This window comes from Shimia sp. FJ5, assembly GCF_032918335.1.
Taxonomy (GTDB): domain Bacteria; phylum Pseudomonadota; class Alphaproteobacteria; order Rhodobacterales; family Rhodobacteraceae; genus Shimia; species Shimia aestuarii_A.
Window position 1 is genome coordinate 56,273 of sequence record NZ_JAWJUV010000002.1, and the last position, 56,557, is coordinate 112,829.

The window sequence follows — 56,557 nt, forward strand, 5'->3', positions numbered from 1 at the left end:
CGATATCCGGCGGACTTCCCTGAGCATGACCCGAATATGCGGCTTCCGGATAAGGAGCAATGGATATCTGGCCTGCGGTCTCAGGGTGCGACCTGGTCACAAATATTGAGTGGCTATGAAATGGCGATTAACGACCATCTGGCAGCGTTCTCGATGTCCGGTCCCGATGTAGCGGCCTATTCGGAAGGTTTGAGAAGGTTTTTCAGGGAGCGCGCCGGCGAGGATCTGTTTTCGGTGGTCAAGCCGCCAATGCGCAAGCTCAAGGCAATAGCAAAACGCGGGCGGATCAAGGATGAGGTGGACTACTATCTCGTAAAGGAATGCGCTCAGTCGCTTTCGGGTGATCCCAGATTTGCCGATCTTGCCGAAACGCTTATGACCTGTCTTGCGGAGTTTGAACTCGCGGTTTCGGAAACTGGTGACGGAGGCTGACTCTCTCAGGTTGAAGGCAGTTTTCAGGCTCGCCGAATCGGTAAAAAATCTTGTCTCATTTGCGTGACATTCCCCGCCAAAACCCATATTTTGACCGGACTGAGTAGGGGAAAAACCACATGTCCGAAGAGACACAGAACAATCCGGAGTATGGCGCGGAATCTATTAAGGTTCTCAAAGGCTTGGAAGCCGTGCGCAAACGTCCGGGGATGTATATCGGCGATACCGACGACGGCTCCGGCCTGCACCACATGGTCTATGAGGTCGTGGATAACGGCATTGACGAGGCATTGGCCGGTCACGCCGACGCCGTCACCGTCAAGATCCACGCCGATTCCTCTGTGTCTGTCTCCGACAACGGGCGCGGGATTCCCGTCGATATCCACAAGGAAGAAGGCGTCTCCGCGGCCGAAGTCATCATGACCCAGCTGCACGCTGGCGGTAAGTTTGACTCCAACTCCTACAAGGTCTCCGGCGGCCTGCACGGCGTGGGTGTCTCGGTTGTGAACGCCCTCTCCGATTGGCTCGAGCTGCGCATCTGGCGCAACGGCAAGGAACATGTCGCCCGTTTTGAGCGTGGTGAGACCGCCGAACACCTCAAGGTCGTCGGTGATTGCGGCGACCGCACCGGGACCGAGGTCCGCTTCCTCGCCTCGACCGACACGTTTTCGAACCTCGAGTATTCCTTCGAGACGCTCGAGAAACGCCTACGCGAACTGGCCTTCCTCAATTCCGGTGTCCGCATCATCCTCGAGGATGAACGCCCTGCCGAGCCGCTTCACTCCGAGCTTTTCTACGATGGTGGGGTGAAAGAATTCGTCAAATACGTCGACCGTCACAAGACCGCGCTTATGGACGCGCCGATCTACGTCAACGGCGAGCGTGACGATATCGGCGTCGAGGTCGCGATGTGGTGGAACGACAGCTACCACGAAACCGTCCTGCCCTTTACCAACAACATTCCCCAGCGCGATGGCGGCACCCATATGGCGGGCTTCCGAGGCGCGCTGACCCGCACCCTGCAGAAGTATGCGCAGGAAAGCGGCATCGCCAAGAAAGAGAAAATCACCTTTACAGGCGACGACGCGCGCGAGGGCCTGACCTGTGTCCTGTCCGTCAAGGTGCCGGACCCGAAATTCTCGTCCCAGACCAAGGACAAGCTCGTCTCCTCCGAGGTGCGCCCCGCGGTCGAGGGTCTGATGAACGAAAAGCTCTCCGAGTGGTTCGAGGAAAACCCCAACATCGCCAAGATGATCGTGACCAAGATCCTCGAGGCCGCCCATGCCCGCGAAGCCGCCCGTAAGGCGCGTGAACTGACCCGGCGCAAATCGGCGATGGACGTGAACTTCCTCGCAGGCAAGCTCAAGGATTGCTCGGAAAAGGATCCGTCCCAAACCGAAGTTTTCCTCGTCGAGGGGGACTCCGCTGGTGGCTCGGCCCAAACGGGCCGCGATCGGCGCACGCAAGCGATCCTGCCTCTGCGCGGTAAGATCCTCAACGTAGAACGCGCGCGGTTTGACCGGATGCTCTCGTCGCAGGAAATCGGCAACCTCGTCATGGCGCTCGGGACCGGCATTGGCCGCGACGAATTCAACCTCGAGAAACTGCGCTACCACAAGATCGTCATCATGACCGACGCCGACGTGGACGGCGCGCACATCCGCACGCTGCTCCTGACCTTCTTCTACCGCCAGATGCCGGAACTGATCGAGAAGGGCCATCTCTTCATCGCCCAGCCGCCGCTCTACAAGGTCGCGCGCGGCAAATCCGAGGTCTACCTCAAGGACCAGGCGGCGCTTGACGATTACCTGATCGATATGGGCGTTGATGGCGCGACGCTGCGCCTTGGCTCTGGCGAAGATATCGTCGGACAAGACCTCACCCGCGTGGTCGGCGAAGCGCGGCAGCTCAAGCGCGTGCTTGATGCCTTCCCGACGCATTACCCGCGCCATATCCTCGAACAGGCCGCCATCGCCGGGGCCTTCGTGCCCGGCGCGGTCGATGCCGACCTGCAAGGCGTGGCCGACAAGGTCGCCGCCCGCCTCGACCTGATCGCGCTTGAATATGAGCGCGGCTGGACCGGGCGCATCACGCAGGATCACGGCATCCGCCTCGCCCGCATCCTGCGCGGCGTCGAAGAAGTGCGCACCCTCGATGGCCCGATGCTGCGTTCTGGCGAAGCCCGCAAGACCGGCAGCTTCACCCAGAGCCTTCAGGACATCTACAACACCCCCGCGACCCTGCATCGCAAGGATCGCTCGCAGCTTATCTACGGCCCGCTCGACCTCCTCGACGCGATCCTGAGCGAGGGTGAAAAGGGTCTGACCCTGCAACGCTACAAGGGCCTTGGCGAGATGAACCCGGATCAGCTTTGGGAAACCACGCTCGACCCGGATGCGCGCACCCTTCTACAGGTCAAAATCGAGGACATGGCCGAGGCCGACGACCTCTTTACCAAGCTGATGGGCGACGTGGTCGAGCCGCGCCGCGAATTCATCCAGAAGAACGCGCTCAGCGTGGAAAACCTCGACTTCTGAGCCCGCGACTCAGCCTTGTTTTCCAAGCGCGGCGTCGGTCCCCCGGCGCCGCGTTTTTCATGAAAAGGAACGCCCGATGAGCTACCGCCTCCATATCGGCCCGAACATCCGCAAATCCCCCTATTTCGACGCGACCGTGCGCGACGGGGTGGCGACCTTCTCGGTCTACAATCACATGTTCATCCCCGGCAATTTCGGCGACCCGGAGGCCGAATATGACCGCCTCCTGAACGGTGTCGCCATGTGGGACGTCGCCGCCCAGAGACAGGTCGAGCTTCACGGCCCCGACGCAGGTGCCCTCGCGCAATATCTCACACCCCGCAATCTCGACGCGACTAAGGTCGGCCAAGGCCGCTATGTCCCGATCTGCGACCATGACGGCCACCTGATCAACGACCCAGTCCTGCAAAAGCTTTCCGAGGATCGCTATTGGCTCTCCATCGCCGACAGTGACCTCCTCCTTTGGACCAAGGCCATCGCTCATGAACGCGGCCTGAACGTCGCTGTGCAAGAGCCGGACGTTTCCCCCCTCGCGATCCAAGGTCCAAAGGCCGAGGACGTGACCGCCGCGCTTCTTGGCGACTGGGTGCGCGACCTCAAGTATTTTTGGTTCCGCGAAGTGATGCTCGACGACATGCCGCTCCTCGTCGCCCGCTCTGGCTGGTCAAAACAGGGCGGGTTCGAGCTTTACCTGCGCGACGCCCGCTTTGGCACCGCTCTTTGGGACCGCGTGAAGGAGGCTGGCGCGCCCTTTGGCATCGGCCCCGGCGCCCCAAACGACATCGAACGCCTCGAAAGCGGGCTGATCTCCTACGGCGCCGACATGCGCCATCAGACCCACCCCGTCACACCTTTCGAGATGGGCTTTGGCAAGATGCTCGACCTCGATGGCCCGCATGAGTTCGTCGGCAAACCGGCCTTACGCGCCTTGCGCGAAAGCGGCCAGACCCGCCGCCGCACCGGTCTTGTCCTCGACGGCGCGCCGGTCGCAGGCAATGAACACCCCCTGCCGCTCTTTCACGAGGGCAAGGAGGTCGGCTTTGCCGCCGAAATCGCCTTCTCCAAACGCCTCGGCAAGAATATCGGCGTTGGCCTCGTCGCTGTTGATCTGCCCACGGGCACAACCGGCCTCTCCGTCGCGCTTGCAGAAGGCCCTCGAACGGTGACACTGGCCGACCTGCCCTTCGCCTGAAGCCCTTTTTGCTTTCAAACAAGGCCCCAAAAGCGTAGACGAGACCCGAAATATCGCCCCCTTACGGGCCGTGAATGAGGACGCAGACGATGAAAAAAGCCCTGATAACCGGCGTCACAGGTCAGGATGGCTCTTACCTTGCCGAATTCCTGCTCGAGAAAGGCTACGAGGTCCACGGGATCAAGCGCCGCGCCTCCTCGTTCAACACCCAGCGGATCGACCACATCTTCCAAGACCCGCACACGACCAATGCCCGGCTCAAGCTGCATTACGGCGACCTCACCGATAGCTCGAACCTGACCCGCATCCTGCAAGAGGTGCAGCCAGACGAGGTCTATAACCTCGCCGCCCAGAGCCACGTCGCCGTGAGCTTTGAGAGCCCCGAATATACCGCCGACGTGGACGCCACCGGCACGCTGCGCCTACTCGAAGCGATCCGCTTTCTCGGTCTCGAGAAAAAGACCCGCTTCTATCAGGCCTCGACCTCCGAACTCTACGGTCTCGTGCAGGAAATCCCACAGACCGAAACCACCCCCTTCCACCCACGTAGCCCCTACGCAGTGGCCAAGATGTATGCCTATTGGATCACGGTGAACTACCGCGAGGCCTATGGCATGTATGCCTGCAACGGCATCCTCTTCAATCACGAGTCCCCCCGCCGCGGCGAGACTTTCGTGACCCGCAAGATCACCCGCGGCCTCGCCAACATCGCCCAAGGGTTGGAGCCTTGCCTCTACATGGGCAATATCGACGCCCTGCGCGATTGGGGCCACGCCAAGGATTACGTCCGCATGCAGTGGATGATGCTGCAACAGGAGACACCGGACGACTTCGTGATCGCCACGGGCGTGCAATATTCCGTCCGCCAGTTCATCGAATGGACGGCGGCCGAGCTTGGCATCAAAGTCCGCTTCGAAGGCGAAGGGCTTGAGGAAATCGGCATCGTCGAAGCGATCGAGGGCGACGACGCCCCCGCGCTCTCCGTCGGCGACGTGATCCTGCGCATCGACCCGCGCTATTTCCGTCCCGCAGAGGTCGAGACCCTTCTCGGAGACCCCTCCAAGGCCAAGGCCAAACTTGGCTGGACCCCGGAAATCACCGTGCAGGAAATGTGCGCCGAGATGGTCGCCCATGATCTCAAGAACGCCCGCCGCACCCGCCTTCTGCGCGAGCACGGCCTCGAACTCCCGGTCTCAACGGAAAGCTGATCACCATGGCCAAGCAAACCCTGCTCCTTACGGGCGGTTCCGGCATGGTCGGGCGCAACATTCTCGAACATCCCTCGGCATCAGAGTGGACGATCCTCGCCCCTGCCTCGCGCGAGCTGGACCTGACGGATGCCGGGGCCGTTTCCGCCTATGTAGAGACACATAAACCCGACCTCGTGATCCACGCCGCTGGTCAGGTCGGTGGGATTCAGGCCAACATGGCCCACCCCGTCGCCTTTCTCGAACGCAACACGGCGATGGGCCGCAATATCATCATGGCCGCCTACCAATCCGGTGTGCGCAACCTTCTGAACCTCGCCTCGACCTGTATGTATCCCCGCGCCGCCGCAAACCCGCTGCGCGAAGAGATGATCCTCACGGGCGAGCTGGAGCCGACCAACGAGGGCTATGCGCTGGCCAAGATCATGGCGACACGCCTCTGCCAATATATCCGCCGCGAGGATGAAACCGCGCAATACAAGACGCTCATCCCCTGCAACCTCTATGGTCGCCACGACAAGTTCGACCCGAAACACTCGCACCTCCTGCCCGCCATCATCCACAAGGTCCACCTCGCCAAGCAGAACGGCGAAAAGACCGTCGAAATCTGGGGCGATGGCACGGCGCGGCGCGAATTCATGTATGCGGGCGATCTGGCCGACGCGGTGATGAAGGCCGCCGCCGATATCGACGCCCTGCCCGAGCTGATGAATTGCGGCCTTGGCCACGACCACACGATCAACGCCTATTACGAGACCGTCGCCGATGTGATCGGCTGGGACGGCGCGTTCACCCATGATCTCTCCAAACCCGTCGGCATGAAGCAGAAACTCTGCGCCACCGACCGACAGGACGGATGGGGCTGGAGCGCGCCGACCTCGCTCCGCGACGGCATCAAGACCACCTATGATTTCTATCTGAACGAGGCCACGAAATGAGCTTTCGCTTCCCGCTTGCCACCTCTTCCTGGGACCAGAAAGAGCTCGACGCGCTGCAACGTGTGATCGCCTCCGATCGCTATTCCATGGGTGATGAGGTGGCCGAGTTCGAACGCCGATTTGCCACGTATTTCGGCTCTAAATATGCGGTTATGGTCAATTCCGGCTCCTCCGCGAACCTGCTGATGACGGCTGCGCTGGCCTATACCAAGAACCCCGCGCTCAAGCTCGCGCCCGGCGACGAAATCATCGTCCCCGCCGTAAGCTGGCCGACGACCTACTACCCGCTCAACCAATACGGGCTGCACCTCAAATTCGTCGATATCGACCTCGAGACGCTGAACTACGATCTTGCCGCGCTCGAAGAGGCGGTCACCGACAAGACCCGCGCCATCATGGTCGTGAACCTGCTTGGCAACCCGAATGATTTCGACGCCATCTCCCGGATCATCGACGGGCGCGACATCGTCGTGATCGAGGACAACTGTGAATCCATGGGCGCGACGCTCGGTGGCAAACAGGCCGGAACCTTCGGCGTCATGGGCACCTATTCCTGCTTCTTCTCGCACCATATCTCGACCATGGAAGGCGGCATGGTCGTGACGGATGACGAGGAGCTTTACCACGTCATGCTCGTCCTGCGCGCCCACGGCTGGACCCGCAACCTCCCCAAGTTCAACCACGTCACCGGCGAGAAATCCGACGATCCCTTCGAGGAGAGCTTCCGCTTCGTCCTGCCCGGCTACAACCTGCGCCCGCTCGAGATGTCAGGCGCGCTCGGCATTGCCCAGCTTGAAAAGCTCCCCGCCCTGATCGAAGGCCGCCGCGCCAATGGCGCCCTCGTGCAACAGCGCCTTTCCGGCCATCCGAAATTCATGATCCAGAAGGAAATCGGCAACTCAAGCTGGTTCGGCTTCTCCCTCGTGATCCGTCCCGAGGCAGGCCTGAAACGCGCCGATCTGGTCAAGGAATTGATCGAGACAGGCTTTGAATGTCGCCCCATCGTCGGCGGCAACTTTGCCAAGAACGACGTGATGCAATACTTCGACTATTCCATCCACGCAGAGTTAAAGAACGCCGACTACATCGACGCCAATGGCCTCTTCGTCGGCAACCACCACTACCCGATTGCCGACGCCGTGGACGCCCTCGCCGCGCTTTAACCGAGATACGCCCGGAGTGCGGGCGGCGGATTGTCGAGCAAGTCCTGCGTCGTGACCGGCGGTTCCGCCCGCCCATCGGCGACAAGGATCGTCTGCGGCGCGATCCGGCGCGCATCTTCCGGCTCGTGGCTCACGATCAAGAGCCCCGCGCCCGTCTCCTCAAGCACCTCTTCCACAAGGTCGAGCATCTCTGCCTTGAGCGCCGGACCAAGCGCCGCGAACGGCTCATCCAAAAGGACAAAGGCCCGGTCCTGCACCAACACCCGCGCCAGCGCCGCGCGGCTCTGTTGTCCGCCAGAGAGCGCCGCCGGCTTGCGCGTGCCATATCCCTCAAGACCGACGCGCCCAAGCGCTGTCTCAACCCGGTCCCGCTCGGCCTCCGTCAGGCGTAGGTCGGGCCGCAAGCCAAGCCCCACGTTCTCCGCCACCGTGAGATGTGGGAAAAGGTTGTTGTCCTGAAAAAGCATCGCCACAGGCCGCTTGCCCGGTGCCGCGCCTGTCATATCTTGCCCGTCCCATAGGATGCGCCCGCGATCCGGCGCAATGAACCCCGCGACAAGCGACAAAAGCGTGGATTTCCCCGCCCCCGATGGCCCGATGACGGCCACCCGCGCGCCCGTCTCGACCGCGAGATCGGCCCGCAGCGCGAAATCCCCCTGCCGGAGCCTCACGTCCTCAAGCATCAACATGGCTGCGCCCTCCCCTGTCAAAAGCCCAGAACAGGCCGAAACTCGTCACCAAAAGCACCACAGCCGCCCCCGCCGCCGCCTCCATCTGGTAACTGCCCATGAGGCGATACATCTGGAGCGGCAAGGTCGCCGTCTCCGAATCCGCGAATAGCGCGATCACGCCAAGGTCTCCCATCGAGAGCGCCGCCGCGAGGCCCGACGCAAAGCCAAGCGGCCCCTTGAGACGCGGCAACAGGATCAGGCGCATCCAAGCCCATCCCCCGATTCCAAGCGTCGCGGAAAGCCTCCCATAGCTCTCAACCACGTCGCGCACCGGCCCCACGAGAATACGCAAAGCAAACGGAAGCGCCATCACCGCATTGACCAGCGCAGTGACCGGCAGGGCAAGCGCGAACGGATCGGCAATCGGAAAAATCACCACGAAAAGCCCCACCCCGATGACCAGTGGCGAGGCGGCAATCCCGAAAAGCCCGACCGCCTCGAACCCGCGCCAGGACGCCGCCGCAATCGCGATTGGCAGCGCCAGCGCGAGCATGATCCCCGTCGAGGCCAGCGCCACGCAGAAGGACACAACGGCCGCCGTCCAGACCTGTGCAGGCATCTTCCAAAGCCCCGCCGCACCCTCAACCGCGACCATGACTATCGGCACCAGAAGGAACAGGGACGCCGCCGTGATAGAGACGAAATCGAGACTAACCTTGCCCAATCCGCCCGAATCCCAACGCGTCACAACCCGGTCCAACCCCGCGCCGAACCCTTCCGCGACCGAAGCCCTGAGCGCCAAAAGCGCCGCCACCCCGACAAGCACGATCTGTACCGTCGCCAAGAGCGCCGCGCGCCCAAGGTCAAACTCGAAATGAAACGCCTCGTAGATGGCCAACTCCACGGTCGTCGCCCTCGGCCCGCCGCCAAGCGTCAGCGCGACGGTAAAGCTCGAGATGCAGAGCGCGAAGATCACCACCGCCGCGAGCGGCACCGCCCGGCGCAGCATCGGCCGCTCGATCAGCCGCGCCATCTCCCGCGGACCAAAGCCAAGCTGCGCGGCGAGGCGGAACCGCTCTGCCGGGATCTCCTGCCAGCCCTGAAGGATCAACCGCGTCGCCAGCGGCACATTGAAGAACACATGCGCAAGGACGACGCCATGCAGCCCGTAGATTTGTACCTCCGGAAGCCCGACCCAGCGCAGCGCGACATTGAGAATCCCGCCCCGACCAAAGACCGACAATAGGCCAAGCACCGCCACAATCACCGGAAGGATGAATGGCGCGCCAAGAAACCCAATGATCGCCCGTCGCCCCGGAAAGGCCCGCCGCGCCAAGGCCCGCGCCACCGGAATGGCGAGCAACACGCTCAGCACCGCCGACAGCAGCGCTTGCCAGACGGTAAAACGGATCGCCGCCCAATCGGACGGCCCAAGCCCCCGCCCTGCCTCGGCGCGCAGGACGACAGCCAGAAGCGTACCAAGGATCAGCGTGGCGACACATACCGCCGCCACGCCGCCTGGCCACCGCCTTACTTGGAGAGCGCCGCGCGCCATTCCGCCATCGCTTTTTCGCGGATCGCCGCGACATCTCCCGCCGGGATAAGCCGTGCCTGCTCCGGCCCGATGGGCTTGGCAAAGGCATCCGGCAGCGGCTCATCCGGCGTAAAGGCCGGGTACATCCAGTTGGTCGTCGGAATGACCGATTGGAACGCGTCCGTGGTCATGAAGGCAAGGAACTTGTCGGCCAGCTCGGGCTGATCCGAATTGGCGAGCTTCCCGGCCACCTCGATCTGCATGTAATGCGAGGGGAACGGCGCGGCGGCCTTGCTCTCGTCCTCTTCGGCCACGATGTGATAGGCGGGCGAGGTCGTGTAAGAGAGCACCATGTCCGCTTCGCCCTCAAGGAAGAGGCCATACGCCTCGGACCAGCCCTTGGTGACCGTCACGACATTGTCGGCAAGCCCTTCCCAGATCGCACCCGCCTCGTCGCCATACTGCTCCTTAACCCAGAGCAGAAGGCCAAGCCCCGGCGTCGAAGACCGCGGATCCTGGATCACGATGGAGACATCCGACGCCGCCAGCTCTTCAAAGCTCCCCGGCACATCGGCGAGCTTTTCCGTATCATAGATAAACGCGAAATAGCCCCAGTCATACGGCAGGAAAAGCGGGTCTTCCCATGCACCGGCCTCACCGGACGGATTCGGCACATCCGGCGCAACGCTTTGACCATGCGGCGCAAAAAGGCCCGATTCGGCCGCAGCGCCGGTTAGGTTCGTGTCGAGGCCAAGCACGATATCGGCGTCGCTGCGCGCGCCTTCGAGACGCAACCGCGCCAGAAGCGCCGCGCCATCGCCCGCGGCCACGAATTTCAGATCACAGTCACAGGTCTCTTCAAACGCCGCCTCGATCTGTGGGCCGGGGCCCCAATCGGCGACGAAACTGTCATAGGTGTATACGGTGAGAACAGGTGTCTCGGCCCATGCGGCCGTGGACATCAAGGTTCCCGCTGCAAGCGCAAGATACTTCATGGCATCCTCCAAAATGCGACGGGCGGGGCAAGTTCTGGAGCGAGCCATACCTTCCCTCCGCCGGTCTTAACCGGTTCAGGTTCAACGGGTTCGCATGCATCGCATCTCAGCCTGTTCCCTCACGAAACAGGCACCCCGAGGTGAGCGCGACCCTAACAGCGTGTATTCTGATGACAAGCGAATTCCCGGAGAGGGGGTGCTCCCGCCCCTTCGACGCGCGGCAAGCCGCGCCTCGCAAGCGTTGGGCGTGGCTGGGGGCAAGCCCCCAGACCCCATTTCCAATTGGGGGGCCAGCCCCCCAAGCCCCCCGGAGGCATTTCTCCAGAGAAGAAGACAAAACCGTCCATGCTTTCTTCTCTGTGGCAAATACTCCCGCCGGAGGCATGAAATCTTCAAACCCTTCTCCAGCCGCGATAAACCTTGAGAAACCGCCCCCCGGCGGCTATTGCGACCGGGAACAAAGGAGCGTTTCTCATGTCGATGAACAGTTTCGGACATCTCTTCCGCGTCACCACCTGGGGCGAGAGCCACGGGCCCGCTCTTGGCGCGACGGTCGATGGCTGCCCTCCCGGTGTGCCAATCGAGGCGGAGATGCTGCAACACTGGCTCGACAAGCGCCGCCCCGGCCAGAACAAGAACACGACGCAACGCAATGAGCCCGACGCGGTGAAGATCCTCTCGGGCGTGTTCGAGGGCCAATCGACCGGCACCCCGATCCAGCTTATGATCGAAAACACCGATCAGCGTAGCCGCGACTACGGCGACATCTCCGAGACCTTCCGCCCGGGCCACGCCGATATCACCTATTGGCAGAAATATGGCATCCGCGATTATCGCGGCGGTGGCCGCTCCTCGGCCCGTGAAACCGCTGCGCGTGTCGCCGCTGGTGGCGTGGCGCGCGAGGCGCTCAATGCGCTCCTGCCGGGGATCGAGATCAAGGGTTACATGACCGCCATGGGCGAGCTCGATATCGACCGCGCCAAATTCGATTGGGATCAGATCGACCAGAATCCGTTCTGGATTCCGCAAGGGCCGGAGGTCGCGCAAGACTGGGAGGATTACCTCCAGAAACTGCGCAAAGCTCACAACTCTGTCGGCGCGATCATCGAAGTGGTCGCCCGCAACGTGCCTGCGGGCCTTGGCGCGCCGGTCTATGGCAAGCTCGACACCGACCTTGCCGCCGCGATGATGTCGATCAACGCCGTGAAAGGCGTCGAGATCGGCGAAGGCATGGCCGCCGCCCGGCTCACGGGTACGGACAATGCGGACGAGATCTTCATGGGCGAGGACGGTCCCGAATACGGCTCGAACCATGCGGGCGGCATCCTCGGCGGCATTTCCACCGGTCAGGACATCACCGTGCGTTTCGCCGTCAAGCCGACCTCCTCGATCCTCTCGCCCCGCCGCTCGATCCGCAAGGATGGCACGCCGATCGAAGTCATCACCAAAGGCCGCCACGACCCCTGCGTCGGCATCCGTGCCGTGCCCGTGGGCGAGGCGATGATGGCCTGCGTGATCCTCGATCACCTTCTGCTGCATCGCGGTCAGGTCGGCGAGAATCGCGGCAAGATCGGCTAAGCCTTGGGCGCGATCCTTTCCATCACCTTCCCGATCTACGCCGCCATCGCCATCGGCTACGTCACCGTGCGGCGCGGCTGGTTCAAACCGGCGGATCTACAGGTTCTGGGCCGCTACGTGATGGACATCGCGCTCCCGGCGCTTCTGTTTCATGCAGTGGCAAGCCGCGATTTCGCAGAGGTGCTGAACCCCGGCTATATGGCCGCCTTCGCGCTTGGCGGGTTGGCCACGATTACAATCGCCTTCCTCTGGTTTTCGGCCACCGCGCCGGACAAAGGCCGCCGCGCCATCGCCGTCATGGGATCGACCTGTCCCAACTCCGGCTTTATCGGCTTTCCGCTGATGCTCCTTGTCTTTCCAGACCATGCCGCCGTGATCCTCGCGCTCAACATGCTTGTGGAGAATGTGCTCTTGATCCCGATCTGCCTGATCCTGCTCGACATGGCGCGCGGTGGCTCGGACATGGCCCTCGCCCGCCGCATCGGCGCGATCCTCCTTGGCGTCCTCAAGCGTCCGATGGTCATCGGACTCCTACTCGGCCTCGCCGCCTCTGTCCTGTCGCTGCCGATCCCGGAGCCACTCACCCGCCTGTTCCAGATGCTCGCCGCCTCCGCCTCTGCGCTCTCGCTCGTGGTGATCGGGGGAACACTGGTCGGTCTGCCGCTCAAGGGAAACTGGCGCCTCGCCGCACAGATTTCGGGCGCCAAGCTGATCCTGCATCCGGCCATGGTCGCGCTTGCCGCTACGGGGCTGGCAGGCCTCGGCCTCTTTGCCCTGCCCCCCGACCTCTTCGCCGCCGTGATCCTCTCCGCCGCCATCCCGATGTTTGGCCTCTACACGGTGTTCGCACAAGAACACGGGCTTCAGGGCGTCGCCTCCATCGCCATGCTTATGGCAACCTCAGCCGCCTTTGTGACCCTCTCGGCGCTGCTCTTCTACCTGACCTGATCCCACGCCACTGGCATGGTCAGCGGCCCGCGAAACGCCCAACCGCCAAACCGCGTCTCGCCTACAAGGCGTAGGCCCTCGAGACGTTCGAAAATCATCGGCAAGGCCACCTCCGCGATAAGACATTTCGACGCCCACGCCCCGGCACAGAAATGCGGCCCCGCTCCGAAACTGATCGACGGCGCAAGGTCGCGCGTGATGTCGAAAATCTCAGGGCGCTCGAACACATCCTCATCGCGGTTGCCCGACCCGAACATAAGGAACACCCGGTCCTCCGGCTCAAATACCACCCCCTCGACCTCAGCCCGCTGCGCAACGCGGCGCGGCGACATGCCGATGGGCGAGACCCAGCGCGCGTATTCCTCAAACGCCTGTAGCCAACTCGCCTCGCCGCCCCGCACCTTGGCGAGCTGTGCGGGGTGTTGAAGCAGGGCCCAAACCGCCCCAGCAATCGCATCCCGCGGCTCGTTCTGCCCGCCCGAAATGGCAAGCTTCACATTGGCGCGCATCTGTTCATCCGAAAGCCCCGCCTGCATCTGCACCGAAAGAAGCGAATGATCGGGCTGTTCCCGTAGCGCCGGGATGCGCGCGTCGATATGGCGGTCGATGGAGGCGGTGCAATCATGGCAATGCGCCTCGACCTCCGGATCGCCCGCATAATTCGCACAACCGTCGATCATCCCCTGACTCACGCGGTCCATCTCCTGCCACGTCATATTGGTAAGCCCGGTAATCGCCTTGAGCGCCTCGCCCGAAATCGGACGCGCGATCTCGGCAACCATGTCGACGCCCCCCTCCGGCCCGACCCGGTCAAGAACCTCCGCCGTGGCCGCCTCGAATTGCGCCTTCCAGACATCGCGCACCGTCTTGGGCGATACGGTCGGGAAGACCGCCTTGCGTTCGGCAAGATGCGCGGCCCCGTCCTTGCGCATCATGTTCTGCCCCATGAGCACCGTCATAAGGCCCTCCGGCTGATCGGACGAAAAAATCTCGATCTTCTTCTCGTTCTCAAAGATCGAATCCCGCTTGGTCAGAAGCGTCGCGCCTAATTGCGGCACATAGGCAATCGGCGCCTCGGCCCGCATCTTGGCGAGAGTCGGATAGGGATCATCCCAGAACGCTTTCGGGTCGATCTCGAAGACGGGTGCAGTAGACATGGTTTTCCTCCCTTGAAACCCATGCCCTACTCTGCGACCGGCCCCGCCTTCGCGCAACCGGGCTCTTCTTCTCTGTCAAAATACTCGCGCCGCAGGCCCTGACCGCAAGGTCAGGAAAATAGCCCCGCATAGTCCTCGCGCAGCGCCTTTTTCTGCACCTTGCCCATCGTGTTGCGCGGCAACTCAGGCAGGAGGATGACCTTCTTGGGCTGCTTGAACTTGGCCACCGTCTCGGACAAGGCGCCCATGATCGCCGCCTCGCTCGTCCCCTCGCCCTCGGGCACGACCACGGCCACGACCGCCTCGCCGAAATCGGGATGCGGCACGCCGATGACCGCGCTTTCAAGCACACCGTCAAGATCGTCGATGATCGATTCGATCTCTTTCGGATAGACGTTGAACCCGCCGGTAATGACCAGATCCTTGGACCGGCCCACGATGGTCACATAGCCGTCCTCATCAAACTTCGCGAGGTCGCCCGTGATGAACCACCCATCCGGCAAAAGTTCTTCCGCCGTCTTCTCCGGCATCTGCCAATAGCCCTGAAACACGTTGTCGCCGCGCACTTCAAGCACCCCGATCTCGCCCGTCGGTACCTCTTCGCCATCCTTGCGAATCCGCGCCTCGACACCGGGCAAGGGAAAGCCCACCGTCCCGGCGCGCCGCTCGCCTTCATACGGGTTCGACGTGCTCATATTCGTCTCTGTCATGCCGTAACGCTCGAGAATCCGGTGCCTCGTGCGCGCCTCCCATTTCTCATGCGTATCAACGAGAAGCGGCGCAGAGCCGGAGATGAAAAGCCGCATATTCGCCGCCCGCTCCTTGGTCAGGCGCGGGTCATCAAGGAGGCGGGTATAGAAGGTCGGCACCCCCATCATCGCCGTCGCCCGCGGCATCGCCTCAAGGATCTGGTCGGCATCGAACTTCGCCAGGAACTCGACCGACGCCCCCGCCAAAAGCGCCACGTTGGTCGCCACGAAAAGCCCATGCGTGTGAAAGATCGGCAGCGCGTGGATGAGAGTGTCGGACTTGGTGAACTGCCAATAGTCGCGCAGCATTTCGGAATTGCTGGCAAGGTTCTTATGGCTGAGCATCGCCCCCTTGGAGCGCCCCGTAGTGCCCGAGGTGTAAAGGATCGCCGCAAGATCCTCCGCGCCCCGCGCAACCGGCTCGAACGCGCCGCGCCCCACCACGGCCTCTTCCATCGTGCCGCGCCCCTTGGCGTCGAGCGTCTTAACCTTGGCATCCCCGGCGATCTCTTCGATCGCCTCGGCCCGCGCCGGATCACAGACGACGACGCGCGGCGCGGCATCACCAAGGAAATACGCCACTTCCGAGACCGTGTAGGCCGTGTTGAGCGGCAGGAACACGCCCCCCGCCATCACCGTGCCGAGGTAGAGCTGAATCGCCTCGATGGTCTTGTCGACCTGCACCGCGACCCGGTCGCCGGGCTCTACCCCAAGCGCGACCAACGCCCCCGCCATCCGCTCGGCCCCCGCGAACAACTCGCCAAAGGTCATGCTGGCCCGCTGCGGGATACGAGCGAAATTCCGCGTCTCCTGCCCGACCGAGGACGCATGCAGGCGCGAAATAAGGTAGTTGTCGTCATACATGGCAGGGCCTCCAAAAAGGATTTGTCCCGTTCTCCCCTGCCCCCCGACCAAGATCAAGCCCCGCCTTGCCAATCCGACAATCTAGTTGCACGATACACCTTCACGCACGCACAGGCCCATCCCATGACACCGTTCCGAGGCATCGCCCTCAAACTCGTATCGATTTTCCTGTTTTCCATCATGGCCGCCTGCATCAAGGCCGCTGCTGAGCATGTCCCGCCCGGACAGGCCGTGTTCTTCCGCTCGCTTTTTGCCATGCCGATCATCTTCATGTGGCTCGCGCATCGCGGCGAATTGCGCACCGGTCTCAAGGTCAAGAACCCGATGGGCCATTTCTGGCGCGGCCTCATCGGGACATCGGCCATGGCGATGGGCTTTGCCGCGCTCGGCCTGTTGCCCCTGCCCGAGGTGACAGCCATCGGCTATGCCGCACCGCTCCTGACCGTGATCTTCGCGGCGATGTTCCTTGGCGAACGGGTGCGGCTTTTCCGGCTAACGGCGGTGGGGATCGGGCTTGTCGGGGTCATCATTGTGCTCTACCCGCGCCTGACGATCCTTGGCGGCGCGGACCCTTATTCCGTCGCCACACTCGGCGCGTTCCTCGCGCTTGGCTCGGCGGCGTTCCGGGCTTTGGCACAGATCCATATCCGCAAGCTGGTGCAGACGGATCAGACCTCGGCCATCGTGTTCTATTTCTCCCTGACCGCCACCGGACTGTCGCTCCTGACGCTGCCCTTCGGCTGGGTCATCCCGACAAGCACCGAGGCGGTGCTCCTCGTGTCCGCCGGCCTCATTGGCGGTATCGCGCAGATCTTTCTGACCTCGGCCTACCGCTTTGCCGACGCTTCGACGGTTGCGCCGTTCGACTATGCCTCGATGCTCTTTGCCATCGCCATTGGCTATTTCATCTTCGAAGAGGTGCCGACGGGGATCATGCTCGCCGGGGTGAGCCTCATCATCACCGCCGGGATCTTCATCATCTGGCGCGAAAGACAGCTCGGCCTCAAACGTGGCTCACGTCAGACCCTGACACCGCAAGGTTGACGGGGGCACTCCCGCCCCTTTGAGACGCGGGCCAAGGCCCGCACCGTCAAAGCGTTTGGCATGGCTGGGGGGCCAGCCCCCCAGACCCCAGTTTCAACTGGGGGGCCAGCCCCCCAGCCCCCCTGGGATATTTCCGGCAAGAGGAAGAGATCAGGGAATGCGCACCTGATCGAGCACATGTCCCGTAGGCGACAGGCTCTCGGCAATGACCCGGCCTTGGCCCCGGCCCGAGGTGTCACACGGTCCCGCAATCCGGCGCAGATCTTCGAAACTCTTGAGCGGCAGGCCCGCCTTTTGCGCCGCTTTGATGAGATCAGGACGCGACGGATGTATGGCGATTCCCGCCTCTGTCACCAGCGCGCCAATCGTCTTGCCCGGCGTCGTCAGGCAGGTCAGCGCCTCAACCAGCTTGGGCCGCCCCGCCGCCTGCAAGGGCGTCGTCACGATGGGCAGGCTCGCCCCCGCCGCCGTATCCGCATGCCCGCCCGAGCCGCCAATGATCCGCCCATCGCTTGCGCAGGTCACATTGACGTTGAAGTCCGCGTCGATCTCCGCCGCGCCGAGGATCATCACATCAAGCTGTTTCGCGATGCAATCCGGGCGCTCCGGGCTGGCATACTCCTCCGCCGACATGGCGAGATGGGCCGCATCCTCCGCGTAGGAGCGCACAGCGGCAAGGTCGAAGGCCTGCACATCACGCAAGCCCCGGAAGAGCCCGGCGCGGAACATATCAACCAGCGCGCCAGTGATGCCGCCCGCCGCGAAATCCCCAACGATGCCCCGCGCCGCCATCTCGGGTGCGAGTGCATGGGCCACGGCAAGCGAGGTCGCGCCCGCCCCGGTCTGGAACCGGAAACCGTCTCTAAGCAGGCCCGAAACCGCGATAAGCCGTGCGGTCAACTCGGCAATCACGCGGCCCTTGTCCGAGGGCGCGCGGCCTGTTGTGCCCGAGGCGATCTGTCCCGCGTCGCCGATCTGCGCGACCTCGACCACCTGGTCGACCTGTGCCGCCGGGATACAAACCCGCGGCACCGCCTCGCAACGATGATCCGTCACCGCCACCACGTGCCGGGCATGTTCTGCGTCGACCATCGCATAGCCCAAGGGACCACAGGCCGATGGCCCGACCGCTCCGGACAGGTTGCCCGCCGCATCGACCGCAGGCGCCGCGATGAACGCGGCATCAATCGGCAACCGCCCCGAGGCAATCGCCGCCGCGCGCCCGCCATGGCTCTGCAACTGCACCGGATGGGGCAACACGCCCGCGCGCACGGCCTCCGCAAGCGGGCCGGTCATGTAGGAGGTGGTGATCCGCGTCACCACGCCATCGCGCAGGAAAGGGATCAGTGCTTCGTGACACGGGAAAAGCGACGAGGGCGCGATATGCAGATCGCGCAGCCCCAGCACGGCACAGTCCGCCAGCACCTGTCGCATGACATCGTCGCCATTGCGCAGGTGGTGATGGAAGGACAGCGTCGCACCGTCCTTCACATCTGCCGTTTCAATCGCCGCACGGATCGCGCGGCGCGTGGTCTCAGGCACGCACAAGCGCCTCGTAGTCTTCGGCGATCTGCCGGGTCAGCGCGCCGACTTCGAACATGTAGTCGCCGATCTGGCCAACCGGGGTCACCTCGGCCGCCGTACCGGTGAGGAAACACTGTTCGAAATCCGCGAGCTCTTCCGGCATGATCCGGCGCTCATGCACCGTAACGCCCTTGTCCTTGAGCATGCCAATCACCGTCTGGCGCGTGATGCCGTTGAGGATCGCGTCGGGGATCGGCGTATGCACTTCGCCGTCCTTGACGAAGAACACGTTGGCGCCGGTCGCCTCGGCCACGTAGCCGCGATAGTCCATGAAGAGCGCGTCAGAACATCCCTTGGCCTCCGCCGCATGCTTGGAGATGGTGCAGATCATGTAGAGACCTGCCGCCTTGGCCGCGGTCGGGATCGTCTCGGGCGAGGGGCGCTTCCACTGAGCGATGTCGAGCTTGGCGCCCTTCATCTTGGCATCGCCATAATAGGCGCCCCATTCCCAACAGGCGACCGCCATGCGCACCGGGTTCTTCGACGACGCGACACCCATGTCTTCGCCCGACCCGCGCCATGCCACCGCACGCACATAGGCATCCTTGAGGCCGTTGGCCTTGAGCACCTCTTCCTTCGCCGCCTCGATCTCATCGACGGTGTAGGGGATCGGCATGTCGATCAACGCACCCGAGTTCAAAAGACGTTCCGAATGTTCGCGGCTCTTGAAGATCTTGCCATTATAGCAACGCTCCCCTTCGAATACCGAGCTCGCATAGTGCAACGCGTGGGTCAGGATGTGGACGTTGGCATCGCGCCATTCGACGAGTTTCCCATCCATCCAGATCTTGCCGTCACGATCATCATAAGACCCAGCCATGGCCTTTCCTCCAGCTACTTAGTTTTGCATTTATTGCGCGCCTTATGACCGATCCGGTCACAAAATTGCGCAAAATCTGCGATTCGCTATCATTCCGCTCTTGGAGTGTCAACAAAGCTGACGTATTGTGACGTTTAAGACGGCAAATTGTGAACGACGGGGAGAGCAATGCCAGACTCTCATAGCAGCGGCGAAAGCCTTCTCTTTCTGACAGACGAACAACTCAGACAGGGAATCGAGGCTGTTTTCTTTGCCTATCGTGGTTTTACCGCCGATCCCGACCGCATTCTCGCCACCATGGCCTATGGCCGCGCGCATCACCGTGCGATCCACTTTATCAACCGCGCGCCGGGCACGACAGTAACAAACCTGCTCGCAATCCTCGGGGTGACAAAGCAATCGCTCAACCGGGTGCTGCGCACGTTGATCGAGGATGGCCTCGTCGAAAGCCGCGTCGGCTCTTCCGACCGGCGCGAGAGGAACCTTTACCTGACCGACGCCGGGATCGCCCTTGAGAACCGACTGTCCGATGCCCAGCGCACGCGCATGCGCGCCGCCTACCGTGAGGCCGGTCCCGAGGCCGTGGCCGGCTTTCGCCGCGTGCTCGAGGCGATGATGGACCCGGAAATGCGCCGTCGCTATGCCCGCCTGCGGGAGAGCGGCCAATGAGCGACGTTGCCCCCCATCTCCTGATCGTGGATGACGACGAACGCATCCGCGACCTGCTGAAGAAATTCCTCAAACGCAACGGCTTCCTCGTGACCTCTGCCCGCGACGCGGCTCAGGCCCGGCGTATCCTCTCTGGCCTCGATTTCGACCTGATCGTGCTTGATGTGATGATGCCCGGCGAGGACGGCATGAGCCTCACCCGCGCCATCCGCGAGGACAAGGCGACGCCGGTGCTTCTCTTGACCGCCAAGGGCGAGACCGAGGACCGCATCATGGGGCTCGAGGCCGGGGCGGACGATTACCTCCCCAAACCCTTCGAACCCAAAGAGCTTCTGCTGCGGATCAACGCGATCCTGCGCCGGATGCCCGAAACGCAAGAGGCCGACACCGCACCCAAGATGCTTAACCTCGGCCCGGTGCGCTATGATATCGAGCGCGGCGAGATGTGGCAGGGCGATGCCATCCTGCGGCTGACTGCGACCGAAAGCCAATTGATGAAAATCTTCTCGGCCACACCGGGCGAGCCAATCTCCCGCGCCAAGCTGGTCGAGGATCTGGGTCGCGACCGGGGACAGGCACAGGAGCGCGCCGTTGACGTGCAGATCACCCGCCTGCGCCGCAAAATCGAGGCCGACCCCAAGCAACCCCGCTACCTCCAGACGGTGCGCGGCGCGGGCTATATGCTCGTCCCCGATTGACCCGATCGCGGGGGCTGGTCTCTCCCGATCCGCGCCGCTACGGTCCCCCCGAACAACCAACGGAGACCGCGATGAGCACGGCGCTTTTTACCCACGATGATTGCCTTCACCACCGCACCCCGCCGGGCCACCCCGAACAGGTCGCGCGCATGGACTCGATCAAGACCGCCCTTGCTGCGCCAGGTTTTGAGGCGCTCGACCGTCGCGAGGCGCCGCTTTGTGCGGACGAGGACATTCTCCTGTGCCATCCGCAATCCCATCTCGACGCCATCATCGCCTCGGAACCCAAGGACGGTATCCGCGCTCTCGATGAAGACACCCACATGTCCCCCGGTTCGGTGCAGGCCGCACGCCGTGGCGTTGGCGGCAGCATGGCGGCGGTCGATGCGGTGCTTTCTGGCGATGTGACAAACGCTTTTGTCGCCTGTCGCCCGCCGGGGCACCACGCCGAGACGGAAACTCCGATGGGCTTTTGTCTCTTTGGCAACGCCGCCATCGCCGCCCGGCACGCGATGGAGCGTCATGGCCTCTCGCGCGTCGTCATCGTGGATTTCGACGTGCATCACGGCAACGGCACACAGGCGCTTCTGTGGAACGAATCCCGCGTGACCTTCTTCTCCTCACATCAACACCCGCTCTGGCCCGGGACCGGCTTTCCCGAAGAGACGGGCGCTGCGAACAACATCCACAACATCCAATTCGCCCCCGAGACCAACGGCGCGACCATGCGTGCCGCCTACGAGGCCGAGGTCTTTCCGGTGATCGAGCGTGTGAAACCCGAACTCATCATCCTCTCCGCCGGTTTCGACGCCCATGCCGATGACCCCCTGGCTCAACTCAACTGGGCCATCGAGGATTTCGTCTGGCTGACCGAGAAGTTCTGCGCCTTGGCCGAGAAACACTGCAACCGCCGTCTCGTCTCGACGCTGGAAGGCGGCTATGACCTGACCGCCCTTGCTAAATCCGTCGCCGCCCATGTCGGCGTGCTTCTGGAGAAAGGCGCCTAAGGCGCGAAATCGCCCGCGTTGTCTCGACATGCGCGGGCAGATATGCTTTTGCCCAAACACATGCCGATTGAGGGAGAATGCCGGATGACTGAGACGCCCGTAGACAGCCTGAGCTTTGAACAGGCCATGGCCGAACTGGAACAGGTGGTCGGCAAGCTCGAGCGCGGCGACGTGGCGCTCGAGGAATCCATCGCGCTTTACGAACGCGGCGCGGCGCTCAAGAAACGCTGCGAGACCAAGCTCAAGGAAGCCGAGGAAAAGGTCGCCGCGATCACCACTGATAGCGACGGCACCCCCAACGGCCTGACACCCGTCGAAGGGCAGTAACCCGTGTTTCCATCTCGCCTAAAAGAGAGTGCCGCCATGGTGCAGGCGCATCTCGACGCGACGCTCTCGCCGCTCGGAAACTTGCCCGTGCACGAGGCGATGCGCTACGCGAGCGCCGGGGGCAAACGCCTGCGCGCCTTCCTCGTTCTGGAAAGCGCCCGCCTGCATGGCGTCGCGCCGGACAACGCGATCTGGCCCGCCACGGCGATCGAGGCGATCCACGCCTATTCCCTCGTTCATGACGATCTGCCCTGTATGGATGACGACGATCTGCGCCGTGGCCTGCCGACGGTGCATGTCAAATGGGACGAGACAACCGCCGTCCTCGCCGGGGACGCGCTTCAGACCTTTGGGTTTGAATGTGTGAGCCGCCCCGACTGTCACCCGGACCCGCTGGTGCGCGCCGATCTGGTGCTAAGCCTCGCCCGCGCCGCCGGGGCCAAGGGCATGGTGCTTGGTCAGGCACTCGATATTGCCGCCGAAACCGCCGCAACGCCGCTCTCCCTCGACGAGATCACCCATCTTCAGGCTGGCAAGACCGGCGCGCTTATCACATGGGCCGCAACCGCCGGTGCTTGCATGGCGCGCGCCGATATGGCGCCGCTTGCGCGCTATGCCGCCGATCTCGGCCTCGCGTTTCAGATCGCAGATGATATCCTCGACATCGAAGGCGACGCCGCCACCGTCGGCAAGGCCGTCGGCAAAGATGCCGACGCGGGCAAGGCGACCTTCGTCTCGCTCCTTGGCCTCGACGGGGCAAAACGCCGCGCAGCCGACCTCGTGACGGACGCTTGTGACGCCCTATCTTCTTATGGAGACGAGGCCGAAACCTTGCGGGAAGCCGCCCGTTTCGTTATTGCGCGCGATAGCTAACACAGAAAGGCATGGCGCATGTCTGCCAGACCCGAAACCCCGCTTCTTGACCGTGTGCAAAGCCCCGCGGACCTCAAGAAACTGTCCGATGCCGAGCTGACCCAGCTCGCCGGTGAGCTGCGCAACGAGACGATCTCGGCCGTGTCGGAAACGGGTGGCCATCTCGGGGCGGGGCTTGGTGTCGTGGAACTGACCGTCGCGCTGCATGCCATCTTTGACACACCCAAGGACAAGCTGATCTGGGATGTGGGCCACCAATGCTACCCGCATAAGATTCTCACCGGTCGTCGCGACCGTATCCGCACCCTGCGCCAACGGGACGGCCTCTCGGGTTTCACCAAGCGGAGCGAGAATATCCACGATCCCTTTGGTGCGGGCCATAGCTCGACCTCGATTTCCGCCGCCCTCGGCTTTGCCGTGGCGCGCGATCTTGGCGGCTCCTGCGAAGGCGGGCTTGGCGATGCCGTGGCGGTGATCGGTGATGGCGCGATCTCGGCGGGCATGGCCTATGAGGCGATGAACAACGCGGGCCACCTCGGCAAACGCCTCTTCGTTGTCCTCAACGACAACGAGATGTCCATCGCACCCCCGGTGGGCGCCATGTCCAACTACCTCTCGCGCCTCTATGCGGGCGAACCGTTCCAAGAACTCAAGGCCGCCGCCAAGGGCGCGGTCTCGCTTCTGCCTGAACCCTTCCGCGAAGGTGCCAAACGCGCCAAGGAAATGCTCAAGGGCATGACCGTCGGCGGAACCCTCTTCGAGGAACTTGGCTTTTCCTATGTCGGCCCCATTGATGGCCACGACATGGATCAGCTCCTCCCCGTCCTGCGCACCATCCACCAGCGCGCCACCGGGCCTGTGATGCTCCATATCATCACCAAAAAGGGCAAGGGCTATGCCCCGGCTGAGACCGCCCGTGACCGGGGCCACGCCACGGCGCAATTCGATGTGCCGACCGGCAAACAGCGCAAAGCGCCCTCCAACGCGCCCTCCTATACCTCGGTCTTCGGCAAGGCGCTTGTCGACGAGGCCGCTCGCGATAGCCGCATCTGCGCCGTGACCGCCGCCATGCCTGACGGCACCGGCCTCAACCTCTTTGCCGAACGCTACCCAAGCCGCTGTTTCGACGTGGCGATTGCCGAACAACATGGCGTGACCTTCTCTGCCGCGCTCGCCGCGGGCGGGATGAAACCCTTCTGCACCATGTATTCGACCTTCCTACAGCGGGGCTACGATCAGGTCGTGCATGATGTCGCCGTGCAACGCCTGCCCGTGCGTTTCGCCATCGACCGTGCGGGCCTTGTCGGCGCCGACGGCGCGACCCACGCTGGCAGCTTTGACATCGCCTATATGGCCAACCTCCCCGGCATGACCGTGATGGCCGCCGCCGACGAGGCCGAGCTGATGCATATGGTCGCCACCGCCGTGGCCCATGACGACGGCCCCATCGCCTTCCGCTACCCGCGTGGCGAAGGTGTCGGTGTCGATCTGCCCGAACGCGGCACGCCGCTCGAGATCGGCAAGGGCCGCATGATCCAGGAAGGCTCGCGCGTCGCCATCCTGTCTTTCGGCACCCGCCTCGAAGAGGTGCGCAAGGCTGCCGAGGCCCTCGCCGCGCGCGGCATCACGCCGACCATCGCCGACGCCCGTTTCGCCAAGCCGCTTGATGAGGAAATGATCCTCACCCTCGCCGCCAATCACGAGGCGCTCATCACCATCGAGGAAGGCGCCATCGGCGGTTTCGGCTCACACGTGGCCCAGCTTCTGGCGGAAAACGGTGTCTTTGATACCGGGCTGAAATACCGCTCCATGGTCCTGCCCGATACCTTCATCGACCACGGCAGCCCCACCGCCATGTATGCCGACGCCAAGATGAACGCCGAACATATCGAGGCCAAGGTGCTCGACACGCTCGGCATCGCCCAGATCGGAAGCAAACGCGCTTAGGCGCTTTCCACCTTCAAGATCGCCCTTAACCCGTCCATATGAGTCGGGTAGGCCAGTTTGACCCCAAGTTCATCCTTGATCCGGTCGTTCCGGACCCGCTTGCTATCGGCATAGAAGCTGCGCGCCATGGGCGACATTTCGGCCTCTTCAAACGGAACGGCTGGCGGCGGCGCGATCCCGAGCATCTCGGCGGCATGTTCAAGGACAACCTCGGGCGGCTGCGGATCGTCGTCACAGACGTTATAGACCCGCCCCGGATCGGGCCGCGCGATCGACGCCTCAAGCACCCGCGCGATATCCTCGACATGAATGCGGCTGAACACCTGGTTCTTCTTGATGATCCGCTGCGCCACCCCCCGGCGCAGTTTCGCAAACGGCCCGCGCCCGGGGCCATAGATCCCGGCAAGCCGGAACACATGCACCGGCAAGCCGTCGATCCCGAGCCAGTCTTGCTCTGCAAGAACCCGCCTCTGCCCGCGCTCCGTCGCCGCGCCGGTCTCTGTCTCTTCATCGACCCAGCCGCCATCATGGTCGCCATAAACGCCCGTGGTCGAGAGATACCCGACCCAATCGAGCCTCGCCTTGGCGAGCGCCTCGCGCCCTTCGCGCAGGACCGGATCGCCCTCTGCATCCGGCCCGATGGAGGAAAGCACATGGCTCACCCCCTCCAAGGCGGCACCAAGATCGCAGGGCCACAAAAGCGGCTCGACCCCATCCGCCCGAAGCGCCTCGGCCTTCTCCGCGGATCGTGTCGTCCCAATCACGCGCCATCCCTGCGGCAAGAGCCGCCGTGCCAACGCCTGCGCCGAATACCCGTATCCAAGACATAGAACTGTGCGTTTCATGCGCGCACCCTGCCGCGCGCGCCTCCCCTCTGCAAGGGCAAGACTTGATCCCGGCGTCCATGCGCGCTTCACTGGCCCCATGACAGATCAGGACAAACTCGGCCTCGACGCGGCCTACGCGCTCAAAACCCCGGAAGATTCCAAACGCCTCTATGCCGATTGGGCCGAGAGCTACGACAACGACTTTGCCGTCAATCATGACTACCTCCTGCCCAAGGTCGTCGCGGACCTCTACGCCGAACAGGGCGGCCCCGCCCCGGTCCTCGATGTTGGTGCAGGGACGGGCCTTTGCGGCGCGGCGCTCGCGGGGCATGGGATCGGCCCGATCGACGCCACGGATATCTCGCAGGAAATGCTCGACGTGGCCGCGACCAAGGGCATCTACCGCACCCTCTTTACCGGCGACCTGACCGCAACGCTTCCCGTCCCGGACAAGTCCTATGCCGGCATCATAAGCTCCGGCACCTTCACAACCGGCCATGTCGGTCCCGAGGCCTTTGACGAACTGCTACGCATCACGGCACCCGGCGGCCTCCTCGCGATCTCGATCAACAAGAAACATTTCGCCTCGGCCGGGTTCGAAGCCAAGCTTGCCGCGCTTTCGGACCGGATTAGCGACCTCGCCCTCCCCGAACGCGCCTTCTATGGCCCGAACACCACCGGTCCGCATAAGAACGACACCGGCTATATTGCCCTTTTCAGGCGGGTTAGAGACTGATTTCTGCCTCCGTGGCGGCGCATGCCTGCCCGCCATAAAACGTCTCGAGCAGACGGCGAAACACATCCGGCGCGGCCTCCACATGGGCAAAAAGCGTCGCCGTCGACCGAACCTTCATCGCATCCACAGGCCCGAGGATATCCTCTGCGCACTTGTCGGCATGTGCGAGCAACGCCGCGCACATCTCGATCAGGCGTGGCCCGAGCACCGGATGCGCAAGATACGCCTCCGCCTCCGCCAAATCCTCCAACCCGTAGTCATGCGCCCTCGGCGACCGGCCAAGCCCCCGCAACTGCGGCAACTCCCACCAGATCCAATGCGTGACCTTTCGCCCTGCGCAGAGCTCCGCCAGCGCGGTTTCATGCGTCTCCGCCTGCCGCGCGAGGAAAGGCTCTAGCCCTTCCCTCATTTGCCCTTCCACACCGGATCGCGCTTCTCGGCAAAGGCCTTTGCCCCTTCGAGATTGTCCTCGGACCCATAGAGGATATCCACCGTCCGCAAATGCCGCCCCGTGATCCGGTTCATCGCGTCCTGGAACTTCGAATCCTCGGCATCGCGCACGATCTCCTTGATCGCCGCATAGACAAGCGGCGGCCCGCTCTCCAAAAGCCGCGCCATCTCCCAAGCGCGCTCCATGAGCCTCTCGCCCGGCACGATCTCGTTCACGAGCCCCCAGTGCCGCGCTTCTTCCACATCGAACCACCGCCCCGTCAGGAGAAGCTCCATCGCAACGTGATACGGTATCCGCTTCGGAAGCTTGACCGTCGCCGCATCCGCAACCGTCCCCGACCGGATCTCCGGCAAGGCAAACTGCGCATGATCGGCGGCAAGGATGATATCGGCGGAAATCATCAATTCGAGCCCCCCGCCACAGGCAATCCCATTGACCGCCGCGATGATCGGCTTGTTCATGTCGCGCATTTCCTGAAGGCCGCCAAAGCCCCCGACGCCATAATCGCCATCGACCGCATCGCCGCCCGCCGCCGCCTTGAGATCCCAACCGGGACAAAAGAACTTCTCGCCGCCCCCGGTGATGATCGCGACCCGCAATTCCGGATCATCTCGGAAATCCGCAAACACGTCGCCCATGATCTTGCTCGTCTCAAGGTCGATCGCGTTCGCCTTGGGCCGGTCGAGCGTCACCTCGAGAATGGCGCCTTCGCGCCGTGTTTTTACCGGGCTGTCGCTCATTGCCTATCCTTTCGTCGCATCAACGCATCCGCTGCAATCGCCCCCCCGGGCGTGCAGAGAAGCGGGTTAATCTCAATCTCTTCAAGACCCGTCGCATTGGCAAGGACATAGGCCTCCACCGCGCGGATCGCCGCATGGATCGCGGGCCGGTCCGCCGCCTTCTGTCCCCGGAACCCGGCAAGCATCGGCGCCATGCGCAGCGCATCAAGCGCCCCGTCGATCATGTCGTCGGTCACGGGCAAGAGGAGGCTCTGGCTGTCCTGCATGATCTCGGTCAGGACACCCCCCGCGCCAATCGTGAGGACAAACCCATGCGCCGGGTCTTTCACCACCCCGATCAACAATTCGGCCACCACTCCCGCCACCATCTCTTCGACAAGGAACGCCTCGCAGGGCATCGCGCGCGCCGCCGCCTCCACGGCCTCTGCGCTCTCAAGACCAAGGACAACCGCCCCCGCCTCGCTTTTATGCGCCACCCCTTCGCCCTTGAGAACGACAGGAACTCCGATCCGGTCCGCCGCCGCGCCTGCGGCCTCCGGGCTCGCTGCGCGCGCGGCCCCCGGCACCCGCAGCCCATAGCCCGCAAGCCGCGCCTTGGCCTCTGCTTCAGGGACGAGTTCCGCTGAAATAGTCTCTGTTGGAAGGCATATCGGCTGCACATCCCCCGGCATCGGAATCGCCCCCGCGGCACAGGCCGCAAGCGCCTCGTCAAAGCCAAAGAACGGCACCACACCGGCCTGCATGAGCCGCTCGGCAACCGCCTCCGGCATCAACTCCGGCAGACTCGCCACCATCGCGACAGGCCGCCCACTGCGCGCCCGCGCCCCGATCACCGCCTCAATCGCGCAATCCCAATCGCCCGGATCACAGCGATCCGCGCGCGGGAAATCCACCACGACAAGCACCATGCCAAGCCCCGGATCGGCGACCGCCGCAAAGGCCCGCGTCATCGCCTCCGTGTCGCGCCAGATATAGGTGTGGTAGTCGAGCGGATTGGCCAGCGCCACCATCGGCCCAAGCACGGCGCGCAACGCGCCTTCCTGCCGCGCGTTGAGCGGCGGAAACACCACGTCCCGCCCTTCGCCCATATCCGCCATGAGGCTCGCCTCGCCGCCCGAACAACTGACCGAAGCAATCCGATTGCTCCCGAGGCCCCCCGTCACATGCAAGAGCTTCAACGTCTCGAGAAACGCCGGAACAGAGCCGACCCGCGCCATGCCAAGCCGTCGCAAGAGCGCATCCGCCCCCGCGTCGCCCCCGGCAAGAGAAGCGGTATGCGACACCGTCGCCGCCTGCGCCTGATCTGATTTTCCGACCTTGAGCGCGACGATCCTTTTCCCTGCGCGGCGCGCCTCCGCGGCCAGTGCCTCAAAGGCCCGCAAATCGCCAATCCCCTCAAGATGCAGGCCCAGCGCCGTCACCCGCGGATCGGCGAGAAGCACCCGCCCGATCTCGGCAACGCCCACCTGCGCCTGATTGCCCGCCGTAACGACATAGGCCAACGGCACGCCCCGCGCCTGCATCGTCATGTTGAGCGCGATATTCGAACTCTGCGTAAGGATCGCGACACCGCTCTCAACCGGCTTGCCGCCATGCTGATCCGGCCAGAGCAGTACCCGGTCAAGGTAGTTGATGAAGCCATAGCAATTCGGCCCAAGGATCGGCATCTCTCCCGCCGCCTCAAGAAGCGCTGCCTGTAGCCCCGCGCCCGCCGCATCCTCGGCCTCTGCCTCAAGGAATCCGCTGGCGAAACAGACTGCGCCGCCCGCGCCCCGCTCGGCCAAAAGGCGCACGGCGTCGACGGTCGCATGCCGGTTGACCCCGATAAACGCCGCATCCGGCACGCCGGGCAGGTCTTCGATCCGCGCCACCGCCGGCACGCCCGCGACCACCTCTGCCTTGGGATGCACGGCCCAGATCTCTCCCGCGAATCCCATCCCCCGGCATTGCGCGATCACCGCCCGGCACCACGCACCGCCACCGATCACGGCGACGCTTTTGGGCTGAAATAGTCTCGAAAACCGGCTCATTCCCTCAAACCTCGGTCTGTGATGGAAATGTCGGAGCCTCCGGCGGGGATATTTTCAGCAAGAGGAAGACACGTAGCATTAACCTTAATGCGCCACGATGGTCTTGCGGCACAGGCGGGGACGCCGATGGCCGTGCAAGGGGAAGAGGCATCGCCTTTTCCGTGGGGGGTGCTTTCGCGGCACCCCCTTTTCCTCTTGCCAGAAATATCCCCGCCGGAGGCATGAAATCTCATCCCCCCAGTGGCCGCAAAAGCTCGCGGCTGATGATGTGGCGCTGAATCTCGCTTGTGCCTTCCCAGATCCTCTCGACCCGCGCATCGCGCCAGATCCGTTCAAGCGGCAGCTCGTCCATCAGCCCCATCCCGCCGTGAATCTGGATCGCCTCATCGGCCACGAAGGCAAGCATCTCTGTCGCCTTCAACTTGGCCATCGCCATATCCGCCTCAGAGACCGTGCCCTGATCGAATTTCCACCCGGCTTCCCATGTGAGCAATTCCGCCGCCTTCAACTCGAGCGCCATATCGGCGAGCTTAAAGGACACGCCCTGAAACTTGCCGATTTGCTGGCCGAACTGTTTGCGCTCGGCAGCATAAGAGACCGCATGGCCAAGCGCCCGGTCGGCCCGGCCCAGACAGGTTGCCGCGACCTGCAACCGCGTCGCGCCGAGCCAGGTATTGGCGACCTCGAATCCCTTATCGACCTCGCCGAGCACGGCCGCATCCGGCAGGCGGCAATCGTCAAACTCCATCACCGCGTTGGAATAGCCCCGGTGCGAGACATTCCGATACCCTTCGCGGACGGTGAACCCCGGCGTGCCCTTGTCGACGAAGAACGCCGTGATCTTCTTCTTTGGTCCACGCGGTGTCTCTTCTTCGCCCGTCGCCATGAACACGATGGCAAAATCGGCGATGTCGGCATGGCTGATGAAATGCTTGGTGCCGTTGAGAACCCAGTCGCCGCCGTCGCGTCGCGCACTTGCCCGCATACCGCGCAGGTCCGACCCCGCCCCCGGCTCCGTCATGGCAAGACAGTCCCATTTCTCGCCGCGCATACAGGGGAAAAGGTATTTCTCCTTCTGCGCCTCGGTCCCGGCCAAAAGGATATTCGACGGCCGCGCCACTCCTGTCCAATGCAGCGCGTAATTCGCCCGCCCAAGCTCTTTTTCATAAAGAAGCCAGCTCAGCGTATCGAGCCCCGCGCCGCCAACTTCTTCGGGCATGTTGGCGGCGTATAGCCCTGCCTCCATCGCCTTGGCCTGAACCTCGCGCACCACGTCCATATCAAGATGCCCGGTGCGCTCGATCTCTGCCTCGTGCGGGTATAGCTCGGTCTCGACAAAGGCGCGTGTCGTCTCGACGATCATCGCCTGTTCCTCGGTCATCGCGAAATGCATGCGGCTCTCCCTCTGGTTCCCCCCATGAGAAACCGCTTGCCGCAAACCTTCATGCAGAATTACCCTTCAATCATGCAGAAATGGGAAAAAACATCCGCCGCTTCGCAGCATTTCGGCGTCCTCCTTTTCGAGGGCTTCTCCAACCATTGCCTTGCCAACACGGTCGAACCCCTGCGCGCCGCCAACACGCTCTCGCGCAGAGCGCTCTATAGCTGGGAGTTCCTGTCGCTCTCTGGTGCGCCCGTTGCCTCGTCAAGCGGGTTGCCCGTGACGCCGCATCGTGGTGTGGCGGGGGCGCGGGGCGATTGGCTTGTGGTGATGCCCTCCTACGGCTTTCGCGCCCATGCTGATTGGAAGACCGGAGCGGCCCTGCGCGCCGCCGCGCCGCGCTTCAAGACCCTCGCAGGGCTCGATACCGGAAGCTGGCTCTTGGCCGAGGCCGGGCTTCTCAATGGGTCGCGCGCCACGATCCACTGGGAAGAACTGACCGCCTTCTCCGAACGGTTCCCCGAGATCACAACGGAGCGCGCCCGCTTTGTCATCGACGGCGCGCGGGTGACATGTTCCGGCGCTATGGCCGCGTTTGACCTTGTGATGGACAGGATCGCCGCCGATCACGGCCACGCTCTTGCCCTCGAGGTGGCCCAGCTTTTCATGACCCGCGACTCCGCCCGCTCTCATAGCGCCCGTCCCGCAAGCCGCGCGGTCAATCGCGCGCTGGCTTTTATGCAGGATCACCTCGAAGATCCCCTTCCCATCCCCGAAGTCGCGCGGCGCGCAGGCCTGTCGCAGAAATCTCTCGAGGCGCGGATGCGGGCCACGCTCGGCGCCGCCCCGGCCAAGGTCTACCGCCGCCTGCGCCTCAACCTTGCGCGCAAGCTGACCCTCGACAGTGATCTCTCCATTGCCGAGATCGCCCTGCGGAGCGGCTATGACGACCCCGCCGCCATGACCCGCGCTTTTCGGGCGGAATTCGCCACAACCCCGCGCGCCTTGCGTCAGCGCGCGTAGCTCGACCCTTCTTCGTCCAAGATCGCTTTCAACTCGGCCAAATGGCGCGCGTCCTGCTCGGGGTAATCCTCAAGCTCTTGCGCCGTCTTTTCCGCCACCTCGTCGGACAAGACCCGCAGGGGCCGCCCCGTCTGCAACGCGCGAATGTAGGTCTCCGCCGCGCGCTCGAAATAATAGAGCCGGTTGAAGGTCTCCGCGACGGTCTCGCCGATAATCATGATCCCGTGGTTGCCCATGATCATGACCTTCTTCTTCGGATCGGTGAGAAGCGCGGCACAGCGCTCCCCCTCGCTCTCGAACGCCAACCCGCCATAGCCATCGTCGATCACATAGCGATTGAAAAACGTGGCACAGTTCTGGTCGATCGGCGGCAGAGCGCTATCGGCAAGGCTCGCCAAGACCGTCGCATGGATTGAATGCACATGCATCGCACAACGCGCATGCGGGCAATGGCGGTGAATCCCCCCATGCAACCCCCAGGCCGTCGGGTCCGGTGCATCTGGCCCCTCAAGCGTCTCGGGATCATTGGCATCGACCACGATCAGGTCGCTCGCCTTGATACGACTGAAATGCATCTGGTTGGGGTTCATGAGGAACTTTGTGCCGTCCTCGTTGATCGCAAGGCTGAAGTGGTTCGCCACGCCCTCATGCATATGAAGCCGCGCGGTCCAACGGAACGCCGCCGCGAGGTCGACCCGCTCTTGCCAGAAATCCATGTTGGGCCGAATGTCGGTCACGCTCATCTCGTCTCTCCTTGCTCTCACCCGTCCGAGCCTGCCCGCCCGGCCCGCGCTTTGCAAAGAGAAATCTAAAGGGCCCGCGACGGCACCCATGCATAGCCATCCGGGCACAAGAGATAGGCTTCTCGTAGCCCGTGCGGCTTGTCCGTAGGCGGTTGAAGCACATGCATCCCGGCCTCTTCGCCCCGCACCACCGCCTCGTCCGGGTCCGTATCATAGAGCCGAATCTCGATCCCCGCGCCGCGTGGCGGGGCCTCCGGCAGAAGCCCGAGGAGCGGATTGGTCGCATAGGTGGCATCGCTATGAATCTGAAAGACCTGATCCCCATAGCGCAGGATCGCGAAATCCGCCGTCGGCTGAAACGCCTCGATCCCGAACACCGTCTTGAGAAGGGTGCAATGGGCGGTCACATCCCGCACCAAGAGGTTCAACCCAATCCCGCGCAGCGACGCGCCGAACTCTGCCGGGCCAACGGCGTCGTAATCCATAGGGGCCTCCCACAACCTGCAATCCTACCGAGCGAAGCCTTGATCGCACCTGTCTCCCCTGTCAACGCCGCGCGAAGCACCCCCGGCGCAACCTCTCCGAGAACGCGTATTTTCCCGCCTATTCGGCCCTGTCGCGACGGCAAACCCCAAATTTTCAGCCCTTTTGGTCAAAAATCGGTGGATAACCGCTGTTTTTCGCAATTTTTCGTCTGACAATTCGTTGTGTTCCCGGTTCATATCCCCTTAAATGCCCGGCACGAGGCCCAACTTCGGGCAGAACAGGAGACCTGTAATATGGCAAAACCGATGACCAAGACCCAACTCGTTGCCGCTCTGGCCGAAGAAATGGGCGCAGACAAAAAATCCGCTAACGCCGCACTCGAAGCCGTGTGCGCCGTGATCACCCGCGAAGTGTCGGGCGGCGGTGCCGTGACCCTTCCGGGCGTCGGCAAGATCTACTGCCGCGAGCGCCCCGAGCGCATGGTGCGCAACCCCGCCACCGGCGAGCAGATCAAGAAAGACGCCGACAAAGTGGTCAAAATGACCATCGCGAAGGCCCTGAAGGACAGCGTCAACGGCTGATCCCTTCAAGATCTGGATATTCCGAAAAGGGTCGCTTCGGCGGCCCTTTTTTCTTGTGTTGCAGCGTCCTTTTCCGCGTCTCATAGTGGCAAAAAGAAAGAGACCCACGATGACAACAACCCTCCGCAAGATCCTTGGCACGCGCCCCGTCTATTCCGTGACCCCCGACACCACGCTGCGCGAGACGGCGCGGCTCATGGCCGAGAAACGGGTCGGCGCTGTGGCTGTTCTCTCCGGCAATGCGCTTGTCGGGATCATCTCCGAACGCGACATCGTTTTCAAAGGCACGGCAGCCGGGCTTGCCTCCGATACCGCGACTGCCGCCGAGGTCATGACCCCCGACCCCGTCACCGTCGGGATTGACGACAAGGTGTCCGACGCGCTCGCCGCGAAACTTGGCGATGCCTTCCGCCATCTGCCGGTACTGGAAGACGGCCGCTTGGTTGGCCTGCTCTCCTTCCGCGACATCCCGGCGGAATACGTGATGATGTTCGAACGCTTCCGCGAAATGTCCTCCTCCCACGCCGACGATATGGCATGACCGGGCCAATCCCGGCGCAGACGCTCCTTGTCGTGGACCGGCTCTTCCCCGAGATCCTGAGCGGCGCCAAGACCTCGACCATCCGTTGGCGCGAGGCGCGGATCGTTCCCGGCCCCCTGCGGTTTGTCATGGAGGGCGACCCCTCGAAAACCGTCAACGTGACCGCCACGCGCTGCACCGATATGCCGCTGTCCAAGGCCGCCGCCTTTGTCGGCCGAGCCAAAGACTGGCCTGATCCCGTCATGCTCGAAGGGATGCGTGAGCACTACCCAGAAATCACGCTCTCGGACGAGGTGCAGGTGATCGAGTTCGCGTTGCGTCCGCACGGCTGATTTACCATCGCACGTTGCGGTAAGGACGGGGTTCACCGTCTCGCACACCACCGCAATACCGACGTGATACCGACGCGATACCGAGCCGCGATTTTCCCATGTGGGCCTTTGTTAACCACGGCGACGCGCGGGTGATTCGCCCGGCTGCTTGCAGCCCGGCGCACAATGCGTTTACATCCCGGCAAGATTAACATGTGAGGCAAAGCCCATGGACATTCGCGCAATCGGCATGGGCCTCCTCTTTGCCCTCATTTGGTCCTCGGCCTTCACCTCTGCCCGCATCATCGTCGCCGATGCCCCGCCCTTTGCGATCTCCGCCATCCGCTTCGCCATCGCCGGCATCATCGGCGTCCTCATCGCCCGCGCCATGGGCCAGAACTGGAACCTGACCCGCGAACAATGGCGCGCAACCTTCGTCTTTGGCCTCTGCCAGAACGCGCTCTATCTCGGCCTGAATTTCCTCGCCATGACCACGGTCGAAGCCTCGCTCGCTTCGATCATCGCCTCCTCCATGCCGCTCATCGTGGCCTTTGCAGGCTGGGCTTTCCTGTCGGAAAGACTGACCAAACTTGCCGCACTCGGCCTCGTCCTCGGCTTTGCCGGGGTGATCCTCATCATGGGCTCCCGAATGAGCGCCGGGGTCGATATGCTCGGCATCGCCTATTGCCTGATCGGCGCCGTCGCCCTTGCCGTCGCCACCCTGACCATGCGCGGCGTCACGGCGAGCGGCAATATGATGATGATCGTCGGCCTACAGATGTTCGTCGGCGCCATCGTGCTCTTCTTCGCCTCGCTTCTCTTCGAGACGTGGGAGTTCAACTGGAACCCGAAAATGATCACCGCGCTGACCTACACGATCTTCGCGCCGGGCCTGCTTGCGACCTTCATCTGGTTCGCGCTTGTCGCCCGGATCGGGGCCGTGAAGGCCGCAACCTTCCACTTCCTCAATCCCTTCTTCGGCGTCGCCATCGCTGCGCTCCTCCTTGGCGAAGCCCTTGGGGTCATGGACGTAATCGGCGTCGCCATCATCTCGGCAGGGATCCTCGCCGTGCAGCTTTCGAAACAAACCCACACGCCCAAGTGATCCCGCGTCAGAAGCTTTGAGATGACAGGACAGCCCCATCGCGGCATGTCCTTTATATGGAACTCGTTTTTGCCTATGCCGCTGGTCTGCTGACCCTGATCAACCCATGCGTCCTGCCGGTGTTGCCCATCGTGTTGGCCACCGCGCTACAGGCATCGCGCCATGGCCCGGCCTTTCTTGCCCTCGGCATGTCGCTCTCTTTCGTGGTGCTTGGCCTCGGCGTCACAGCCTTCGGCTATGCGCTCGGGCTGACCCAAGAAGACATCGCCAAGGGCGGCGCCGCTCTGATGGTCGCCTTCGGCCTCGTGCTTCTCGTGCCGCGCTTTTCTGCCGCCTTCACAACGGCGACGGCGGGCGTCGCAGCCTCCGCCGATAGCGGCCTCGATACCGTCGATCGCTCAACGCTGCGCGGGCAGTTTCTTGGCGGTATGCTGCTCGGCGCGGTCTGGAGCCCCTGCGTCGGCCCGACCCTCGGCGGCGCGATTTCTCTGGCGAGCCAAGGCAATGATCTCTTCTGGGCCGGCCTTATCATGGTCGCCTTCGCCCTCGGCGTCTCGACGATCATCCTCGTCCTTGGCTACGGCGCGCGATCGGCCCTGCAACGCCGCCAAGCCCTCATGCGCCGCATCGCCCATGCCGCGCGCCCGGCGATGGGGGTTGTCTTTGTCGCTGTCGGCCTCGCCCTTCTCTTCAACCTGCATCACATGGTCGAGGCATGGCTCCTTGGCGTGATGCCGGACTGGCTCCTCAACCTCTCTGTTTCCCTCTGACCAAAAAGGAAAAGCCCATGAAACGTCGCGACTTTCTTGCCCTCTCCGCCGCAACCCTCGCGCTCCCCCGCGCCGCCCTCGCATCGGCCACAGCCTATACCCCCGGCCTCGTCGACGAGCGCCTCGCCGCCGGGGAAACCGTCTTCCTTGATTTCAAGGCAAGCTGGTGCGGCACCTGTAAAGCACAGGAAAAGGTCATTAACGCGCTCAAGGCCGAAGACCCCGCGTATGAGGCCAACATCACCTTCATCAATGTGGATTGGGACGACTACGCCAAGGACGATCTGACCCGCCGCCTGCAAATCCCGCGCCGCTCGACTCTCGTCGTCCTGCGTGGCGATGAAGAACTTGGCCGCGTCGTCGCCGAAACCTCGCGCGACGGGATCAAGGCGTTGATGGATACCGCGCTCAAGGCGGCAATGGCCTAAGAAGACAGGGAGGTCACTGCGCCAATAGCGCCTCGACCTCCTTGGTGATCGCGCCCGAAAGAGGCTGCGTGCGGGACCGATATGTCGCCGCAACCGACCCGTCCGGCGCGATCAGAACCTTGTTGAAGTTCCACCGCGGCGCGAACCCGGCCTCCTTCTTGAGCGAGGCAAAGAAAGGATGCGCCTTGCTGCCCTTCACATGGGTGACACCGGTCATCGGCATGTCGATCCCATAGGTCATCTCGCAAAACGCCTTGACCTCTTCGTCGCTCGAAAGCTCCTGACGAAAGTCGTCCGACGGCACGGCCAACACCACAAGACCCGCATCGCGATAGCGATCATAGAGCGCCTGAAGCCCCTCATATTGCGGCGTGAACCCACAACGCGACGCCGTGTTCACGACAAGCACAGGCTGTCCGGCCCAGTCGGAAATCCGAAGGCTACCACCATCGATATTCTGAAACGGCGCGTCGAGCTCAAGCGCGCTCAACGGCGCGGCCAAGAGGGCGAAAACAAAAGCAACCACATAGCGCATGACACACTCCCTTTTTGTAAGCCTATACGCATCACCGCCCCGATCAGATCACCTTCGCGTCAGGATTGGTAACAAGGCGTTTGTATTTCTCGCCGCCACACCATCTACTATTCAGGCGAAAACAGGACATGGAGGCCGCGATGACCACCTACCGAAAAACCCCCGAAGCCGTGGCTGCGCTCACGGAGGAACAATACTGGGTCACCCAGCAGAGCGGCACCGAACGCCCCGGCACCGGCGAACACCTGCATAACAAGGAGCCGGGCATCTATGTCGATATCGTCTCTGGCGAACCGCTCTTTGCGTCGTCCGACAAATACGAATCCGGCTGCGGCTGGCCAAGTTTCACCAAACCCATCGAATCCACCCACGTGACCGAGCATCACGACGCGACTCATGGTATGATCCGTACCGAGGTCCGTTCGCGTGATGGGGATAGCCACCTTGGCCATGTCTTCCCCGACGGCCCCGTCGACCGGGGCGGCCTGCGCTATTGCATCAACTCGGCAAGCCTGCGCTTTGTGCATCGCGACGACATGGAGGCCGAGGGCTATGGCGCCTATATTCCGCAAGTGGAGGAGATCTGAGATGACTGAACGCGCTGTACTCGCCGGGGGCTGTTTCTGGGGGATGCAAGACCTCATCCGCAAGATGAATGGCGTCGTGGGAACCCGGGTCGGCTATACCGGCGGCGATGTTCCCAACGCGACCTATCGCAACCACGGCACCCATGCGGAAGGCATCGAGATCCTCTTTGATCCCGCCAAGATCAGCTATCGCGAGATCCTCGAGTTTTTCTTTCAGATCCACGACCCCACAACAGAGAACCGTCAGGGCAATGACCTCGGCATGTCCTACCGCTCGGCGATCTACTACGTGAACGAAGATCAGAAGGCCGTGGCCCTCGACACCATTGCCGATGTCGAAGCCTCCGGCCTCTGGCCCGGCAAAGTCGTGACCGAGGTCGCGCCGGTCGGCGATTTCTGGCAGGCCGAGGAAGAACATCAGGACTACCTCGAGAAACACCCCAACGGCTATACCTGCCATTTCCCGCGCCCCGACTGGGTTCTGCCCAAGCGCGGGTGATCCAACGCCCTTCCCCGTGCGTATCACGGGCATGAGCAAATCAACCCTGCGCCTGATCCTCGGGGATCAGCTCACCCACACGCTCCCGGTTCTTTCCGGGGGCGATCCCGCCCGCGATGTGATCCTCATGGCCGAGGTTCTTGGCGAGGCGACTTATGTCAAACACCACAAGAAGAAGGTCGCGCTGGTCTTTTCTGCCATGCGCCATTTCGCCGAGGAATTGCGCAGCCTCGGCTGGACCGTGACCTATATCGCCTATGACCCCGCCGCGCCCGTGGCCTCGCTCTTTGACGCCGTGGCCGAGACACTCTCCAAGGGGGATTTCGACGCGGTATCTGTCACTGAACCAGGCGAATACCGCCTTTCGTCAGAGTTCGAGACATGGTCTGAACGCCTGAACCTCGCCGTCGATATCCTCCCAGATCCGCGCTTTCTCTGCGACCACGAGACGTTCCGCGTCTGGGCCCAAGGGCGCAAGCAACTGCGAATGGAGTATTTCTATCGCGAGATGCGCAAGCGCCATGGCGTTCTGATGGACGGCAAGAACCCTGTCGGCGGGCAATGGAACTACGACGCGGAGAACCGCAAGCCACCCAAGGACGGGCTCAATATCCCCGACCCCTATCAGATCGCACCGGACGAGATGACAGAGGCCGTCCTCTCCCTTGTCGACAAGGCCTTCCCGGACCACTTCGGCGACCTACGCCCGTTTCATTTCGCCGTGACCCGCGCAGATGCCTGCAAGATGCTCGATCATTTCATCGCCCACCGCCTTCCCCGGTTTGGCGACTACCAGGATGCGATGCTCACCGGCGAGCCGTGGATGTATCATAGCCATCTCGGCTTCTACCTGAACTGTGGGCTGCTTCTGCCCATCGAATGCATCCGCGCCGCCGAACGCGCCTATCACAAAGGCCACGCCCCCCTGAATGCGGTCGAGGGTTTCATCCGCCAAATCCTCGGCTGGCGCGAATTCGTGCGCGGGATTTATTGGCTTGAGATGCCAGACTACGCCGCAGAGAATGCCCTCAACGCCGACCGCCCCCTGCCGCCGCTCTACTGGGGCGCACCGACGCAGATGAACTGCCTCGCGCAATGCGTCGGAGACACCCGAAAATGGGCCTATGCCCACCATATCCAACGCCTCATGGTACTTGGCAACTTCGCCCTCCTTGCGGGCCTGTCGCCGGAAGAGGTCAACGAATGGTATCTGATCGTCTATGCCGATGCCTATGAATGGGTCGAGATGCCGAACGTCACGGGCATGGTGCTCTTTGCCGATGGCGGGCTTCTCGCGTCCAAGCCCTATGCCGCAAGCGGCGCCTATATCAATCGCATGTCGGACTACTGCAAATCCTGCCGCTATAGCCCGACGAAAAAGAACGGCCCCGATGCCTGTCCGTTCAACTATCTCTACTGGGATTTCCTTGACCGCAACGCCGGAACCCTCGGCCAAAACCCGCGCCTTGCCATGCCCTACCGAACGCTATCGCACATGAGCGACGAGAAACACGCGGCCAACCGCGAAGATGCCGCCCGCTTCCTGCGCGCACTCGACCGGGGCGACCCGGTTTAACCTTCTGCGATCCGGGGCCGCCCCGACGCCTCAACCGAGATATTCGCCTGAATGAAAACTTCGCGCCCTTCGGTTTCGGCGGTCTTGATATCGCGCGTGACGGTGATGCGAATACCTTCCGCTCCCGCTGCCTCGGCCTCTTGCCGGGCCAGCTCGGAAAGATGCGTTTCAAGGCGAGTTAGAGCCTTTTCTGACTCTGCAAAATCTTCTGGCCCCGCCTCGAGATGCACGCGGAACCGCCCTTCGGCCGGCGCACTGACTTCGCCGCTTTGCCGGATCGTCACCCGCCCCACGACCGCGCCAATCGCGTTCGCAACCCCCGCATGGCGCGGTAATTCCATCGCACAGCCAAGCCGCGCACCAACCGCTGGGTAATAGCTTCCCGCCGAGGCGCCAAGGCCGATCACCGGCTGGTTCAACCCGGCCTCGATCCGCACCAACCCCTTGTGTCCCTCAAGACCGCGCCGCATCAACACATGCCGCGCAAGCACCTCTGGCGCGAGGTCGAAGGCCTCCCCCTCCTCGGCAAAAGCAGTCTCTAACAAGGCCAGAACGGTCTGTTCTGTCAACTGATCCACGATGATCCGCGCCATGTCTTCCGCCTCCGGCGCGAGCCGGTTCCCCGACCCCGTGCGCCGCCGCCCAAAGAGCAAGAGCGCCTTTTCCGCCGCCTCCTTGTCCCACGCTGCAACCGTGCCGAGGACATGGCTCGCGTCCGACGGCGTGACACCCGCGATCTGCACCAATCCGCGCTCGACAAGGCGGCGCAGGGGCTTCTGCTCCATCCGTGTGCGAATGATCTCGCCCACCGGCCTCACACCCGCGCCAATCCGTTCAAGGAGCGCCGCCTCTTTCGGCGAGAGACCCCCGGCCTCAATCCCCGGCACGGCACGCACGAACCGCCCGTCATATTCCCCCGGAGCGCTCTGGCGAAGTTGCGCGTCCAGCGCGCGATGCACGATCTCCGGCGCTTCCATCGCGACAAGGGACACCGGCATAAGACGCCTTGGCCCAAGCGTCACACCGCCCTTGAGCCCCTCACCGATGAAATGTACCTCGCTATCGCCGCCAAGCCCAAAGGTCCGCATCGCCACGGCCTCGACCATCGTGCGATAAGGACCAACCCGTGCACCGTCTGGGTCAATCGCGGGCCGCCCGTCGCGCAGCACGGCAATATCCGTGGTCGTGCCGCCAATATCCGACACAAGCGCATCGACTGCCCCCGTCATCCACCGCGCCCCGACAATCGACGCCGCCGGCCCGCTCAGGATCGTTTCGATCGGACGCCGCCGGGCGAACTCCGCCGAGATAAGCGCCCCATCGCCCCGCACCACCATCAAGGGCGCGGTCACGCCAAGTTCGCCCAGCCGCGCCTCGGCCCGCGAAATGAGCCGGTCAATCATCCCGATCAGGCGGGCATTGAGCACTGCCGTCAGCGCCCGCTTCGGCCCGTTGAGTTTCGAAGACAGGTGATGCGAGGCGCTCACGGGGCGCTTGGTGATCTCGCGCACCATCGCTGCGGCGCGTTGCTCATGCGCCGGGTTGCGCGTCGCAAACTGCGCCGCAACCGCATAGCCCGATACGTCCTGACCATGTTCGGCAAGCCATGCTGCGAGGCTCTCCTCATCCAACGGCGTCTTCTGCTCGCCCGCGTAATTATGCCCGCCCTGTAGAATGAGCACAGGATCACCGGCCAAGGCGTCCAGAACACCATGCTTTTCAAGGTCACTCTCGGCAAAACCAATGAGGATCAACGCCACACGCCCGCCCTGTCCCTCGACAAGAGCGTTGGTGGCAAGCGTCGTCGAAAGCGAGGCGAGGGAAATCTCCTCCGGCGCGATCCCGGCCTCTGCAAGAACCGCCGCCACCGCGTTGCCGATCCCCTCGGCAAGGTCGTGGCGCGTCGTGAGCGCCTTGGCCGAGGCCAGTACCTCGCGCTCGTCCCGGATCAACACCGCATCCGTGTAGGTGCCGCCCGTATCAACGCCGAGTGCTACCGTCATCGCATCGTCCCCTTGTTCGCGCGCTTGTTCTGCCCTGAAATCAGGCTCTAATCCTGCCTGTTTGCGACCTTTGCAAGCCGCTCTTCCGCCCAAGTCGCGGCATCGGCCACCGTCTCGTCCGGGTCGCCCTTCAATCTGCGCACTTGGGCAAGAAACGCCGGATCGCCGCTATTTCCGATGGCATAGAGCACATTGCGCACGAACCTGTTCCGCCCGATCCGCTTGATCGGACTGCCCGAGAACTTCGCCCGAAACGCCGGATCATCAAGCGCCGCCAACTCACTGAGCTTTGGCGCAATCAGATCGTCCCGCGCATGATACCGCATCTCGCGCGCCTCGACGGCGAACTTGTTCCACGGACAGGCGGCAAGACAATCGTCGCAGCCATAGATCCGATTCCCGAGCAGCGGTCGGAATTCATGATCCACCGGTCCGTGATGTTCGATAGTCAGGTAAGAGATACAGCGCCGCGCATCGATCTTGTTCGGTGCTGGAAAGGCGTTGGTCGGGCAGGCATCAAGACAGGCACGACAAGACCCACAATGGTCGATTTCCGCCGGATCAGGGTCTAATTCTATCGTCGTGAACACCGACCCGATAAAGAACCACGACCCGAGATCGCGGCTCACGAGGTTGGTATGTTTCCCCTGCCAACCTAAGCCCGCCGCCTGTCCCAAGGGCTTTTCCGGCACTGGCGCGGTATCGACAAAAACCTTGACCTGCGTCGCGTCCCCGGTCTCGGCAATGAGCCATCGGGCAAGCCGCTTCAGCCGCTTTTTGACGAGGTCGTGGTAGTCTTTGTTCTGAGCATAAACCGAGATCGCCCCGCGATCCGCCTCTCCATGCACCGCCGTGGGATCATGCGCGGGCGTGTAGCTTTCGCCAAGAACGATGACCGACCGCGCCTCGGGCCAGAGCGCGGACGGATCGCCCCGCCAATGCGCCCGGTCGGCAAGCCAACCCATCTGCCCCTGATACCCTTTGCCCAGAAACCCGGCCAACCCTTCCGGCACATGCGGCACGGCGTCGGGGCGGCAAATCCGGCAGAGATCGAACCCGATCTCTTTGGCTTCGGCCACAAGCCGCGCCTTGAGATCGTCCTTAGAAGTCGAGATCGGCATAGTGCGCAGGCGGCGGGAAGCCCGGAATCTGGTCGGCAAGGATCGACCGGAAGGCAGGCCGTGACTTGATCTTGGCGTACCAATCTTTGACCGCCGCCGACCGGTTCCAATCCACGTCCGAGATATAGTCGAGCGACGACAGATGCGCGGCCGCAGCGAAATCTGCGAGGCTCATCGCATCCCCGGCAAGCCAGCGGCGATGATCGAGAAGCCAGGCCATGTAATCGAGGTGGTACTTGATCTTCTGCGCGCCCGCCTTGACGTTTTTGCTATCGGGATAGCCGAGGCCCATCACCTTCTTGTTGACCCGCTCGTAAAGGAGCTTCGACGTCACCTCGTGGTGGAACTTGTCATCAAACCACGCCACGAGGCGGCGCACTTCATAGCGTGCATCCACATCTTTCGGCATGAGCGGCGTCTCTGGGTATTTCTCGTCGAGATACTCACAGATCGCCATACTCTCGGCCATCATCTTGCCGTCGATCTTGAGAACCGGGACTTTTGCCGCCGGGTTGCGGCGCAGGAAATCGGCATCCTGTTCCCAATACCGTTCATCGACAAGTTCAACCTCAATGCGTTTCTCCGCCAGCGTGAGGCGGACTTTGCGGCAGAACGGTGAGAGTGGGAAATGGAACAGGCGATTCATCGAAACTTCACTAGGCTTTGGGACGGTCCTCCCTCAATGCCCGTTCAGGGTCCGGTTTTCAATCCTCGAAAACCTAGGCTCCGCCCGCGAAACAATCTGCGCGGCCATCAACGCGGATCGTCTCTGCACCATCGAGAATCTGCGCCGACCGCGCCCGAAGACCATTGCCCGGCCGGACAGCGGAATACCGCTTGGGCGAGGGCAGCACCGCCGCGAGCCGCGCCGCCTGCACCGGGGTCAAGGCATCCGGCCCAACCCCAAAGTGATGCCGTGCCGCCGCCTCGATCCCGAACACGCCCTCATCAAACTCTGCCACGTTCACATAGACCTCTAGGATGCGCTTCTTGGTCCATGCAATTTCGACCAAGGGTGTGATCAGCGCCTCAAGCGCCTTACGCAACCAACTCCGCCCTTGCCAGAGATAGACATTCTTGACCGTCTGCTGGCTTAGGGTCGAGGCCCCGCGCCCCGAACCTTCGGCGAGCGCGGCCTTGATCGCCTGCACGTCGAATCCCCAATGCAGGCAGAAGTTCGCGTCTTCCGCTGCTACGACCGACCGCAAGAGAACCGGGGCCACTTCCTCGATCGCGACCCATTCGCGATCCACCTCGCCAAGGCGGGCTTTCTCGCTCAGGATCGTGATAGTGGTTGGCGGATTGATGATCCGGAAGACAAGCACCGAGAGAATCAGGATCGACACGCTCCAGAGAGCGATCTGCCGCAACGGCCTGCGCACGCGACCCCAAAGACGTGCCCCAATGCCAATTCGCTTTGCTTTCTTGGTCTTCGACTTGGCCATGAAACCCTGCTGCTCAAAATACTCTCGGGAATAAGGCCCCCAGCGCGCCGAGGCAACCGGCACCATGTCGCCCCCATCAAAGAAAAGGCCCCGCCGATGCTCTCGACGGGGCCAATCCTGATGATCTGTGCCGCGACTACTCTGCGGGCATCGCTTCTGGCTCTTGCGTAAGCGGTGCGGGCAGATGCGCCAGCATTTCTTTCGGGCAAACCTGAAGGAAGTTCGCCTTCTCGATGTCCCAGTGCTGAAGAATATCGGCGGCCTTGCGGCTTCCGGTCTCGCGCACATGGCGTTCGATAAGGCCCTTGAGCTGGTCTTCCCAATGCTGAACTGCAACCGGGCCGATGACGAGCGTCTCGAGGTTCATGACGTTCTCCGCCTTGCCGTCCGGATCATGAAGATAGGCCATGCCGCCGGTCATGCCGGCGCCAAAGTTCGCACCAATCTCGCCAAGGATCACGGCGACGCCGCCTGTCATGTATTCACACCCGTTCGAGCCACAGCCCTCGACCACGACTTTCGCGCCCGAGTTACGGACGGCGAAACGCTCGCCCGCGCGGCCCGCGGCAAAGAGATGCCCATCGGTCGCGCCATAAAGCACCGTGTTGCCGATAATCGTGTTGTCCGACGCCGTGAGCGGGCTGACCTGCGGCGGGCGCACGACAACCGTGCCGCCCGAAAGGCCCTTGCCGACATAGTCGTTGGCATCGCCCGAAACCTCGATCTTGAGGCCCGGCGCAGCAAAGGCACCAAGCGACTGACCAGCAGAGCCGGTAAGCTTGACCGTAAGGTGATCGTCCTGAAGCGCGTTGCGCATACCGAAGTTGCGCACGATATGGCTCGAGGTGCGCGTGCCCACGGTCCGGTGCGTGTTCTGCACCGCATAGGAAAGCTGCATCTTCTCGCCATCTTCGAGGAAGCGATGCGCATCGCGCACGATCTCCGCATCGAGCGTATCCGGCACGGCGTTACGCTCTTTGTTGCGGTCATAGACGATATCTTTCGCACCATCGACCGTGATCAGGAGCGGGTTCAGGTCAAGATCATCGAGATGCGCGGCACCCCGGCTCACCTGCGCGAGAAGGTCCGCGCGCCCGATCACCTCGTCCAGCGTCCGCGCGCCGATCGACGCGAGGATCTCGCGCACTTCCTGCGCGTAGAAGGTGATGAGGTTCACGACCTTATCGGCATTGCCGGTATATTTCGCACGAAGCTCCGGGTCCTGCGTGCAGACGCCCACCGGGCAGGTGTTCGACTGGCACTGACGCACCATGATACAGCCCATCGCGATAAGTGCCGCGGTGCCGATGCCATATTCCTCGGCCCCCATCATCGCCGCCATGACGATGTCGCGACCCGTGCGCAGACCGCCATCGGTCCGAAGCGTGACACGGCTGCGCAGGTTGTTCATTGCGAGAACCTGATGCGCCTCGGTAAGGCCCATCTCCCACGGCAGACCCGCATATTTGATCGAGGTCGCCGGCGATGCACCCGTGCCGCCATTGTGGCCCGAGATGAGGATCACGTCCGCCTTGGCCTTGGCCACACCGGCGGCAATCGTGCCGACACCCGACGACGCGACGAGCTTGACCGTCACCTTACAGCGCGGGTTGATCTGCTTGAGGTCATAGATCAGCTGCGCAAGGTCTTCGATCGAGTAAATATCGTGGTGCGGCGGCGGAGAGATGAGCGTGACGCCCTTCGTCGAGTGCCGCAGACGCGCGATCAGGTCGGTGACCTTCATCCCCGGAAGCTGACCGCCCTCGCCGGGCTTGGCGCCCTGCGCGACCTTGATCTCAAGCTCTTCACACTGGTTGAGGTATTCGGCGGTGACACCGAAACGCCCCGACGCAACCTGCTTGATCTTGGCCGACGGGTTGTCGCCATTCGGCTCCGGTACGAAATGCGCCGGATCTTCCCCGCCCTCACCCGAGTCGGACTTGGCCCCGATCCGGTTCATCGCGACGTTGAGCGTCTTATGCGCCTCCGGGCTAAGCGCCCCAAGCGACATGCCCGGCGTCACGAACCGCTTGCGGATCGCGGTGATCGATTCGACCTCTTCAAGCGGGATCGGCTTGCCGATGGGCTTGATGTCGAGAAGGTCGCGCAGGTGGATCGGCGGATTGCTCCGCATCGCACCCGAATACTGTTTCCAGAGCTCGTAGGACGCCTTGTTACAGGCCGCCTGCATGAGGTGCATCGTCTGTGCGCCCCAAGCATGGGTCTCGCCCGATTTCCGCGCCTTGTAGAAGCCGCCAATCGGAAGCACATCCTGCCCCGAGACAAAGCCCTGCGCGTGGATTTCCTCGACCTTGCGCTGAATACCGCTCACCCCGATCCCGGAGATACGGCTCGTCATGCCGGGGAAGAATTCCGCACACATCGCACGGCTCAGGCCCACGGCCTCAAAGTTGAGACCGCCACGATAGGACGAGATGACCGAAATACCCATCTTCGCCATGATCTTGAGAAGACCCTGGTCAATCGCCTCACGATATTTCGCAACGGCGGTGGTCAGGTCCATCTCGAGAAGCCCGCGCTCGATCCGGTCGGCGAGGCTGTCCTCTGCAAGATAGGGGTTCACGACCGTCGCACCCGCGCCGATCAGCACGGCAAAGTAATGCGGGTCGATACATTCCGCCGACCGCACGTTGAGCGAACAGAAGGTCCGAAGCCCCTTGCGCGTCAGGTGGCTATGCACCGCGCTGGTGGCAAGGATCATCGGCATCGCCACGCGGCTCTCGCCCTGTGCCTCGTCGCTGAGGATGATGTGGCCCGCGCCGGAGCGCACCGCGTCCTCGGCCTCGGCCCGGATCCGCTTGAGTCCGGCCTGAAGCGCACCCGCGCCCTCGCCCGCCCCAAAGGTACAGTCGATCCGTACAACCGTGTCGTCAAACGCCGCAAGAAGCTTGTCGAACTGCGCGTTGCCGACAAACGGGCTCTCAAGCATGACGATCTCCGTCTGCGAGCCGTCCTCGTCGAGCACGTTCTTGAGGTTGCCGAACCGCGTCTTGAGGCTCATCACGCGGTATTCGCGAAGGCTGTCGATCGGCGGGTTGGTCACCTGGCTAAAGTTCTGGCGGAAGAAATGCGACAGCGGGCGGTATTTCTTCGAAAGAACCGCGCTCGGGGTGTCATCACCCATCGAAGCGAGCGATTCCTTCCCGTCCTCTGCCATCGGCGACAGGATCTGCTCGAGCTCTTCCATCGTATAGCCCGCTGCGATCTGGCGCTTGCGCAGTTCGGCCCCAGAGAAGATCGGCTTCTCCGGCACGTCGGCAAGGTCGCCTTCAAGGTCTTTGATCTTGTCGACCCACTCGTCATAGGGGCGCGCATTGGCAAGGCAGTCCTTGAGTTCCTTGTCGTGGAACAGCTTGCCCTCTTTCATGTCCACGGCGATCATTTGCCCCGGACCAAGCGCGCCTTTTTCCACAACCGTCGCCTCATCGGTCGGCACCATGCCAACCTCGGAGCCCGCGATCAGGAGGCCATCGCCCGTCACAACATAGCGCATCGGGCGCAGGCCGTTCCGATCAAGACCGCCACAGACCCAGCGACCGTCCGTCATCGCAAGCGCAGCCGGACCGTCCCACGGTTCCATGACCGAGTTGCAGTAGGAATACATGTTGCGCCACGTTTCCGGCAGTTCGACCGCGCTCTGCGACCAGGATTCCGGAACAAGCATCGTCTTGGCCATCGGCGCAGACCGTCCGGCGCGCACGAAAACCTCGAACACACCGTCAAGCGCGGCCGAATCCGACGCACCGCCCGGCACGATCGGCTTGATGTCATCCGCAAGCTCGCCGAAATAGGCGCTCGCCATGCGGATTTCATGGCTCTTCATCCAGTTCAGGTTGCCCTTGAGCGTGTTGATCTCGCCGTTATGCGCCAACATGCGGAACGGTTGGGCGAGCCACCACTGCGGGAAGGTGTTGGTCGAATAGCGCTGGTGATAAAGCGCAAAGGCCGACTCGAACCGCTCGTCCTCGAGGTCCGGGTAGAACACCGCGACCTGTTCGGCGAGCATCATGCCCTTGTAGATGATCGACCGGCAGGAAAGAGACGCAATGTAGAGGCCGGTGATATTCGCCGCCAGCGCCGCTTTCTCGATGCGACGACGGATCACGTAAAGCTCGCGTTCAAAGGTCTCTTCGTCGACACCCTTCTCGTTCGAGATCAGGATCTGCTCAATCTCGGGACGCGTTGCATTGGCCTTCTCACCAAGGCAGGTCGTGTCGACCGGCACGTGGCGCCAGCCATAGATGTGATAGCCCATCCGCAGGACTTCGGTCTCAACGATCGTCCGGCAGGCTTCCTGTGCGCCGAAATCCGTACGCGGAAGGAACACCTGACCAACAGCAATAAGCTCGTCCATGCGCGGCTTGTGGCCGGTGCGCTCAATCTGGTCATAGAAGAACGGAACCGGGATCTGCACGTGGATGCCCGCGCCGTCGCCGGTCTTGCCATCAGCATCAACCGCACCCCGGTGCCAGATCGCCTTGAGCGCGGTGATCCCCGCCTCGACAACCTTGCGGCTCGGTTTGCCATCAATCGACACGACGAGGCCAACGCCACAGGAAGAATGTTCTTCCTCTTCGCTATAGAGACCGTTCTCGGCCATCCACTTGCGCTTGGCTTCTTCCTCGCGGACCCAGTTCTCATCATACTTGGTCATGGTGTAACCCTTTCTCAATCCTTTTGGTCAGGCTGGCTGACCTTCGGTGCGGGGCCGTCTCTCCGGCTCTCTAAATCGCACCGATGCAATACCGACGTAATACCGACGTGATACAGAACGCTTATTCTGCCGCCACCGAGGCCCCCGCATTGAGGCGGTCCAGGATCGCATCGGCGCAATCGCGCCCGTCCTTGATCGCCCAAACAACAAGGCTCGCGCCGCGCACGATGTCGCCCACGGCATAGACCCCGTCCATCGCGGTCGCGCCTGTGGTGAACTCGGCCTTGACGGTGCCCCAACGGGTCACTTCAAGCTCCGGCTGATCCCAGAGGGTCGGCAGGTCTTCCGGCTCAAAGCCAAGCGCCTTGATGACGAGATCGGCCTCTTCGACGTAATCCGCGCCCTCGATCACTTCGGGCGATTGACGGCCCGTCACATCCGGCAGACCAAGGCGCATCCGCTGCACCATCACGCCGTTGACCGGATCGCCGCTAAAGCCCTTCGGCGCAGCAAGCCATTCGAACACGACGCCCTCTTCCTCGGCGTTCTGCGTCTCGCGCTGCGAACCGGGCATGTTGGCGCGGTCACGACGGTAGAGACATTTGACGCTCTCCGCGCCTTGACGGATCGCCGTGCGCACACAGTCCATCGCGGTATCGCCGCCGCCGATGACGACAACCTTTTTGCCCTCGGCATTAAGCTCGCCGCTCTCGTATTCCGCGACCGTGTCACCAAAGTTGAGACGGTTGGAACAGGTGAGGTAATCAATCGCGCGCACGATCCCCTTGGCGGTCGAACCGGGGCCGCTAAGATCGCGGGTCTTGTAGACGCCCGTCGCAATGATCACTGCATCATGTGCCTTGCGGATCTCATCGAAAGAGATGTCCTCGCCCACGTTACAGTCCATCTTGAAGGTGACACCGCCCTCTTCAAGCTGCGCATTGCGGCGCATGACGATATCCTTCTCGAGCTTGAAGCCCGGAATACCATAGGTCAGAAGGCCGCCCGCACGGTCATAGCGGTCATAGACCGTGACCTGCACGCCCGCGCGACGCAGACGGTCCGCCGCCGCAAGACCACCGGGGCCCGCGCCGATGATCCCGACGCTCTCGGGGCGCTCCTGCGCCGGGGAGATCGGCTTGACCCAGCCTTTTTCCCATGCCGTGTCGGTGATGTATTTCTCGACCGAACCAATGGTGACCGTGCCGTGACCCGATTGCTCGATCACACAGTTGCCTTCGCAAAGACGGTCCTGCGGGCAGATACGGCCACAGATTTCCGGGAAGGTGTTGGTCGCCTGGCTGATCGCGTAGGCTTCTTCAAGACGGCCAGTCGCCGTCATGCGAAGCCAATCCGGGATATTGTTGTGCAGAGGGCAATGCGACTGGCAATAGGGCACACCACATTGCGAGCACCGGCTCGCCTGTTCGGCCGCCTTCGCATCCGCGTATTCCGCATAGATCTCGTGGAAATCCTTTGCCCGCTCATCCGCCTCACGCTTTTCCGGCATGGTGCGTTCAACAGACACAAATTTCAGCATGGGTTGCTTGGCCACGACAGCTGCCTCCTGATAATCTTGGTCACGCGCTTTTATATAAAGCCGAAACAAGAATAAAGTCACATGTGCTGACCTAAATGAAGAAATATCGTCGCTGCACCGCAACAATAGGCGGAAATCCGGCGTCATTTATGTCCGGTTCGGACATAAATTAGGACTTTCTAAATATTTCCAATAGCTTATACCCTAGGTTAAACGGCGAAAGGACTCACCCACCATGAGCTTTTTTCACATCCTACTGGTCGCCATTATCCAAGGCGTGACTGAGTTTCTCCCTGTAAGCTCCTCAGGGCACCTGATTCTCTTGCCGAATCTCACCGGCCTCGACGACCAGGGGCAGGCCATAGATGTCGCGGTTCACGTCGGCACTTTGGGCGCCGTCGTGCTCTTTTTCTGGGCTGATGTGCGGATCGCTCTCGCGGGCCTGCCGCGCCTTCTTACTGGGAAGATCGACACACCCGGAAGCCGCCTCGCCTTCCTTCTCATCATCGCGACGATCCCGGTCGTCATCGCGGGTCTTATCCTCAAGCTCACGGGCCTGAGCGATGCTATGCGGTCTATAACGGTGATCGGCTGGACGATGCTCGGCTTCGGTCTTGTGCTGTGGTGGATCGATCAGACGGGCGCATCCGAAAAAACAACCGAAGATTGGTCCCTGCGCGATGCTATCACTCTCGGCCTTTGGCAGGCCGTGGCCCTTGTTCCCGGCACCTCCCGATCCGGCATCACAATCACCGGCGCGCGCTACCTCGGCTATGGCCGGAGCGAGGCCGCCCGCATCGCCATGCTTATGTCGATCCCGACGATCCTCGCCAGCGGCACGCTCCTCGGAATCGAGGTCGCGGGCAATGCCGACATGGCAACCGCCCGCGACGGCGCCATTGCCGCAGCTTTTGCCTTTGTCGCCGCGCTGCTCGCCCTCGGCATCATGATGCGGCTTCTGAAATCGGTGAGCTATACGCCCTACGTGATCTACCGTGTGATCCTCGGCGCTGTGCTGCTCGTCATCGCATACACATAGGGCGGACACTTTCGCATCCGCCCCTTAATCATTCGAGAGTATGTGCTTTAGGCGCGCAGGTTCCGGGCCGAATCCTTGATCGCGTCATACTGTCCTGATGGGCGGAAGCGCCAAAGGTAATCCGGCAGGATCGCGCCCATATTGACCGGGGCAATCCCGAGATCAACAAAGCCCTTGGCCCCTTGCGACACAACATTGTCCTTGCGCAGGAGCTTGACCTGATCGCGGGTCAGGATCTTGTTCTCGATGAGACCCATGAGAACCGCCTGCACCATGTCGAACCCGAACCCCATGAGGCGCGCAATCCAGAACGGCACATTGAGGATAAGACGGCGACGATGCACCACCTCGAGCATCTCTTTCATCAGATCCCGAAGCGTTTCGACATCCGGCCCGCCAAGCTCATAAAGGCCTGTCGCCTCGCCCTTGATCCCCATCACGGCCGCCTTGGCCACGTCATCGACATAGACCGGCTGAAACTTCGTCTCGGCCCCGACGAGCGGCAGGATCGGACCAAGCCGCGACATCGACGCAAAGCGATTGAAGAAACTGTCATCCGGCCCGAACAGGACCGACGGGCGCAAAATCATCGCGTTGGGCATATGCGCGAGAACATTAGCCTCACCCTCGGCCTTGCTGCGGGCATAGCCACTGTCGGATTCGGCATCTGCGCCAATTGCCGACACATGCACCATCGTCTCGATCCCGGCCTCCGCCGCGAGACGTGCCACACGGCCCGCGCCCTCGGCCTGAACCGCTTCGAATGTATTCTTGCGATGCTCGCCAAGCACCCCGACACAGTTCACAACCGCATCCGCCCCGGCCATCGCCGCGGCCACGGACGCATCGTCACGGATATTGCAAAGAACCGGCTCCACTTGCCCAACCGCGCCATAGGGTCTGACGAACATGGCCTCGTTCGGACGACGCACCGCCACCCGCACGAGCCAGCCTTCCTGCGCCATACGCCGCGCGATGTGCCGCCCGACAAAGCCAGAACCGCCATAGATGGTCACAAGTTTCGGCATGGGAACCCTCCGAGGTCAGAAATCTGCCAAGAGAAATACGCCTCTTGACCCCCAAAACGCAAGGCGCAAACCCTGTTTCAGCCCAAGAAACAGGGGGCCAAAAATCGCTCGAAACAGAAGAATCGCCGTTGACAGTACCTTGCAGCAGGTCTAAACGCCTGCCTCACCAACCCGTGCCCAGATGGCGGAATTGGTAGACGCGCTAGCTTCAGGTGCTAGTGTCCGTATGGACGTGGAGGTTCGAGTCCTCTTCTGGGCACCATTTCTTCCCTAGAATATCCTGCACTCTGAACACCGCTTGGCATGCAATCGTGTGCGCCCTACTGCTTCATCGCTTCGCGCAGCAGGAAGAGGTGTTTCTCCTCCGAAAGGCTCGGGGTGCCTGCGACCTGCGCTTTGCGAATGGCCTGTTGCAGGATGACATTGGCGCGCCGCTCTCCGAAAAGGCCATTGCGCACCTGATTGCCAACCCGCACGCGCGGCGTCGGAAGGTCTTTTACGGCATAGCGGATATAGGACTTGGCAAGGGTGGCATTGATCTCCGCCTCAAGAGCGGCCATGTTGATCGTCCCGCGCCGCAGGGTCACCACGATGAAATCCCCCGCGCCAGCATAGGTAAACATGAACCTCTGCGCCTCGAGCCCCTTGGCAATCGCTGTCGCCACCTCGTCCAGCGCCTCAAAGAAGCCAGAGGACTCGGACCGAACATAGATCTGCGAAGCGGTCTCAAAGTGAATACCAAAGGCCGCGTGCGCAATAAGCCCTCGCCTGTCGAGCGTCATAAGGTAGTTTTCAAGGGCGAGGTATTCGATCGCGTTTTTCTGGCCCCGAAGTGGCACAGGGGCATCAAAATCTATCACCCGGGGATAGCATCTTTCGCCCTCTTGCAAACGCTCGGCGGCCGCCGCGATCTGGATCTCCTCATGGATACGGGCCGCCATGGAAAGCCGCGAACGGAGCTCTTCGGGGTCAAGCGGTTTGGTGATGTAATCTGTCGCGCCAGAGGCAAATGCGTCATTGATGAGATGTCGGTCCGCGACCGCCGTCAGCATGAACATCGGCACATCGCGCAGCGGCTTCATGGTGCGCAACTCTGCACATAGCGCGACCCCGTTCATCTCGGGCATGAGAATATCGAGGAAGAACGCATCGAAAGAACCCGGCGTATCCCGCACGATCTTCAAGGCCTCGGCGGCCGAAGTCACAGTGTGCAGTTCATGCTGCGCGTCCTGTTTCATGAAGCTCTTTAGAACCTCAAGAAAGTTCGGGTCGTCGTCTACGGCGAGGAACCTCATGTCGCCTCCGTCTTGAATTGGCCAAGGGACAACCTAGGGGCGAAATTGGCCCAAAATGGGGCGCTCAAGAGAAGGATTGCGGCAATAGGTACGATCCACTCCTCGCCAAAAGAGAACGAGAAGCTGAATACAACCTTGGGTATTCTAATCGCAGATGGATCAGGTCGGTTCTGACGCTAGACTTTCATCAATGCGGCCTGAACGCGGTCCCCTTCGATCTTCATCACTGGACCGACCGCCGTCGCCTCCATATCGATCCGCTTGAGCCAACGCCGGAACACGGCCGGCACGATCCCGATCACATGCGTTGCGCCGACCGACCGCGCCGCCGCAGCCATCCCTTTCATCAGCGCACTTTGCACCAACGCCCGATCTTTCGCCGGGACTTTATCGGTCACGAATAGACGCGTCGCCTCCCATACATCGTCACGCACCGGGGCCTCGTCATAGAGCATGTCGAACGGCAGCCCCTTGAGTTGGCCAAGCTGGGCGTCGCGCAGCATGTAACTATGGTTTCCGCACTCCGCGGTGGTCGGTGAGATCCGTGCGCCGCCAAGAATAACGTCCTGATCATGCACAACAATCCATCGGGCCAGCGGCGTATCGTACTGATCGAACTCCATCCCGTCGGTCTCGGGCAACTGCCAGCCCTTCTGCACGATGAACACCTCGCGGCGCGCCTGCAAATACTTCACGAGCAGATCGCCATATCTATGGACATTCTTCATCGAGAGGATCGTTGTCGTGTACTCCCGAGAGTCGTGCGCTTCGGGCACCTCGTCAGGCTTCCGGACCCGCTTCTTGCGGTAGCCATAGCTATTGACCCATTTCTTTAAAAGACCTGCCGAAGATCGGCGGTCTAGCTCGTGCTGCGGCACAAGCTCAGGAAAGACCCGACTCGCCTTTCGACTTCGAGAATCAACCACTCGCTCCATTTGACGCCCCAGCCGCTCACCCAACTTCGTCAACAATCTCCTTAGAGTTGACACATTGTCGCCAAGTTAGCAATTTAAACGTGTGTGAAGAATGCCCTTTCCCGAGAAACGTGTTGCCGTTGCAGTTCGCGACACGCAAATTGTTTACCAACAGGTCAACCCAACTAGATGGGACTTCGTGAGCAGGCGAGAACTGAGGACGTGATGGATCAGACGAGCAGCGACCAGGCACTATTGGCGCGCCAGATCAAAGACTATTGTCAGGTCGGCATTGACCTGATCTGGCAGCGACAGATCATCTTCGGCGCCGCCCTTGCTTTGGCGGCCTTCTACTATGATGTCTGGCTCGCGCTTGGCGTGCTTGTTTTCGTGCTGACTTCTGAAATCTATGACTGCTGGGTTTTTAAGCGCGCCTTGAATTGGAACGGCAAGGACCGCTCCACCGAGAAGCGTTTCATGTGGCAGATTTATATCGGCACCATTCTTAGTGCTTCGGTCATCTCAGGCTATGCGATCGGTATTGCGGTGCTTCAGGGGCACACGACTCACTTCATGCCATTGTTCTTCCTATTCGCCGCCGCCCTGTTCGCGGCAATGAACAACCATCAGCTCAAATCCGTTCTGACGATCCGCCTTCTGATTTACGGCGCGACTTTTCTCTACATCCCGATCCGCGACATCGTGCTAACCGATGCGCCGCTGAAATCGGAGCTCTGGGCACAACTCTTCACGAGCCTTTTCGTGCTCTTCTTCATCATCGACAGCTCGCGCCACTACCTGCAGCTCTACAGGACGCAAGTTGCCCAGATGCGGCAACTGCGTGTCGAGCATGAAAACTCACAGATGGCCTATCGCGCCAAGACGGAATTCGTCTCGACAATGAGCCATGAATTGCGCACGCCCCTGACCTCGATCAAAGGATCGGTGGACCTTGTGAACTCCGGCATTCTTGGAGAGCTACCGGATCAAGTGAGTAAGACCCTCAAGGTGGCACAGAGGAATTGCACCCGCCTGCTCACACTGATCAACGAAATCCTCGACCTGCAAAGCGTCGAAAGCGGCCGTGTGACCTTTGAAACGGAAACGCTCGACCTCGGCGAAACCATCGAACAATCCGTGTCCGACAACGAGCCCTTCGCCTCGCGGCTAAACGTGCAGGTCGATTTCACCGCGCCAGCAGGGTCCGTCTGG

General features: G+C 62.4%; 52 protein-coding genes, 1 tRNA gene and 1 riboswitch (2 of these 54 cut by a window edge). Of the genes, 29 read left to right on the forward strand and 24 right to left on the reverse strand.

What is annotated here, in order from left to right:
* The 6 genes from R1W01_RS06830 to R1W01_RS06855 form a co-directional block, all read left to right on the forward strand.
* On the forward strand, positions 1-432 hold the 3' portion of the coding sequence (locus R1W01_RS06830; RefSeq protein ID WP_297755022.1) for a hypothetical protein. 87 nt of this gene lie to the left of the window's left edge; 432 of the gene's 519 nt are visible here — the last part of the coding sequence; its start codon lies beyond the left edge, outside the window; the stop codon is at positions 430-432.
* Positions 433-551: 119 nt separating this feature from the next.
* Positions 552-2,969 (forward strand): DNA topoisomerase (ATP-hydrolyzing) subunit B, encoded by a 2,418-nt coding sequence (gene gyrB, locus R1W01_RS06835; protein ID WP_297755020.1) that lies wholly within the window; start codon positions 552-554, stop codon positions 2,967-2,969.
* 76 nt (positions 2,970-3,045) lie between these two features.
* Positions 3,046-4,161, forward strand: coding sequence for a glycine cleavage T C-terminal barrel domain-containing protein (locus R1W01_RS06840; RefSeq protein WP_297755017.1), 1,116 nt, complete (start codon positions 3,046-3,048; stop codon positions 4,159-4,161).
* 89 nt (positions 4,162-4,250) lie between these two features.
* Positions 4,251-5,369 (forward strand): GDP-mannose 4,6-dehydratase, encoded by a 1,119-nt coding sequence (gene gmd, locus R1W01_RS06845; protein ID WP_243613586.1) that lies wholly within the window; start codon positions 4,251-4,253, stop codon positions 5,367-5,369.
* 5 nt (positions 5,370-5,374) lie between these two features.
* Positions 5,375-6,307 carry a GDP-L-fucose synthase family protein gene (locus R1W01_RS06850; RefSeq protein WP_297755013.1) on the forward strand — a complete coding sequence of 311 codons (933 nt, stop codon included), beginning with the start codon at positions 5,375-5,377 and terminating at the stop codon, positions 6,305-6,307.
* A complete protein-coding gene (locus R1W01_RS06855; RefSeq protein ID WP_297755010.1) occupies positions 6,304-7,470 on the forward strand; it encodes a DegT/DnrJ/EryC1/StrS family aminotransferase in 1,167 nt (388 codons plus the stop codon). The genes R1W01_RS06850 and R1W01_RS06855 overlap by 4 nt, the downstream gene beginning before the upstream one ends.
* On the opposite strand, the gene thiQ is transcribed toward R1W01_RS06855, so the two are convergent.
* The 3 genes from thiQ to thiB are packed head-to-tail and all read right to left on the reverse strand — an operon-like array spanning position 7,467 to position 10,670.
* Positions 7,467-8,159 (reverse strand): thiamine ABC transporter ATP-binding protein, encoded by a 693-nt coding sequence (gene thiQ / locus R1W01_RS06860; protein ID WP_297755007.1) that lies wholly within the window; start codon positions 8,157-8,159, stop codon positions 7,467-7,469. The two genes, R1W01_RS06855 and thiQ, sit on opposite strands and share 4 nt — an antisense overlap.
* Positions 8,146-9,696, reverse strand: coding sequence for a thiamine/thiamine pyrophosphate ABC transporter permease ThiP (locus tag R1W01_RS06865; protein ID WP_297755004.1), 1,551 nt, complete (start codon positions 9,694-9,696; stop codon positions 8,146-8,148). Before R1W01_RS06865 ends, thiQ begins: the two co-directional genes overlap by 14 nt.
* A complete protein-coding gene (gene thiB / locus R1W01_RS06870; protein WP_297755001.1) occupies positions 9,672-10,670 on the reverse strand; it encodes a thiamine ABC transporter substrate binding subunit in 999 nt (332 codons plus the stop codon). The genes R1W01_RS06865 and thiB overlap by 25 nt, the downstream gene beginning before the upstream one ends.
* Positions 10,671-10,705: 35 nt before the next feature.
* Positions 10,706-10,818: riboswitch (TPP riboswitch) on the reverse strand.
* Between the two features lie 326 nt (positions 10,819-11,144).
* On the opposite strand from thiB, the gene aroC reads away from it, so the two are divergent.
* Positions 11,145-12,248, forward strand: a complete 1,104-nt coding sequence (aroC, locus tag R1W01_RS06875) for a chorismate synthase (RefSeq protein WP_297754998.1) — start codon at positions 11,145-11,147, stop codon at positions 12,246-12,248.
* Between the two features lie 3 nt (positions 12,249-12,251).
* The gene (locus R1W01_RS06880; protein WP_297754995.1) at positions 12,252-13,196 is read left to right on the forward strand and encodes an AEC family transporter; all 945 of its coding nucleotides are present in this window, start codon (positions 12,252-12,254) and stop codon (positions 13,194-13,196) included.
* Here R1W01_RS06880 and R1W01_RS06885 read toward each other — a convergent pair.
* On the reverse strand, positions 13,184-14,353 hold the full coding sequence (locus tag R1W01_RS06885) for a cytochrome P450 (protein WP_297754992.1): 1,170 nt from the start codon (positions 14,351-14,353) through the stop codon (positions 13,184-13,186). The genes R1W01_RS06880 and R1W01_RS06885 overlap by 13 nt on opposite strands.
* Positions 14,354-14,463: 110 nt before the next feature.
* On the reverse strand, positions 14,464-15,966 hold the full coding sequence (locus tag R1W01_RS06890) for a malonate--CoA ligase (RefSeq protein WP_297754989.1): 1,503 nt from the start codon (positions 15,964-15,966) through the stop codon (positions 14,464-14,466).
* A 123-nt stretch (positions 15,967-16,089) separates the two neighbouring features.
* On the opposite strand from R1W01_RS06890, the gene R1W01_RS06895 reads away from it, so the two are divergent.
* Complete coding sequence (locus tag R1W01_RS06895; protein ID WP_297754986.1) at positions 16,090-17,010, forward strand: DMT family transporter; 921 nt, start codon at positions 16,090-16,092, stop codon at positions 17,008-17,010.
* Positions 17,011-17,160: 150 nt separating this feature from the next.
* Here the strand turns inward: R1W01_RS06895 and R1W01_RS06900 are convergent, their stop codons facing one another.
* Together R1W01_RS06900 and R1W01_RS06905 are read right to left on the reverse strand one after the other, a co-directional pair.
* A complete protein-coding gene (locus R1W01_RS06900) occupies positions 17,161-18,552 on the reverse strand; it encodes a citrate lyase subunit alpha (RefSeq protein WP_297754982.1) in 1,392 nt (463 codons plus the stop codon).
* Entirely contained in the window at positions 18,545-19,414 is an 870-nt protein-coding gene (locus tag R1W01_RS06905; RefSeq protein ID WP_243613598.1) for a branched-chain amino acid aminotransferase, read from the reverse strand. The genes R1W01_RS06900 and R1W01_RS06905 overlap by 8 nt, the downstream gene beginning before the upstream one ends.
* Positions 19,415-19,582: 168 nt before the next feature.
* Between R1W01_RS06905 and R1W01_RS06910 the strand changes: the two genes are divergently transcribed.
* The 6 genes from R1W01_RS06910 to dxs all read left to right on the forward strand — a co-directional run bounded on the left by R1W01_RS06910 (position 19,583) and on the right by dxs (position 24,935).
* Positions 19,583-20,083, forward strand: a complete 501-nt coding sequence (locus tag R1W01_RS06910) for a MarR family winged helix-turn-helix transcriptional regulator (RefSeq protein WP_243613599.1) — start codon at positions 19,583-19,585, stop codon at positions 20,081-20,083.
* Positions 20,080-20,781 carry a response regulator gene (locus tag R1W01_RS06915; protein WP_297754977.1) on the forward strand — a complete coding sequence of 234 codons (702 nt, stop codon included), beginning with the start codon at positions 20,080-20,082 and terminating at the stop codon, positions 20,779-20,781. The genes R1W01_RS06910 and R1W01_RS06915 overlap by 4 nt, the downstream gene beginning before the upstream one ends.
* A gap of 71 nt (positions 20,782-20,852) precedes the next feature.
* On the forward strand, positions 20,853-21,788 hold the full coding sequence (locus R1W01_RS06920) for a histone deacetylase family protein (RefSeq protein ID WP_297754973.1): 936 nt from the start codon (positions 20,853-20,855) through the stop codon (positions 21,786-21,788).
* 84 nt (positions 21,789-21,872) lie between these two features.
* Entirely contained in the window at positions 21,873-22,115 is a 243-nt protein-coding gene (locus R1W01_RS06925; protein WP_243613602.1) for an exodeoxyribonuclease VII small subunit, read from the forward strand.
* 3 nt (positions 22,116-22,118) lie between these two features.
* Complete coding sequence (locus tag R1W01_RS06930) at positions 22,119-22,988, forward strand: polyprenyl synthetase family protein (RefSeq protein WP_347813653.1); 870 nt, start codon at positions 22,119-22,121, stop codon at positions 22,986-22,988.
* A gap of 18 nt (positions 22,989-23,006) precedes the next feature.
* Positions 23,007-24,935 carry a 1-deoxy-D-xylulose-5-phosphate synthase gene (dxs, locus tag R1W01_RS06935; RefSeq protein ID WP_297754970.1) on the forward strand — a complete coding sequence of 643 codons (1,929 nt, stop codon included), beginning with the start codon at positions 23,007-23,009 and terminating at the stop codon, positions 24,933-24,935.
* Here dxs and R1W01_RS06940 read toward each other — a convergent pair.
* A complete protein-coding gene (locus tag R1W01_RS06940) occupies positions 24,932-25,780 on the reverse strand; it encodes an SDR family oxidoreductase (protein WP_297754967.1) in 849 nt (282 codons plus the stop codon). The two genes, dxs and R1W01_RS06940, sit on opposite strands and share 4 nt — an antisense overlap.
* Positions 25,781-25,859: 79 nt before the next feature.
* Between R1W01_RS06940 and R1W01_RS06945 the strand changes: the two genes are divergently transcribed.
* On the forward strand, positions 25,860-26,498 hold the full coding sequence (locus tag R1W01_RS06945; RefSeq protein WP_297754964.1) for a class I SAM-dependent DNA methyltransferase: 639 nt from the start codon (positions 25,860-25,862) through the stop codon (positions 26,496-26,498).
* On the opposite strand, the gene R1W01_RS06950 is transcribed toward R1W01_RS06945, so the two are convergent.
* From R1W01_RS06950 to R1W01_RS06965, 4 genes are all read right to left on the reverse strand, one after another.
* Positions 26,488-26,907 carry a DUF1810 domain-containing protein gene (locus tag R1W01_RS06950; protein WP_297754961.1) on the reverse strand — a complete coding sequence of 140 codons (420 nt, stop codon included), beginning with the start codon at positions 26,905-26,907 and terminating at the stop codon, positions 26,488-26,490. The two genes, R1W01_RS06945 and R1W01_RS06950, sit on opposite strands and share 11 nt — an antisense overlap.
* A complete protein-coding gene (locus R1W01_RS06955; RefSeq protein WP_297754958.1) occupies positions 26,904-27,689 on the reverse strand; it encodes a carnitinyl-CoA dehydratase in 786 nt (261 codons plus the stop codon). Before R1W01_RS06955 ends, R1W01_RS06950 begins: the two co-directional genes overlap by 4 nt.
* Positions 27,686-29,719 carry an acetate--CoA ligase family protein gene (locus R1W01_RS06960; protein ID WP_317275172.1) on the reverse strand — a complete coding sequence of 678 codons (2,034 nt, stop codon included), beginning with the start codon at positions 29,717-29,719 and terminating at the stop codon, positions 27,686-27,688. The genes R1W01_RS06955 and R1W01_RS06960 overlap by 4 nt, the downstream gene beginning before the upstream one ends.
* A gap of 229 nt (positions 29,720-29,948) precedes the next feature.
* Positions 29,949-31,112: an acyl-CoA dehydrogenase family protein gene (locus tag R1W01_RS06965; RefSeq protein WP_297754951.1), complete on the reverse strand. Its 1,164-nt coding sequence runs from the start codon at positions 31,110-31,112 to the stop codon at positions 29,949-29,951.
* A gap of 72 nt (positions 31,113-31,184) precedes the next feature.
* On the opposite strand from R1W01_RS06965, the gene R1W01_RS06970 reads away from it, so the two are divergent.
* Positions 31,185-32,123: a GlxA family transcriptional regulator gene (locus R1W01_RS06970; RefSeq protein ID WP_297754948.1), complete on the forward strand. Its 939-nt coding sequence runs from the start codon at positions 31,185-31,187 to the stop codon at positions 32,121-32,123.
* Here R1W01_RS06970 and R1W01_RS06975 read toward each other — a convergent pair.
* The gene (locus R1W01_RS06975) at positions 32,111-32,866 is read right to left on the reverse strand and encodes a class II aldolase and adducin N-terminal domain-containing protein (protein ID WP_297754945.1); all 756 of its coding nucleotides are present in this window, start codon (positions 32,864-32,866) and stop codon (positions 32,111-32,113) included. The two genes, R1W01_RS06970 and R1W01_RS06975, sit on opposite strands and share 13 nt — an antisense overlap.
* A gap of 65 nt (positions 32,867-32,931) precedes the next feature.
* Entirely contained in the window at positions 32,932-33,351 is a 420-nt protein-coding gene (locus R1W01_RS06980) for a glyoxalase (protein WP_243613612.1), read from the reverse strand.
* A gap of 294 nt (positions 33,352-33,645) precedes the next feature.
* Here R1W01_RS06980 and R1W01_RS06985 point away from each other — a divergent pair, with 294 nt between their 5' ends.
* The 6 genes from R1W01_RS06985 to R1W01_RS07010 all read left to right on the forward strand — a co-directional run bounded on the left by R1W01_RS06985 (position 33,646) and on the right by R1W01_RS07010 (position 37,088).
* The gene (locus tag R1W01_RS06985; RefSeq protein WP_243613613.1) at positions 33,646-33,933 is read left to right on the forward strand and encodes an HU family DNA-binding protein; all 288 of its coding nucleotides are present in this window, start codon (positions 33,646-33,648) and stop codon (positions 33,931-33,933) included.
* A gap of 109 nt (positions 33,934-34,042) precedes the next feature.
* Positions 34,043-34,474 carry a CBS domain-containing protein gene (locus tag R1W01_RS06990; protein WP_297754939.1) on the forward strand — a complete coding sequence of 144 codons (432 nt, stop codon included), beginning with the start codon at positions 34,043-34,045 and terminating at the stop codon, positions 34,472-34,474.
* The gene (locus R1W01_RS06995) at positions 34,471-34,806 is read left to right on the forward strand and encodes an ASCH domain-containing protein (RefSeq protein WP_297754936.1); all 336 of its coding nucleotides are present in this window, start codon (positions 34,471-34,473) and stop codon (positions 34,804-34,806) included. Before R1W01_RS06990 ends, R1W01_RS06995 begins: the two co-directional genes overlap by 4 nt.
* 208 nt (positions 34,807-35,014) lie before the next feature.
* Complete coding sequence (locus R1W01_RS07000) at positions 35,015-35,890, forward strand: DMT family transporter (RefSeq protein WP_297754932.1); 876 nt, start codon at positions 35,015-35,017, stop codon at positions 35,888-35,890.
* 56 nt (positions 35,891-35,946) lie between these two features.
* Positions 35,947-36,660 carry a cytochrome c biogenesis CcdA family protein gene (locus tag R1W01_RS07005; protein ID WP_243613617.1) on the forward strand — a complete coding sequence of 238 codons (714 nt, stop codon included), beginning with the start codon at positions 35,947-35,949 and terminating at the stop codon, positions 36,658-36,660.
* 17 nt (positions 36,661-36,677) lie between these two features.
* Positions 36,678-37,088, forward strand: a complete 411-nt coding sequence (locus R1W01_RS07010; RefSeq protein ID WP_297754929.1) for a thioredoxin family protein — start codon at positions 36,678-36,680, stop codon at positions 37,086-37,088.
* Between the two features lie 13 nt (positions 37,089-37,101).
* Here the strand turns inward: R1W01_RS07010 and R1W01_RS07015 are convergent, their stop codons facing one another.
* Positions 37,102-37,623, reverse strand: a complete 522-nt coding sequence (locus R1W01_RS07015; protein ID WP_297754926.1) for a glutathione peroxidase — start codon at positions 37,621-37,623, stop codon at positions 37,102-37,104.
* Between the two features lie 140 nt (positions 37,624-37,763).
* Here R1W01_RS07015 and msrB point away from each other — a divergent pair, with 140 nt between their 5' ends.
* The 3 genes from msrB to R1W01_RS07030 are packed head-to-tail and all read left to right on the forward strand — an operon-like array spanning position 37,764 to position 40,285.
* Positions 37,764-38,210: a peptide-methionine (R)-S-oxide reductase MsrB gene (gene msrB, locus R1W01_RS07020; RefSeq protein WP_297754923.1), complete on the forward strand. Its 447-nt coding sequence runs from the start codon at positions 37,764-37,766 to the stop codon at positions 38,208-38,210.
* 1 nt (position 38,211) lies between these two features.
* Complete coding sequence (gene msrA, locus R1W01_RS07025; protein ID WP_243613621.1) at positions 38,212-38,709, forward strand: peptide-methionine (S)-S-oxide reductase MsrA; 498 nt, start codon at positions 38,212-38,214, stop codon at positions 38,707-38,709.
* Between the two features lie 31 nt (positions 38,710-38,740).
* Positions 38,741-40,285 carry a cryptochrome/photolyase family protein gene (locus R1W01_RS07030; RefSeq protein WP_317275173.1) on the forward strand — a complete coding sequence of 515 codons (1,545 nt, stop codon included), beginning with the start codon at positions 38,741-38,743 and terminating at the stop codon, positions 40,283-40,285.
* Here the strand turns inward: R1W01_RS07030 and R1W01_RS07035 are convergent.
* The 6 genes from R1W01_RS07035 to R1W01_RS07060 form a co-directional block, all read right to left on the reverse strand.
* Entirely contained in the window at positions 40,282-42,288 is a 2,007-nt protein-coding gene (locus R1W01_RS07035; protein ID WP_297754916.1) for a hydantoinase/oxoprolinase family protein, read from the reverse strand. The two genes, R1W01_RS07030 and R1W01_RS07035, sit on opposite strands and share 4 nt — an antisense overlap.
* A 47-nt stretch (positions 42,289-42,335) precedes the next feature.
* Positions 42,336-43,409 carry a tRNA epoxyqueuosine(34) reductase QueG gene (gene queG / locus R1W01_RS07040; RefSeq protein WP_297754914.1) on the reverse strand — a complete coding sequence of 358 codons (1,074 nt, stop codon included), beginning with the start codon at positions 43,407-43,409 and terminating at the stop codon, positions 42,336-42,338.
* Positions 43,390-44,055 (reverse strand): glutathione S-transferase family protein, encoded by a 666-nt coding sequence (locus tag R1W01_RS07045; RefSeq protein ID WP_243613625.1) that lies wholly within the window; start codon positions 44,053-44,055, stop codon positions 43,390-43,392. Before R1W01_RS07045 ends, queG begins: the two co-directional genes overlap by 20 nt.
* Positions 44,056-44,128: 73 nt before the next feature.
* Entirely contained in the window at positions 44,129-44,854 is a 726-nt protein-coding gene (gene mtgA / locus R1W01_RS07050) for a monofunctional biosynthetic peptidoglycan transglycosylase (protein ID WP_243613626.1), read from the reverse strand.
* Positions 44,855-44,990: 136 nt separating this feature from the next.
* Positions 44,991-49,529 (reverse strand): glutamate synthase large subunit, encoded by a 4,539-nt coding sequence (gltB, locus tag R1W01_RS07055; RefSeq protein ID WP_297754904.1) that lies wholly within the window; start codon positions 49,527-49,529, stop codon positions 44,991-44,993.
* Positions 49,530-49,650: 121 nt separating this feature from the next.
* Entirely contained in the window at positions 49,651-51,084 is a 1,434-nt protein-coding gene (locus R1W01_RS07060; RefSeq protein WP_297754901.1) for an NAD(P)-dependent oxidoreductase, read from the reverse strand.
* Positions 51,085-51,304: 220 nt separating this feature from the next.
* On the opposite strand from R1W01_RS07060, the gene R1W01_RS07065 reads away from it, so the two are divergent.
* Entirely contained in the window at positions 51,305-52,108 is an 804-nt protein-coding gene (locus R1W01_RS07065; RefSeq protein ID WP_297754898.1) for an undecaprenyl-diphosphate phosphatase, read from the forward strand.
* Positions 52,109-52,155: 47 nt separating this feature from the next.
* Here the strand turns inward: R1W01_RS07065 and R1W01_RS07070 are convergent, their stop codons facing one another.
* Complete coding sequence (locus R1W01_RS07070; protein WP_297754895.1) at positions 52,156-53,136, reverse strand: complex I NDUFA9 subunit family protein; 981 nt, start codon at positions 53,134-53,136, stop codon at positions 52,156-52,158.
* Positions 53,137-53,311: 175 nt separating this feature from the next.
* Here R1W01_RS07070 and R1W01_RS07075 point away from each other — a divergent pair.
* A tRNA-Leu gene (locus tag R1W01_RS07075) sits at positions 53,312-53,398 on the forward strand.
* Between the two features lie 58 nt (positions 53,399-53,456).
* On the opposite strand, the gene R1W01_RS07080 is transcribed toward R1W01_RS07075, so the two are convergent.
* Together R1W01_RS07080 and R1W01_RS07085 are read right to left on the reverse strand one after the other, a co-directional pair.
* Positions 53,457-54,431 (reverse strand): PleD family two-component system response regulator, encoded by a 975-nt coding sequence (locus tag R1W01_RS07080; RefSeq protein ID WP_317275174.1) that lies wholly within the window; start codon positions 54,429-54,431, stop codon positions 53,457-53,459.
* A 176-nt stretch (positions 54,432-54,607) separates the two neighbouring features.
* A complete protein-coding gene (locus tag R1W01_RS07085; RefSeq protein WP_317275175.1) occupies positions 54,608-55,366 on the reverse strand; it encodes an acyl-homoserine-lactone synthase in 759 nt (252 codons plus the stop codon).
* Positions 55,367-55,570: 204 nt separating this feature from the next.
* Here R1W01_RS07085 and R1W01_RS07090 point away from each other — a divergent pair, with 204 nt between their 5' ends.
* A protein-coding gene (locus tag R1W01_RS07090; protein WP_317275176.1) for a HAMP domain-containing sensor histidine kinase crosses the window boundary here: on the forward strand, positions 55,571-56,557 show its 5' portion. 351 nt of this gene lie beyond the right edge of the window; only the first 987 of its 1,338 coding nucleotides appear in the window; the start codon lies at positions 55,571-55,573; its stop codon lies off the right edge, out of view.

What these genes read in the sequence shown, in the direction of transcription:
- gyrB (WP_297755020.1), top strand. Translation starts at nt 552, where the DNA reads ATGTCCGAAGAGACACAGAACAATCCGGAGTATGGCGCGGAATCTATT.
- R1W01_RS06840 (WP_297755017.1), top strand. Translation starts at nt 3,046, where the DNA reads ATGAGCTACCGCCTCCATATCGGCCCGAACATCCGCAAATCCCCCTAT.
- gmd (WP_243613586.1), top strand. Translation starts at nt 4,251, where the DNA reads ATGAAAAAAGCCCTGATAACCGGCGTCACAGGTCAGGATGGCTCTTAC.
- R1W01_RS06850 (WP_297755013.1), top strand. Translation starts at nt 5,375, where the DNA reads ATGGCCAAGCAAACCCTGCTCCTTACGGGCGGTTCCGGCATGGTCGGG.
- R1W01_RS06855 (WP_297755010.1), top strand. Translation starts at nt 6,304, where the DNA reads ATGAGCTTTCGCTTCCCGCTTGCCACCTCTTCCTGGGACCAGAAAGAG.
- thiQ (WP_297755007.1), bottom strand. Translation starts at nt 8,159, where the DNA reads ATGTTGATGCTTGAGGACGTGAGGCTCCGGCAGGGGGATTTCGCGCTG.
- R1W01_RS06865 (WP_297755004.1), bottom strand. Translation starts at nt 9,696, where the DNA reads ATGGCGCGCGGCGCTCTCCAAGTAAGGCGGTGGCCAGGCGGCGTGGCG.
- thiB (WP_297755001.1), bottom strand. Translation starts at nt 10,670, where the DNA reads ATGAAGTATCTTGCGCTTGCAGCGGGAACCTTGATGTCCACGGCCGCA.
- aroC (WP_297754998.1), top strand. Translation starts at nt 11,145, where the DNA reads ATGTCGATGAACAGTTTCGGACATCTCTTCCGCGTCACCACCTGGGGC.
- R1W01_RS06885 (WP_297754992.1), bottom strand. Translation starts at nt 14,353, where the DNA reads ATGTCTACTGCACCCGTCTTCGAGATCGACCCGAAAGCGTTCTGGGAT.
- R1W01_RS06890 (WP_297754989.1), bottom strand. Translation starts at nt 15,966, where the DNA reads ATGTATGACGACAACTACCTTATTTCGCGCCTGCATGCGTCCTCGGTC.
- R1W01_RS06895 (WP_297754986.1), top strand. Translation starts at nt 16,090, where the DNA reads ATGACACCGTTCCGAGGCATCGCCCTCAAACTCGTATCGATTTTCCTG.
- R1W01_RS06905 (WP_243613598.1), bottom strand. Translation starts at nt 19,414, where the DNA reads ATGGCTGGGTCTTATGATGATCGTGACGGCAAGATCTGGATGGATGGG.
- R1W01_RS06910 (WP_243613599.1), top strand. Translation starts at nt 19,583, where the DNA reads ATGCCAGACTCTCATAGCAGCGGCGAAAGCCTTCTCTTTCTGACAGAC.
- R1W01_RS06915 (WP_297754977.1), top strand. Translation starts at nt 20,080, where the DNA reads ATGAGCGACGTTGCCCCCCATCTCCTGATCGTGGATGACGACGAACGC.
- R1W01_RS06920 (WP_297754973.1), top strand. Translation starts at nt 20,853, where the DNA reads ATGAGCACGGCGCTTTTTACCCACGATGATTGCCTTCACCACCGCACC.
- R1W01_RS06925 (WP_243613602.1), top strand. Translation starts at nt 21,873, where the DNA reads ATGACTGAGACGCCCGTAGACAGCCTGAGCTTTGAACAGGCCATGGCC.
- dxs (WP_297754970.1), top strand. Translation starts at nt 23,007, where the DNA reads ATGTCTGCCAGACCCGAAACCCCGCTTCTTGACCGTGTGCAAAGCCCC.
- R1W01_RS06940 (WP_297754967.1), bottom strand. Translation starts at nt 25,780, where the DNA reads ATGAAACGCACAGTTCTATGTCTTGGATACGGGTATTCGGCGCAGGCG.
- R1W01_RS06945 (WP_297754964.1), top strand. Translation starts at nt 25,860, where the DNA reads ATGACAGATCAGGACAAACTCGGCCTCGACGCGGCCTACGCGCTCAAA.
- R1W01_RS06950 (WP_297754961.1), bottom strand. Translation starts at nt 26,907, where the DNA reads ATGAGGGAAGGGCTAGAGCCTTTCCTCGCGCGGCAGGCGGAGACGCAT.
- R1W01_RS06955 (WP_297754958.1), bottom strand. Translation starts at nt 27,689, where the DNA reads ATGAGCGACAGCCCGGTAAAAACACGGCGCGAAGGCGCCATTCTCGAG.
- R1W01_RS06960 (WP_317275172.1), bottom strand. Translation starts at nt 29,719, where the DNA reads ATGAGCCGGTTTTCGAGACTATTTCAGCCCAAAAGCGTCGCCGTGATC.
- R1W01_RS06965 (WP_297754951.1), bottom strand. Translation starts at nt 31,112, where the DNA reads ATGCATTTCGCGATGACCGAGGAACAGGCGATGATCGTCGAGACGACA.
- R1W01_RS06970 (WP_297754948.1), top strand. Translation starts at nt 31,185, where the DNA reads ATGCAGAAATGGGAAAAAACATCCGCCGCTTCGCAGCATTTCGGCGTC.
- R1W01_RS06975 (WP_297754945.1), bottom strand. Translation starts at nt 32,866, where the DNA reads ATGAGCGTGACCGACATTCGGCCCAACATGGATTTCTGGCAAGAGCGG.
- R1W01_RS06980 (WP_243613612.1), bottom strand. Translation starts at nt 33,351, where the DNA reads ATGGATTACGACGCCGTTGGCCCGGCAGAGTTCGGCGCGTCGCTGCGC.
- R1W01_RS06985 (WP_243613613.1), top strand. Translation starts at nt 33,646, where the DNA reads ATGGCAAAACCGATGACCAAGACCCAACTCGTTGCCGCTCTGGCCGAA.
- R1W01_RS06990 (WP_297754939.1), top strand. Translation starts at nt 34,043, where the DNA reads ATGACAACAACCCTCCGCAAGATCCTTGGCACGCGCCCCGTCTATTCC.
- R1W01_RS06995 (WP_297754936.1), top strand. Translation starts at nt 34,471, where the DNA reads ATGACCGGGCCAATCCCGGCGCAGACGCTCCTTGTCGTGGACCGGCTC.
- R1W01_RS07000 (WP_297754932.1), top strand. Translation starts at nt 35,015, where the DNA reads ATGGACATTCGCGCAATCGGCATGGGCCTCCTCTTTGCCCTCATTTGG.
- R1W01_RS07005 (WP_243613617.1), top strand. Translation starts at nt 35,947, where the DNA reads ATGGAACTCGTTTTTGCCTATGCCGCTGGTCTGCTGACCCTGATCAAC.
- R1W01_RS07010 (WP_297754929.1), top strand. Translation starts at nt 36,678, where the DNA reads ATGAAACGTCGCGACTTTCTTGCCCTCTCCGCCGCAACCCTCGCGCTC.
- R1W01_RS07015 (WP_297754926.1), bottom strand. Translation starts at nt 37,623, where the DNA reads ATGCGCTATGTGGTTGCTTTTGTTTTCGCCCTCTTGGCCGCGCCGTTG.
- msrB (WP_297754923.1), top strand. Translation starts at nt 37,764, where the DNA reads ATGACCACCTACCGAAAAACCCCCGAAGCCGTGGCTGCGCTCACGGAG.
- msrA (WP_243613621.1), top strand. Translation starts at nt 38,212, where the DNA reads ATGACTGAACGCGCTGTACTCGCCGGGGGCTGTTTCTGGGGGATGCAA.
- R1W01_RS07030 (WP_317275173.1), top strand. Translation starts at nt 38,741, where the DNA reads ATGAGCAAATCAACCCTGCGCCTGATCCTCGGGGATCAGCTCACCCAC.
- R1W01_RS07035 (WP_297754916.1), bottom strand. Translation starts at nt 42,288, where the DNA reads ATGACGGTAGCACTCGGCGTTGATACGGGCGGCACCTACACGGATGCG.
- queG (WP_297754914.1), bottom strand. Translation starts at nt 43,409, where the DNA reads ATGCCGATCTCGACTTCTAAGGACGATCTCAAGGCGCGGCTTGTGGCC.
- R1W01_RS07045 (WP_243613625.1), bottom strand. Translation starts at nt 44,055, where the DNA reads ATGAATCGCCTGTTCCATTTCCCACTCTCACCGTTCTGCCGCAAAGTC.
- mtgA (WP_243613626.1), bottom strand. Translation starts at nt 44,854, where the DNA reads ATGGCCAAGTCGAAGACCAAGAAAGCAAAGCGAATTGGCATTGGGGCA.
- gltB (WP_297754904.1), bottom strand. Translation starts at nt 49,529, where the DNA reads ATGACCAAGTATGATGAGAACTGGGTCCGCGAGGAAGAAGCCAAGCGC.
- R1W01_RS07065 (WP_297754898.1), top strand. Translation starts at nt 51,305, where the DNA reads ATGAGCTTTTTTCACATCCTACTGGTCGCCATTATCCAAGGCGTGACT.
- R1W01_RS07070 (WP_297754895.1), bottom strand. Translation starts at nt 53,136, where the DNA reads ATGCCGAAACTTGTGACCATCTATGGCGGTTCTGGCTTTGTCGGGCGG.
- R1W01_RS07080 (WP_317275174.1), bottom strand. Translation starts at nt 54,431, where the DNA reads ATGAGGTTCCTCGCCGTAGACGACGACCCGAACTTTCTTGAGGTTCTA.
- R1W01_RS07085 (WP_317275175.1), bottom strand. Translation starts at nt 55,366, where the DNA reads ATGGAGCGAGTGGTTGATTCTCGAAGTCGAAAGGCGAGTCGGGTCTTT.